The organism is Candidatus Binataceae bacterium, from assembly GCA_035650475.1.
Classification (GTDB): domain Bacteria; phylum Desulfobacterota; class Binatia; order Binatales; family Binataceae; genus JAKAVN01.
Genome location: DASRHP010000007.1, coordinates 1 through 57,276, shown reverse-complemented (window position 1 = coordinate 57,276; position 57,276 = coordinate 1). Strand labels below are relative to the sequence as shown.

Sequence of the window (57,276 nt, the reverse complement as noted above, 5' to 3'; positions counted from 1 at the left end):
GGCTGTCCGCCGTTGTCTAGCCCAGGTAAGGTTCTTCGCGTTGCGTCGAATTGAACAGCATGCTCCACCGCTTGTGCGGGCCCCCGTCAATTCCTTTGAGTTTTAACCTTGCGGCCGTAGTCCCCAGGCGGGGTACTTAATGCGTTAGCTGCGGCACTCAGGGGGTCAATACCCCGAACACCTAGTACCCATAGTTTACAGCGTGGACTACCAGGGTATCTAATCCTGTTTGCTCCCCACGCTTTCGCGTCTCAGCGTCAGCAACGATCCAGAGGGCCGCCTTCGCCGCCGGTGTTCCTCCTGATATCTACGCATTTCACCGCTACACCAGGAATTCCACCCTCCTCTATCGCGCTCTAGCCGGCTAGTTTCCGATGCACTTCCGAAGCTGAGCCTCGGGCTTTCACATCAGACTTGACCGACCGCCTACACGCCCTTTACGCCCAGTCAATCCGAACAACGCTTGCACCCTCCGTCTTACCGCGGCTGCTGGCACGGAGTTAGCCGGTGCTTCCTTTGAGGGTACCGTCAAAGGCCCGCTGGATATTAGCCAGCGCGCTTTTCTTTCCCTCCGACAGGGCTTTACGACCCGAAGGCCTTCATCACCCACGCGGCGTCGCTGCGTCAGAGTTTCCTCCATTGCGCAATATTCCTGACTGCTGCATCCCGTAGGACTCTGAGCCGTGTCTCAGTCCCAGTGTGGCTGACCATCCTCTCAGACCAGCTACCCGTCTTCGCCTTGGTAGGCCATTACCCCACCAACTAGCTGATAGGCCGCGGACCCCTCTCGAAGTGATAGCTTGCAGGAGCAGAGGCCACCTTTTACCCCGGACAGCGAACTGTCCGTGGTCTTATCCGGTATTAGCCCGTCTTTCGACGGGTTATCCCGATCTCCGAGGCAGGTTATCCACGTGTTACTCACCGTGCGCCGGTTTACTCGCCGAGTTGCCCCGACTTTCTCCCACGACTTGCATGTCTCAGGCACGCCGCCAGCGTTCGTTCTGAGCCAGGATCAAACTCTCCATAAAAGCTCAGTGTGTCATCCCAGATGCGGCGACGCGGCTAAGGCGTCGCAGCGGGATGGACCGACCGCAAATTCAAAGAAACCGGACGGGCTTGGATTTTCCGATCCCCGCCGCCCGATTAAAGGCATGCACTACTATTCAGTTTTCAAAGACCGGCGCCCTTTAGGGGCAAACGTGAAGGTTACCGCGCGTCCCGGCGCAAGTCAATCGCGCCGAGCCTTGGTCGGAAGATTTCCTCAACAACCCGACTTCGAGCCGCGCTGACGCACCTTCAGCGCGTCCTCACCGCGGCCATACAATACGCCGCGCCGAGCGCTCCCGCCAGCCCCGCCACCACGAACATCGGACCGTAGCCCCAGCGTGTCGCGACCAGCCCGAGCAGGTACGGAGCCACCATCGCGGCGAAGTCGAACAGCGACGTGTAGATCGTCGAGCTGCGCCCGAAAGCCGCCGGGGGCGTGTGCGCGATAACCAGCGCGCTAAGCGCTGGATACGTGTAGGCGTGGCCGAGCCCGCCGAGCACGGCGGCGCCGAGCAGCGCGCCACCGCGACCCGTGAGCGCGAGCAACGCGATTCCGAACGCGAGCAGTCCGAGCGAGGGCGGCACGATACGTTCGACGCCGACGCGGTCCATCAGCCGCCCGCCCAACAGTCGTACCGCCACCGCGATCGCGCTGTACACCGCAAAGTACCATCCGACGTGCGCGATTCCGCGCTGATACGCGAAGGGCGCGACGAAGTTGTTGCGCGGCGAGATCGCGATCGAAAAGGTGAACGCCACCAGCCATAGCGGAAGCAGATCGGGATCGAGCAGCAGCGCTCGATAGCCGGTCCGCTCGCCGCCCTCGCACTGCTGCGCAACGCCGAAGGGCCGGTCGTCGTTAAGCATCGCGATCGCGGCCGCCGCGCCCAGACATAATGCGCTTGCGGCGTAGAAGAACAGCGCAAAGCCGAACCGCTTCATCAGCGCCTCGCCCACCAGTGGGCCAAACGCCGCCGGCCCGATCCCGCACAGGCTGAAGAGCGCCATCCCCTCGCCGCGCCGCCCCTGCGGCAGAATATCGAAGACCATCGCGAACAGCGCGACGCGCGCGGTTCCGTCCACCGCCCCATGCAGCAGGCGCACGGCATAGATCGGCCAGCCCAGCGCATGCACCGGGACGTAGAGCGCTATCGCCACGGCCTCGAGCAGCACTGACCACAGCGCGGTCCAGCGTCGCCCGCGCCAATCGATGAGCGCGCCGACGCCGGGCCGCACGCCGAGCGCGGCGAGCGAGCCCACGCCCGCAAGCGCGCCGATAATCGCCGCACCACCGCCCAGCCGCACTATGAAGACCGGGAAAAATACGAACAGATTAGTGGCAAGGCTGAGGGCGGCAGAAGCCGCGAACACCAGCCAGAAGTCGCGCTGATAGCCATCGCGGGGGGCGATCGGCGCCGGCGCGGAGAGCGCCACGCCTCGCTTCGCGCCGGGCCCGGGCGCTCCGCTCATCGATTATGCCCGAGCGCACCGCGCAACAGCACGTCAGCCTGCGGCGACGCGCCGCCAGCCTGCGCGCCTTCCGCGGTGATCGTCGCCCCGGTCGGGCTGAAATTGCGCGGCAGCTTAAGCGCGACCATCGCGCCGCCGTCGGCGGCCGTGCGAAACTCGCCCGCCCGCCTAAGCGCGCCGCGTGCGCCCCGCCACCACAGCACGAGTGTCCCGTCACGCGCCGGGCGTTGCAGGCCAACGACCTGGAGCACCGCGCGCCCCTCTTTCAGGCTGAAGGCGAGCAGCGCGCGTGGGTGCGGCGCGCCGGCAGCCCGTTGGACGCCGCGCCCGGCGCCGCCATGCGGCGCATCGGTGGCGGCCGCGGGAGCGCCGCTTGCCGGCGGCGCTTCCGCAAGCCGCGCCGGGGAGGCCTCGCCGCCTTCGGCCGCGTCCGTCGCGGCCGGCGCCGGCGCCGCAGCGGCGCCGGCCGAAACGTCATCCGCGCCATGCGCCGGTATCAGCCGGATCGTCGCGGCGTCCGGCGCGAGCAGGACCGCGCGCAGGGTTTCCGCGGCACCAAGCTCGCGTCGCGCGGCGGCCAATCGCGCGCGTTGAGCGCCGATCTGCGCCTCCAGCTTGTGGACCTTCAGCGTAAGCGCCTTGAGCCGCGTGCGGAGCCGATTGGCGCGATGGGTCGCCTGGGTGGAAAATTCGAAGGCCACGATCACGCAGGCGAGCGCCAGCGAGAGCACCATACCCGCCAGTGCGCGCCACAGCGCCGCCGCCTCGCGCGGGCGCGCGGCGTCAGTCGTCGCCCCCTCCGAGGCGGCCCCCGCAGGCTGCGGAGGGGTGGGCTGCCCGGCGGCCGCGGCCTCGAATGGCTGCTTGATCTGTTCGTGGGTCATCGTGGCGCCGGAAGCGACTTTATTATCAACCGCCCTTTCGGCTAAAGATATAGCGTCGTCCGATGCGTAAGATTCAGGATCTCCACGTCGTTTCCACCCAGGCGTTAGTCGCGCCACGGGTACTCAAGCAAGAGTTGCCGGTCACTGAGGCGATCGCCGACACGGTGGTCGAGGCCCGCCAGACCATCCGGCGCATCCTGCGCGGCGAGGACCGCCGCCTGCTCTGTGTCGTCGGCCCCTGCTCGATCCATGACCCCGTCGCCGCGCTTGACTACGCGCAGCGCCTGGCGCGCCTGCGCGCGCGCCTGATTGACCGGATGGTCATCCTGATGCGGGTGTACTTCGAGAAACCGCGCACCACGGTCGGATGGAAGGGGATGATCAACGACCCTCACATGGACGATTCATGCGACATGCGCGAAGGGCTGGTCCGTGCGCGCCGCCTGCTGCTCGAGATTAACGGGCTCGGATTACCCGCGGGCACCGAGATGCTCGACCCGATAACGCCGCAGTACATCGCTGACCTCGTCTCGTGGGCGGCGATCGGCGCGCGCACCACCGAATCGCAGACCCATCGCGAGATGGCGAGCGGGCTGTCGATGCCGGTCGGGTTCAAGAACAGCACCGAGGGCAACCTGCAGGTCGCGGTCAACGCGATCGAATCGGCGCGCCGCCCCCACTCCTTCCTCGGCATCACCCAGGACGGAGTCACCGCGATCGTACGCACCAGCGGCAACCCGGATACCCACGTGGTGCTGCGCGGCGGACGCACGCCCAACTACGACGCGGCCAGCATCGAGGAGTGCGGGCGGATGCTGGTCAAGGCGGGGCTGGAGCCGCGCGTGATGGTGGATTGTTCGCACGCGCAAACCAACAAGGACTACCGCAAACAGCCCGCGGTGCTCGCCGCGCTGTGCGACCAGATCCGCGCGGGCAGCCGGGCGATCATGGGCGTGATGCTCGAGAGTAACATCAATGCCGGCAACCAACCCCTGCTCGCCGACCGCTCCGCGCTCAAGTACGGCGTCTCGATAACCGACCCTTGCATCGATTGGCCCAGTACCGAGCGATGCCTGCTCGAAGCGGCCGACGCTCTGGCTCCGACTCAAGCCGAGGGCGCCGCAGTCGCGCAAAGCTAGCCCAGGCTCCGGAGGCCGGACGAACCCGGAAGACGGCTCCACCGGCGCGCCCGACCGGCGGTCAGGAAGTCGTCGCATGGCGACACGCGGAGGCGGACGGGGCGGGTGACGCCGATATCCGACGATAGTCTGATAGGTCAGCGCTCGATTTCACCGGCGCCGGACCTGCCGCCGAGCGAACGACCAGGAGCAGTTCCAGCCCGCACTAAACGTCAGCGTTACGCCTTCGACTGGCGCGGGCTGTCCGCCTTTGCAATCTACTTCGCGCTCGCGTTCCTGTTTTTCGGCCGCGGCGTTGTCGGGCGGTTCTCAACCGCCTACATCGGCAAAGGCGTCGACCCGCAGCTGCAGATGTGGCTGATGGCGTGGTGGCCGCACGCGCTCCGTCACGGGCTCAATCCCTTTTATACGTATGCTGTATGGGCGCCGCGGGGAGTCAACCTCACATGGGCCACGGGAATGCCGCTTCTCAGCTTCGCTGTCTTTCCGATTGTCGGCGTGTTCGGACCTGTACCAGTCTACAATGCTTTATGTCTGCTCGCCGTTACGATCTGCTCCTGGTGTGCATTCATTCTTTGCCGCTACCTAACCGGTGAATACTGGCCGTCGTTAGTTGGAGGCTATGTATTCGGCTTCTCTGCGTACATGCTTGGCCACACTTCCGGGCATCTTTTTCTGATCGCAGTGTTTATTGTTCCGTTGTTCGCATTGCTTGTGATTCGCGGCGCCCGGATGGAAATCTCGCGCTCTAGGTTCGTTGCCGGTCTCGTGCTGCTGCTGGCTGCGCAGTTCCTCATCTTTGTTGAAGTGTTCGCAACGATGACCTTATTCGCGGGCATTGGTCTGACGACAATGCTGATGTTTGGCTCCTCTGCGCAGAAAGAACGCACCGCGAGCATTCTACCTGCGATCATGCTCAGTTATGCCATCACGGCCGTACTTGTAAGCCCATATCTATACGGGATGATCTCGTTGGGCTACGAAGCGGGCCCCTTGCACCCGTCGCTGCCGTTCTCGATAGATTTGCTCAACCTGATTATCCCAACGCCTACGATGGAGCCTGGGCGACTGTCGATGCCCGGGGCGATAAACAGAAAGTTCCTCGGCGACATATCCGAGACCGGCGGCTACATTGGGCTTCCTTTGATCCTTGTTGTGATCTCCTTTGCTCGCAGCAATTGGCAAGAACGCTGGGCACGCGGGTTGGTTCTCTTCTTCCTTGCGGCCGTGCTTCTTTCGTTAGGTCCCTTTTTGCTTGTTGCGGGGCATGTGTATTTCCCATTGCTCTCGGGAGTGCTTTTGGCATCCATTCCAGTGATCGACAAGGCTTTGCCGGCGCGTTTTATGCTGTACTCGTTTCTCGCGCTGGCCATCATGGCAGCTAAATGGTTAAGCAACAGCAGAACACGGCGCATGCTACGGATCCTCTTCGGTGTAGTCATAATGCTTTCCGTGCTACCAAACTTGTCGGCATCGTTCTGGAATACAGCCACCAACGTGCCCGCATTTTTCCGCGACGCACTGTACAGAAAATTTCTCTTTCAGAGCGAGATAATTGCCATACTTCCATATAGCTACAACGGTAACGGCACTTTCTGGCAACTTCAGAGCGACTGGTACTTCCGTCTGGCGGACGGCTACGCGACGATGCCACCTATCGGCTTTCGCCGCTGGCCTGCCGTCCGAGCCTTCCTCCGCGTCGATAGTGTGGCACTGCCGGCGGCCGGTGAGCAGCTCCGCGCATTCATGGGCGCCCATCAGGTGAGCGCAGTCCTCGTCGACGACCGCGAGGAAGACGTATGGCGCCCGCTGCTGGCCACACTTGGGGTGATGCCAGTGCGCGCCGGCGGCATCACGCTTTACCGGATGTCCCCGGCAGAGCTGGCGCCATGGAAGAACTCAACGGCGCTCGAGATGGAGACGCGCGCCAGCCGCGCGCGCTTCGCCGCACTGGTGCTTGGAACCGAGGCGTTGATGCGTTCCGGAGGCGACCTATCCGCCCTAACTCCGGCAGACGCGCTGAAAGCAGCCCCGCTGCCGGCGGGATGGGTTATGGTCCCGCCGAAGCGCCAGCCGCCGTACGAGGAAGGCGGGCTTAATCTTCCGCGCCGTGCGCCCGACCCGCATCTGTTTGCCGGGATGTGGCTCAAGGGCGAGCGCGACGGACGAATCGAGGTCGGTGTCGTCGGCTGGTACCCTGCGCTGCGCGGCGTCCTCGACGAGTATCGCGCCGCGGCGGTCGACTTCAGTCCGCACGAGGTTGCCGAGGCTCGCGCCGGCGGCGACGACGACCGGCGCGGCAGGCTGGTTATCACCTTCACGGCCGCAGGGCTGGGACGAACAGTGGAAATCGCGCGAGCTGCCGTTGCAGGTAAGTGACGACGCCGACGTGCGGCGCCCAGCTCAAGCTTATCGCGTGCGGACCTCGACCAGGCGCAGCCGCCGCCGGATGAGCGTAAAGCAATTGGTGAGCTCCGTCAGCCGCGTCGGCGCGAGGAGATCCTTACCGCCGAGCACCAGCGCCCGCTGGCGCATCCCGCACACCTCGTCGGCAACGTCGGCGCGAGCGCGCTCCCCCGGCGGCAGATAGTAGCGCACGACGTTCACCGCGTAGCCCGGCGCCACCGCGATCCTGCCGTCGGGCCCGGCTTCGGCGAGCGCAATCGCGGTGGCGGCGCGCCACTGCGGAAATTGCGGCTTGCGAAAGTCGCGGCGGACGTGATCGAGTGACAGCGCCAGAACGAGCACGATCAGGATGATTTGTATGCGGGCGTCGTCGATTAGCGCCAGGCCGACCGCCGCCAGGACCAGAAAAGCAACCACGCTGGCGATCACGTAGCGCGTCTCCTCGAGCGGCGTGATTGTGTAAGAGACCGCCATCATCAGTATCGGCGGTACCGCCGTCCAGCAGAGCAGGAACGCGAGTGCCGCTCCGCCCTCCTCACGCGCCATCCGCCACGCCGCGTAAATCGTGAGCGGCGCAAAGAGCAGGAAGGGTGCCTTGCCCGACGCGCGCCGCATCAACTGGAGCGGCCACCATGGCGGCCGCGCGCGCGCCCAGGCGAGCGCTCCCGCGCGCAGCGCGCCCATCGCCGTGCGCCCGGCAGCCCCTGTGAATGGCGCGAGCAGCGCGAGCCCGGCCGCGAGCGCCAATGCCGGCGCCGCCAGATGCAGTGCCCGGGCTGGGCCCCGGCGGCGCATCGCGGCCCATCCGAGCCACACCACTTCGCCGGCGATCAGCAGTGCGGCGGTAAAATTGGCCGCGATCGCGAGCCCGCTGAACAGCGCCGTTGCTGCGAGGCTCGCGGCGCGGGTAACCGGTCTTAGGCAGTCGGCCTGCGCGCGAACGAAGCAGGCCAACTGCGCCAATTCCATCGCCAGCACCAACGGATACATGCGCGCGGTGCGCGACTCGGTGACGAGAACAAGATTGACCGCAACCAGCAGCGCGGCAAGCGCGCCGGTGCGGACGGCGTGCTCCGCCTGGCGCGGGCCGCCCAGCACGGTCATCACCGCGCGCGCGGCGGCGAACGCGAGCACGATCGCGGCCACGCCGAGAAGCGCCGACAGCGCGCGCATCGCGGCCACGCCGTCGCCGAACAGCCGAATCCATCCGTGCAATGTCAGGTCGTAGAAGGCGAGCTTGCCGGCATCGAGCGCGGACTGGCGCGCGGCTACAGCGCCGACGTCGGGCGCCGCAGCGGCCGCCCACGCCGCGGCCTCATCGGCGCTGAGGTCGGCCGCGCCCAGGCGCCAGCTTCGCAGCGCCGCGCCGAGGATCAGCGCCAGGCCAAGCAGCGCCACCGCGGCGCGCCGGCGGTCATAAATCAGCGTACGCGCACCTCCACCTTGTGCAGGACCGCGACGGTGTGCGGATAGCAGGCTTCCAGCCTGGCGATCTGCTGCGGCGGATACAGCCCGCGTCCGCCCAGGATGAGGACTCGCGCCGAGCCGCAGTCGCCCTGCACACCGACCACGTCGGCGCGCCGCGCGGGCGGAACGTAGTAGCGCACAACGTTTACAACGAAGGCGGGGAAGGCTGCGATGCGCGCGCCTTGCGGCACCTGCCGCTCGGCCAGCGCCGCCGCCGCGCCCCATGCGGCCTCGCGCGGATGGCGCTGCGACCGATGCAACGCGCGCAGGGACAGGAAAATCAGCAAAGCAGCGACCGCGGCTCGCAGCGCCGGCGGCCGTATCGAGGCAGCGCCGAGTCCGGCCAAGGCGAACATCGCCACGAACGAGATAATCACGTAGCGCGGAAATTCCAACGGCCGGATCAGGTAGGTCACCGCCATCACCGCGGCCAGCGGCCCCACCATCCAGAGGCCGAGGAAGCCGCAGGCAAGGCGCTCCGCCGGCCAGTTCCAAAGCATGCCCAAAGCTCCGAGGAGCACAAAAATCCAAAACAGCCGATGGCTGCCCGCAGCGCCGCGCAGGGTCGTGTAGGGCCACGAAATCGGCTGTCGCCTGAGCCAGTCGATCGCGCCCGCGTGCACCGCGGCGGCGGAAGAGGCGACCGCATCCGGCATCATCGGTGCGAGCAACAAAAGTCCCGCGGCAAGCGCCGCCGCCGGACCCAAGATCGCAAGCCCGCCCGCGCGCGCGCCCGTCGATCTGACGGCTAGCAGAGCCACAAGCCACAGCCCCTCGGCGACGAGCAGAAAGCTCGCGGTGAAATTGGCGGCGATCATCGCGGCAGTGCAGAGCGCGACGCCGACATAATTGCCGAGTCCGCCGCGGCGCTGCGCGCGGACGAAAAACAGGATCTCCAACAGCTCCGCCACCATCACCAGCGGATACATCCGTACCGCGCGATCGGCCGTCACCATCCCGGCGTTGGTCGCGTAAAGCACGGCGGCGAAGGCTGCCGCAAGGAGGGCGAGATCCCCCGTAGGCCCCCTTTCCCCGTGTTCAGCCCACGCATCACTCGCCTTCGGCGCCGCCCGCGCGGCGGCCGGAGCGCGGGAGGGATCTTCGGCGAACGAGAGCACCACTTCGCGCACGGCAGCGAAGACCAGGACAATCGCGAGCGTGCCAAGCGTCGCCGACATCGCACGCATCGCGAACGTCCCATCGCCGAAAACCGCGATCCATCCGTGTAGCAGGATGTCGTACAGCGCGAGCTTGCCCGGGTCGAGGTTGTGTTCGGTTTCGACTACCGCGCGCAGCTCGGGTGCTGACGCCGCCGCCCACGAGGCGCCATCGTCCGCGCCGAGATCGCCGTGCGCCAGCCGGTAAAAACGCAGAGACGCGCCGAGCACCAACGCGAGCGCCAGCAACGCGAGCGCCTCGCGGCGCGGCGTAAACACGCTTGCCATTCGTCCGCCAAACGGCCGTCCGAAGGTCATCCCCCGGCTTTCTCCCGGAGCCAGTCGAAATGCCTCGGCACCGCCGGAATCAGGCACAGGCCGGCGTGACTCCACGCCGCCGTGGCGCGCCATCGGCGGGCTGAAGGGATAAGTGTCGTGCGCGCTTCGCTGCGCTGGCGCATCGCGCTTCAGCCCTGGCGGCGTCCCGCGTGCAGCTTCTCGCTGATCAGCAGCGCGTTGAGCGCGGCGCTCGGACGCACCGGGTAGATGTCGGGACGTTCGAGGTCCTTGTAACGCGGCTCCAGGTGGGCAAACGATTCCAGAAAGCGCTCGCGGCTGTCGCTCAACGTGGGCCGCGGCGCCATCCGCCTGCCGTCGGCGAACACGCGTTCGAGCAGCGGCTGCACCGTGGCCGGCGACGGACGGAACTCGCGCGCAGCACTGGCCGGGCTCTCCTCGAAAAGCCCGATCAGATCGGCGTAGAAGCCGCCGGTGGCGTTGCAGGCGCGAAAGACCTGCTTGCGCCCGGGCAGCGTGACTTTCTCGGTCGAAGTCTTCATCCGCGGCTCGCCGCGATACTCGACCAGCTTGTAGGCGACATCGAGCGCCGGCGCGTCCGCACTGACCACCATCGCGGTGCCGACGCCGAAGGCGTCGATGGGCGCACCGCCGCGGACCAGTTCGGCGATCCGATATTCGTCGAGATTGCCGCTGGCGAAGATCGGAACTTCGGCGAGTCCCCGCTGGTCGAGGATACGCCGGGCGCGGCGGCTGAGCTGAAGCAGGTCGCCGCTGTCGAGTCGGATGCCCTGGAGCTTGGCGCCCGCCTGGCGCAGCTCGAGCGCAACCGCGGCGGCGTTTTCGACTCCGCGCAGGGTGTCGTAGGTATCGACCAGCAACGTGCTCAGGCGCGGAAACACCTTGACATAGCTGTCGAAGGCCTCGCGTTCCTGCTCGTGCGCCATCACGTAGCTGTGCGCCATCGTGCCGTACAGCGGGATCCCATAGCGCCGCCCGGCGAGCACGTTGGAGGTGCCGGCGAAGCCGGCAAGATAGCTGGCGCGCGCGGCAACCAGCCCGGCGTCGGCGCCTTGGCTGCGGCGCAGGCCGAAGTCGATAAGCCGCCGGCCGCCGGCCGCCGCCAGGCTGCGCGCCGCCTTGCTCGCGATGAGCGAGGCGAGGCCGACCTGATTGAGCACCAACGTCTCGAGCAGCTGGGCCTCGATAAGTGGCGCGCGGATTTCGACGATCGGCGCCGGGGCGAAGAAGATGGTGCCCTCGGGCATCGCCCATACCTCGCCCGTGAAGCGCAGGTTGCCGAGGAAGCCCAAAAACTCCGGGCTGAACAGGCGCAGCGAGTCGAGGAACTCCAGCGCCGCGGCGTCGAAGTGAAATTCCTCGAGCGCCTCGAGCAAACGCTCGAGACCCGCCGCCACCAGGAAGCCGCGGCGGGGCGGCAGCCGACGGGCGAACATGCTGAAGCAGGCGTTGTCGTTGTAGCCGCTGGCGAAGTACGCGGCTGCCATCGTGAGCTGGTAGAAGTCCGTCAGCAGCGGGACTTCGCCCGGGTCGAAGCGCAGGTCAATAGGCATCGAAGCAACTTTCCGCAGCTGGCTGGGACATCGGGATCGGGTCGCGTCGGCGCTACGCCTGCCGCTTGCCGAAGCATTCCTATTCCGCCATCGGAGCGAGGTCAAATGCCCCGCTCAGCGCGGGGGTGTGGGCGGCGTCGGCGGCGGGGGCGCGGGCGGCGGCGCGGGCGCGACCTGCACCACGCGGCCCTCGTCGGAGCGGCGCTCGCGCAGGATGTCGGACATCTCGCGCAGCCGGCGGCTGACCAGGTAATTGATCGTCCCCGGCTCGTCGAGCGCGCCGGCGCGCACGCCGGTGAGGATTTCGATTCCCTCGTCGATGGTGCCGACCGCATAGATATGGAAGCGGCCGCGCGCGACCGCCTCGACCGTCTCCTGATCCAGCATCAGGTTGGCCAGGTTGCTGCGCGGGATTAGCACGCCCTGGGTGCCGGTCAGCCCGATCGCCTTGCACACGCGGTAGAAGCCTTCGATCTTCTCGTTGACGCCGCCGATCGCCTGCACGGTGCCGTACTGATCAACCGAGCCGGTGACCGCGAGGTCCTGACGCAGCGGCACCCCGCTGAGCGCCGAGAGCAACGCGTAGAGCTCAGTTGAGCTTGCGCTGTCGCCGTCGATGCCGGAGTAGGATTGCTCAAACGCGATGCTCGCGGTCATCGCGGCGGGCAGCTGCTGGCCGTAGCGATGGCGGAAGAAGCCGCTGAGGATCATCACGCCCTTGTCGTGGGTCGAGCCCGAAAGCCGCGCTTCGCGCTCGATATTGATCACGCCGGCCTGTCCCAGCGCAACGGTTACGGTGACCCGTGAGGGACGGCCGAAGCTGTAGCCGCCGGCGTCGAGCACCGCCAGCCCGTTGATCTGGCCCATCTGGCGGCCGTCGAGATGGACGATGAGCGTGCCCTCAGCGATAAGCCTGCGGATCTCCTCCTCGATAAAGTTGAGGCGCAGCACGCGCTCAGCCAGCGCCTTGTCGACGTGGCTCGCCTCGACCCGGGCGGCGCTGGCGGCGCGCGCGTAATAGGCCGCCTCGCGCGCAAGGTCGTCGATCGGCTCCATCATGCTGAGCAGACGGGTGCGATCGCCCGCCTCGCGCATCCCGAATTCCACGATCCGCGCCAGCGCGCCGCCGTCGAAGCCGGGCAGCCCCTCGGTCGCCGCCAGCGCCGCGACGCGCGCGGCGTAATGGCGTGCACCGGCGGCGTCGGCCGCGACTACCGGCCGCAGTTCGGCCTTGACCTTGAACAGCTCGACGAACTCGGGGTCGTAAAAGTAGAGCAGGCTGTAGAGGAAGGGGCTTCCGGTGACGACCACCTTGGCCGCGATCTCGAGCGGCTCGGGCTTCAACCCGCTAACCATGAAGAATGGAAACGGCTCGAAGGTCTCCAGTGTCATGCGTCCGGTCTTGAGCGTGCGCTTGAGCATCTTCCACACCCCTGGCTCGACGATCGCGTCGTCGAGGTCGAGGACCAGGAAGCCGCCGTGCGCCTTGGCCAGCGAGCCGCCGATGATGCGGGTGAAGTTGGTCGCGCTGTGGCCGAGCGGATCGACCCAACGCTCGATCGTGCCAAACAGGTTGCGATAGGTCGGGGCGTCCTCGACCACCACCGGGGCGCCGCTGCGCCCGGCGTTGTCGACCAGCACGTTGACCTCGTACTCGGACAGACGCGCACGCTCGCCCCGGCGGACCGGCGGCCCGCCCTCGGCCGGCTCGGCCATCTCACGGAGGCGCTCGAGGTGGCCCAGTATGTGCTCGACCACCTGATCGAGATAGGCGGCGACCGCCGGGTTATCGAAGCGCGCCTTGAGTGCGGCGACCGCGGGCGCGATCAGGCGCGCGGCGAAGGCGCGCTCGATCTGGCGAATCTCGTCGATCAACTCGCGCATCAGTTCCTGTTGGCGCACGGTGAGCGTGATCAGCTGGTCGCTCAGCTCGGCCTGCGCCCTGGCCAGCCGCTCGCGCTCCTCGTCGGGCAGCTCCTGCATCTTGCGCGCCAGCTCCTCGGGCGACTCGGGCATCCGGCCGCCGATGAGCGGGATGAATATGACCTGGCCGGTGGGCGCGCCCTGGATCACGAAGCCGCGCTGGCGCGCGCTGGCTTCGAGCTGGTTGATCAGTTCCTGGGCGCGCTGGTTGTACTTCTCGCGCAGCGCTTTGCGTTCCTGGTCGAAGTCCTCGCGCCGAAAGGCCTTGGGCAGCTGCTCGATGACGAAACTGAGCAGCTCGCGCATTCCTTCGCGCAGCTCGGCGCCCTGCCCGGCGCGCAGGTAGATCGCGGTCGGCGACTCCGGATTGCGAAAGTTGTTGACGTACACCCAGTCGCCCGGCGTCGGCATCGCCGCCGCCCGCTTGCTGAGCAGGCGGATGATCGCGTCGCGCTCGCGCCGCGTTCTGAGCCGGCTGACGAACACGTTGTAGCCGGGGGCGTCGATTCCAATCGCCATCCGCACCGCGTCGAGTGCGCGGTCCTGGCCCAGCAGCTCGTGGGCGTCCGGGCCGGCGGCCGCGCGCATCAGCTCATCCGCCGACAGCGGCGAAGGCGCGCGCAAGTCAGCGGCGCTGAGCTCGGCGGCCGGCGGCGCCGGCGCCAATGGCGGCCGCGCCGCCGCTCCCGAGTCGGTTCTGCGATCGTCGCCCTCTGCCATCGCGCCTTCCTTTCCCGCGGTCACTCGATCTTGATCCGGCGCGCCTGCGCCTTGGGCACGCGGATCGTCAGCACGCCGTGCGCCCAGCGCGCTCTGATATGCTCGCTGTCGACCGGGTGCGCGAAGGTCAACCGATGCTCGACGGGCGGCAGCGCGCCGGCCGGCACCCGCACCACCAGCTTGGAACCGCTGATCTCGACCGCCAGCGTGCGCGGGTCTGGGACCTCGACGGCAATCCGGACCTCGTAATGATTGCCGCAATCGACCACCATCGCGGGCTCGCCCGCAGCGGCGAATTCTCCCCGCCAGCGGCCCAACAACTCGTCGAACAGCTCATCGCAGGCGCGTTCGAAATCGCGCAGCGCGATCGCCCCGGAGCGCTTCTGATTGGCCACGGCGCCTTGCCCTCAAGACGATTGTAGTGCGTATCGATGCGCCGAATCTATCCTGCCCGCACTTGCGAAGCAGCGGGCGGCGGGCGTATCTTTCGGCTCTGTGCCGCTACTGGGCAAAATTCTTCTCGCCACCGACTTCTCGGACGACTCGGTCAACGCGCGGCGCTACGCCGAGGAACTGGCGCGCAAGTTCTCCTCCGAGGTCATTGTGCTGCACGTGGACCAGCCGCTGGCCCCGGTAATGGTGAGCGAGCTGGGCCCGGCCTTCGACGTCGGCGCGATGAACCAGATCGCCGAAGAGCAGCGCCTGGCCGCCCAGCGCGAGCTCGACCGGATTGTAACCCAGCTGCGGGACGCCGGGATCAAGGCGCGCAGCCTCTTGCGCGTCGGCGCGCCCTTCGTCGAGATCATTCACGCCGCGCAGAGCGAAGCTGTCGATCTGATCGTGATGGGCACGCATGGGCGCAGCGGGCTGGCCCATGTCCTGCTCGGCAGCGTCGCCGAGCGCGTCGTGCAGAAGGCCGGATGCGCGGTGCTCACGGTGCGCCATCCCGATCGCCGCTTCCGCCATCCGCTGGAAAAACAGGGCTAGCGCCGGCGCGCGCTCAGGCCGCGCGGCGCAGCACGATCAGCGCACGCGCATAGATCGGCACCGTTTCGCCCGCCGAGTAAACCGGCCCGTCGCCGGCGGGGAGCGGCTCCCCGGTATCGAGAATCCGGCTCCACTTTTTTCCCCAGTCGAGCGCGGGAAGACGAAAGGCAAGCTGCTCGTAGTGCGCGTTGAACATGATGAAGAAGCAGTCGTCCACCGCGCGCTTGGCCACCACGTGCTGACGCGCGGAGACGCCGCCGCCCAGCCATACCGCAAGCGACTTGGCGAATCCGTTCCGCCAGTCCTCCTCCGACATCTCCTTGCCATCGGGCTTGAACCATTCGATCCCGCAGGGGCGGGAGTCCGCGACGCCTCGCTCGCTTAGCCAGTCGGCCTGCCTGAACAGCGGGTGGCGCTTGCGCAACGCGATCAGGTAGCGGGTGAATTCCAACATCTCGCGCTCGGCGTGCTCCCAATCGAACCAGGAGATTTCGTTGTCCTGACAATAGGCATTGTTGTTGCCGCGCTGGGTGCGGCCAATCTCGTCGCCGCCGAGCAGCATCGGCACGCCCTGCGAGAGCAATAGCGTGGCAAGGAAGTTGCGCTTCTGGCGCTTGCGGGTGAAAGTGACTATCGGATCCTCGGTCGGCCCCTCCGCGCCGCAGTTCCACGAACGGTTATTGCTCTCGCCGTCGCGGTTGTCCTCGCCGTTGGCTTCGTTGTGCTTCTCGCGGTACGAGACCAGGTCGTTGAGCGTGAAGCCGTCGTGCGAGGTAATGAAGTTGATACTGGCGTGGGGGCGACGCCGGGTCGCCCTGTAGAGGTCGGCGCTGCCGGTGAAGCGCGCCGCCAGTTCGGCCAGGGTCTGGTCGGTGCCGCGCCAGTACTCGCGCACGGTGTCGCGGTATCTGCCGTTGAGCTCGCTGAACGGAGGCGGAAAGTTGCCCGCCTGATAGCCACCCTCGCCGAGGTCCCACGGCTCGGCGATCAGCTTCACCCGGCAGAGCACGGGATCCTGCTGGATCGCGCTCAGCAAGGGCGCGAAGCGATCGAAGGTCTGGCCGTCGCGCGCGAGCGTCACCGCGAGGTCGAACCGGAAGCCGTCCACGCGCATCTCCGTCACCCAGTAACGCAGGCTGTCCATGATCAGCTGGAGAACCCGCGGGTGGCGCGTGTTGAGCGTGTTGCCGCACCCCGTGAAGTCGAGGCAGTAGCGGCGATTTTCGGGGTTGAGCCGATAGTAACTTGCGTTATCTATTCCGCGAAAGCATAGCGTGGGGCCGAGATGGTTTCCCTCGCCGGTATGATTGTACACGACGTCAAGGATTACCTCGATCCCCGCCGCGTGCAGCGCTTTTACCATCCGCTTGAATTCGGTCACCTGCGCGCCGGTGCTCTTGTCCGCTGCAAAGCGCAGGTCGGGAGCAAAATAGCCAACCGAGTTGTAGCCCCAGTAGTCAGTCAGGCCGAGCTCGCCGAGATGTTTGGCGGCGGCCGACTGATGCACAGGCATCAGTTCGATCGCCGTGATGCCGAGCGCGCGCAGATGCTGGATGAGCGGCGCCGACGCAAGGCCGGTGTAGGTGCCGCGCAGCTCGGGCGGGACCTCGGGATGGCGCGCGGTCAGCCCCTTGACGTGCGCCTCGTAGAGGATCGTCTCGCTCCAGGGGATGTGCGGGGGCCGATCGCCTTCCCAGTCGAATCCGGGATCGACGACCACGCTCTTGGCCATCACCGCGGCGTCGTCGCGCTGGTCCCTGGCTCGATCGGCGTCGGGGTCGCCAACCGGGTAGCCGAACAGCGCGTCGTCGAGCGGAATCGGACGGTCGATCGCGCGCGCGTAAGGGTCAAGCAGCAGTTTGGCCGGGTTGAAGCGATGGCCGCTCTGTGGGTCGTACGGGCCGTGCACGCGGTAGCCGTAGCGCTGGCCGGGCGCGACACCCGCGATATAGATATGCCAGGCGCCGTCGGTCTGCTCGGAAAGCGCGATTCGGGCACGCTCCTGGTTGCCGCCGACGTCGTCGAACAGGCAAAGCTCCACCCCGACGGCGTTTTCGGAAAAGAGCGCGAAGTTGACGCCCGCGCCATCCCAGGTGGCGCCAAGTGGATAGGGAGCGCCTGGCCGGGTATCCATTTCAACCTCGAACCAATCGCCGAGCGCGCGGCCGCGCGGCCGCACCCACCCGACATTCCATCATCGCGGGCGCGCGAATGATCTTGCAAGCGCGCAAGGGCCGCAAGTGCGCGTGCGAACTGACACCGTAAGAGACATGCGCGCGCGGCTCGTTGGCGCTGATAGGGGCACCTACTGATGCGCGTCCTTCGCAGAGCCTGGCACGGTGAATGCGTCCATAGTTGAGGAAGACAAACTCAACGGGCGATTCCCTTCAAGTGCGCACGACACTGCTCGACTTCTTCAACGACTTCGCCGATTCGCCGGCCGAGTCTGTGATCCATGACGACGGCTACCGCTATTGGACCTACCGGTATCGGCAGATAGCGGGCGCTGCGCGCAGCTTCGCGATGCGCCTGAGAAGCGAAGGGATCGGCAAGGGAGACAAGGTGCTGTTCTGGTCGGAGAACCGGCCCGAATGGCCGGCCGCCTTCTGGGGATGTCTGCTGATGGGAGTGGTCGTAGTCCCGATTGACTACCGCACCTCCGCCGAAGTCGTGCGTAACGTCCAGAACGTGGTCCGGGCGCGCGCAGTCGTGATTGGCGACGAGGTGCGCGGCGTCGGCCTGGGTGAGGCGGCCCCGGTATGGCGCTTCGGCGACGTCGACCTCTCGCGCACGGCCGATCCCGGGCCGTTGCCCGCGATCGGCCCCGACGACGTCGTCGAGATCGTCTTCACCTCGGGCTCGACGGCGGCGCCCAAGGGCGTCGTGCTCACCCATCGCAACCTCGTCGCCGACCTCGTCCCAATCGAACGCGAGGTGCTGAAGTACCGCCGCTACGCGCGCCCGCTGTTTCCGCTGCGGCTGCTCAACCTGCTGCCACTCAGCCATATGTTCGGACAGGCGCTGGCGATGTTCTTTGCGCCGATGGTGCCGGCGGGCGCGATCTTCATGCGCGGCTACGCGCCGCACGAGGTCGTGCGCCAGATCGAGAGCAAACGCGCCGCGTTCCTGGTCGCGGTGCCGAAAATGCTCCAGGTGCTGCGGCAATACGTGACGCGCGAGTTTCCCGAGCTGGCGCATCTGAAGCAGGATCGCTCGCCGTGGCTCGTGCGCCGCTGGCGTTACCGCAGGGTCCATCGGCTGTTCGGATGGAAGTTCGTCGGCTTGGTCGTCGGCGGCGCGCCGCTGGAGGCGAGCCTCGAGGAGTTCTGGCGCGCACTCGGCTTCCTCGTCGCGCAGGGCTACGGCCTGACCGAGACCGCGCCGATCGTCGCCTTCAACCATCCGTTCCATCTGCGGCCCGGAACGGTGGGTAAGCCGCTGCCCGGCGTCGATTTGCGAATCGCCCCCGACGGCGAGATCCTCGTGCGCGGCGACATCGTTACGCCCGGCTACGTCGGCGCGCCCGCGGACGCTTCCAGAGCCTTCGAGAACGGATGGTTCCATACCGCCGACATCGGCGCGCTCGACCGCGACGGCTATCTCACCGTGCGCGGGCGCAAGAACGAGATGATTGTCACGCCCGAAGGGCTCAAGGTCTTCCCTGACGACGTCGAGCTCGTGCTGGGCCGGATTGCCGGTGTGCGCGACTGTGCGGTCGTCGGCCGCGAGCGCGTCCACGCCGTGCTCGTGCTCGATGACGGCGCCGACAAGGACGAGATAATCCGCCGCGCCAATGCCGAGCTCGAGGAACACCAGAAGATCCGCGGTGTATCGATCTGGACGGCGGGAGCGCTGCCGCGCACCGAGGGCACCGGCAAGCTCAAACGGCCGGCGATCCAGAAATGGGTCGATGCGGGCGGCGTGTCAGCGCCGGCGGCGGCAATCGGCGGCGCGCCAGGCGAAATTCTCGACGTGCTTCGGCGCTACGCCCCGGATCGCACGATCACGGCCGAGACCACGCTCGAAGAACTCGGCTTGAGCTCGCTCGAACAGGTCGAATTGATGCTCGAGCTGGAGGAGGAGTTCGACGTCACGCTCGACGAGCGCGCTTTCGGCGGCGAGCGGCGGCTGGGCGACCTCGCGGCGCAGCTCGCGCAGCCGACGCCGTCGCGGGCACCGGCGGTCGCGATGCGCTGGAATCGCGGCGCTGTCGCGAGCGCCGTGCGCCGGATCATGCTGGCCGGATTGATCCTGCCGTTGACCCGGCTATGCGCGCGCGCCACGCCAGGCGCCGGCGCGGCGCTCGTCGGCGTCGCCGGACCCGTCATCTTCGCCGCCAACCATCAAAGTCATCTCGATACACCGGTCATCCTGAGCGCGCTGCCCACGCGCTTTCGCTATGCGACTGCGCCCGCGATGTGGATGGAGTTCTTCGACGCGCATTTCCATCCGGAGCGTCATCCGCCACTGCGGCGGCTGCTCAACAGCGCTGCGTACTATCTCGCCGCCTTGCTGTTCAACGGCTTCGCGCTCTCCCAGCAATCGGCGGGGCTGCGCGAGACCCTCCGCCATATCGGCGACCTCGTAAGCGAAGGATGGTCGGTGTTGATCTTCCCCGAAGGCGAGCGCACGCGCAGCGGCGCAATCGGCCGCTTCCATCCGGGGGTTGCGATGATGGCCTCGCGCCTGCGCGTGCCGGTGGTGCCGATTCGCCTGCGCGGCGTGGACCGCGTGCTGCCGCGCGGCGCGAAAATAGTCCGGCCCGGACGGGTCGAAATCGCCTTCGGCGCGCCGATTGATCTCCGCGGCGAGGACTACGAGGCGCTAAGCGCCCGAGTCGAGGCCGCCGTGCGCGCGCTTTAGCGAGCTCTCGAACTGTCAGAGGCTCAACGCGTGATGTGGGTCCACTGGCCGCGGTCGCCGTAGGTGACCCCATAACGTTCGCGCATCAGTTCCTTGAACTCGTCGATGCCGAGCGTCGGCCGTGAATCGAAGAAGTCGGGATACTCGGAGAGGAACCAGTTGGCGTCCTGGGTGATCTCCAGCCCCGGCGCGCCGTTGACGATGAACGTCGGCACGTCGGCCATGTGGCTCAGCCACAGGTTGACCTGGATGTTGAGCTTGTCGAAGAGCGCGCGGCCGATGACCTCGTCGCCGCCGGCTAGCGCCGCATGGTCGCCCGCCTTGGCCGCCTCGTACGCCTCGACCAGCCGATCGCCGACCACGCCGTAGGCCATCAGCAGGCCCGAAAAGTCCGGGTAGGCATTGTACAGCGGTTCGAACTTGCCCTGCGGCGTGCGCCCCTTGAGCAGCCAATGGACGCCCTCCTGCGGGGTAACGCGCTTGATGATGAAGTCGAGGCCGCGGTCGCGCTCGAGAAAGACGTTGGCGCTGATCTGGCGCGGCGAGCGGTCGTAGAGCATGTGGTTCCAGTCGGGATCATAAAAGAGCCGCTCCGGGAAATAGTCGTGGGTGACGCGGCCGAGCTTGGCCGGGTCGCCGGCGGCGCCGAAGTCGGCGCAGGCGTTCTCGAGCAGCGGCGCGTTCTCGGCCAGCACGAAGCGCAGGCCGGGAAAGCCGCCGGTGCGCGCGTAGCAGGTGCGTTCGGTCGGCCAGAAAACCCATCGATGGGCGCCGTCATGGGGGACGATCTCGACCCAGTCCTCCTGGCACAGAATGCCGACCTTGGGCATCAGCTCCTCGGCCATCGTGCGCGCGGCCTCGGGCGAATGGTTGCGGGCGAAGTCGATCTCGTAGCGTCGGCGCAGCTCCTCGCGCCGATAGCGCTCGTTCTTCTCGGCCCAGAAGGTGCAGGCGGTGGTCTTGCCGGTGCCGGTGGGACCGGTAAAGGTGGTCGCGGTGCCGCGGCTGTTCTGCACCGCGGTGCCGGCGTGGGCCGAGATGATTCCGATGAGCGACATGATCGCCATCAGGGGCGACAGCACGCCGCGGCTCTTGACCTCGCCGTGATAGTCGGTGTTGACGGTCATCACGGTGACCCGGTCGCCGAGGTCGCTCAGCGGACAGAAGAAGACGAAGTTCGACGATACCACCGCCCTGTTCTTCGGATCGAAGAAGCGCGAGCGCGCAAGCGTCGAGGGCAGACCGAGGGTGTGGCGATGCTTGGCGGGCAGGCGGCGCAGGAAGGCGCGGTACTCGGCCTCGTTGCGCGGAACGCCGATGAGCGAGATGATCTCCACGTTGGGCAGCTTGCGCCCGACCTTGCGGAAGCGCTCTTCGAGGTCGGCGCGCATCTTGAGCATCGCCGGGTCGCGAGTGGCGAAAAAGTTGAGCCGGCTGGTGCGGTAGAGATACGGCACATTGCCGCACTGCGCGTAGCTCACGCCTGCGCACAGGAATTTCGAAACCAGCGTCTTGCGCTTGTCGGCGAGCTCGAAGGCGCGTAGCCACGCGAGCGCCTCGGCGCGGTCGGCCTCGTGATCCTCGCGCCGGGTGCGGGTGACCAGCCGCTCGGCGCGCCCGGCGATCACAGTGTTGGCCGAATTGATCACCGGGCCGCGGGTGGCGTCGCCGTCGGACTCGTCGTGGCGCAGGATCAGGTCGTTGCGGTCGTTGATGCCGACCTCGGAAAGTCCCGGCCGCAGCTTCAGATACAGGCCGTGGTCGGAAATCACCTTGCCGAGCGGCGTTTCGATCCCGGCCACGCTTTGCGGCGACTCCTTGGACAGCCGCACGAGGTCGCTGGAGAGCACCACGCTGCGCAGCTCCTTCGACATGTCGGAGTTGAACAGCCGCACGCGCCGCCCGAGGTCGATAAGGGTGACCGGCGCGCCGTTGCTGGCGGAGAGCCGGGAGAGGTCGATAGCGCGCTCGTCGGCGGCGACCACCCGTCCGTCGCGATCGCGCCAGACGAGGTTGCGGTTTTTCAGCGCGGAGGGTTTGAGGAAGTCAGCCAGCGTATGTGTCGTCGTCGGTTCCATCACCAATAACTTGCAGCCCTGTGTTGCCGGAAAAGTACGGGGCCCTCAGCCTACCATCAGATTAGCTCAGCGCCAAGTCAGAAAGCTCTGATATAAGTGTAGCTTCAGACCATAAGCAGCGCTAAGGGCGGCGCGCACCCCCTTAGTAGACCGCGCTGGCGCGGGCGGCCGCGATCAGCCGCTCGATCTCCTCTTCGGTGAAGCCGGCCAGCAGGCGCGCCTCGCGCGCGATCGTGATGGTCTGCGAGTCGCCGGCGACGTCCTCGATCGGCCGGCGCGCGCCGCGCGCGCTGAACAACTCATCGACGCTGTCCTGGAACTGCTGGGCGCGTTGCAGCCGCTCGGGGTCGCCCTCGGTCAGCTTGCGCATCCACTTCGAGCCCATCCGTACATGGGTTATTTCGTCGGCCAGCACATAATCGACCGCACGTTCGATTATCTCGTCGCCGTTTTTCTGCGCGATCCGGATGAGCTGGTCGAAGACATCACAGGCGAGCCCCTCCAGGCCGCGGTTGATTCCGGCCACGCGCGCCGCCGGGTCGTCGGCCAGGGTGCATCGCCACAGGATCTCGGTCTCAGGATAGTCGCCCGGCTGGGCGCCGAGATACTGGAGCAGCCGCATGAAGATTTCGCTGTGCCGCGACTCGTCCCATACCTGGCGCGCCATGTCGAGCTGGAACTCCCACGGCGCGTCGGGAAAGTCGAACAGCGTGCGCCCCGCCGCCTCCATCGCCTGCAACTCGCCGGCGAAGATGCCGTGCAAGCGCACGCGCAGCGCCTCGTCGTCGAAGGGCAGCACGCGGTCGTCGAGCCCCTGCTCTTCGCGGATCTCGCGCATCCGGCGCGCGCGGATGAGGACGAAGTTGTCGGGGCGGGCAAGGCGGTCGGCCGGGATCATCTTCTGCATTGTGTACGTCCTCGCTCTGCGGAGCCGGATGGTCCGAGCGCGATTTTCGCGCGCCCGCGCGGCAGCGGCAAGCTCGCGCGGCTCAATAGGCCGCGCTGCGCGCGGCGGCTCTGACGAGCCGCTCGATCTCCTCCTCGGTGAAGCCGGCCATCCGGCGCGTCTCGCGCGAGATGGTAAGCGTGGCGTCGAACTCGATCTGCTTGCCGCCGAGGAGCTGCGGATTCTGCGGCGCTTCCTCCTTGGAGGTGCGAAAGCCGTCGAAGTTGAACAGCGCGTCGATGTTTTCCTGGAACTGCTGCGCGCGTTGCAGCCGCTCGGGGTCGCCCTCGGTCAGCTTGCGCATCCACTTCGAGCCCATCCGCACATGGGTGATCTCGTCGGCCAGCACGTAATCGACCGCGCGCTCGATAATCGGATCTCCCATCTTCTGCCCCAGCCGGATGATCTGCTCGAAGACGTCGCAGGCGAGTCCCTCCAGGCCGCGGTTGATTCCGGCCACCCGGCAGGCCGGGTCGTCGATCTGCGTGCATGACCACAGGATCTCGCTCTCGGGGAACTCGCCGAGGTAGGAGCCGACGTATTCGAGCAGCCTGGTGAAGATCTCGCTGTGGCGCGACTCGTCCCACACCTGGCGCGCCATGTCGAGCTGGAACTCCCACGGCGCGTCGGGAAAGTCGAACAGCGTGCGCCCCGCCGCCTCCATCGCCTGCAACTCGCCGGTGGCGATCCCGTGCAGTCGCCCCTTGAGGAACTCGTCCTCGAACGGCATCGCGTTGGAGGGCGACAGGCCCTGGTCGATGCGCGCCTCGCGGATCCGATCGACCGGGACCAGGATATGATTGTCCGGGCGCGCGAGCCGATCGACGGGAATCATTCTCTGCATGGCGGTACCCCCTGGCGTCTTTACCAGTGGCCAGCATTCAGCGGGTCCAGGCGGTGCGCCCGCCTGACAGATTGGCGACCTCCCACACCATCCAGCGCCCGTGATGCTCGCCGAGCCGCATCTGGAGCGTGAACGGCTCCACGCCGCGTCCGAACAGGCGGCCTTTTATATAGTAATGTGCGTTGACCTTGGCGTGCACGACGATCTCGTGACGGTCGTACGGCCGGGAGCCAATCGCCTCGACCAGCGCGCGCAGCTCGCCGAGCACCTTAGGCATCGCCAGCGCCTCCAGCTCCGCGCCCTTGCCCGCATCGCGGCCGGCGACGGCAAACAGGTCGAGCACCAGGTGTGCCGCGGCGAACATCGCGGCCGGCGGAACCAGCCGCGGCTCGATCGGCTGCGGCCCGATCGCGTGCGCCCGGTTTCCGAGATCAGGCATTGGTTGTTCCCATTACGACCGCCGGCTTCGGGCGCCCCACGCCGGTCCATGGCGAGCGCCCGGGCGGGAAATATTCAGCCTCTGCGATTCGCCATTGGCCGTCCCCCTCGCGCTTCCATCGGAGCTGAAGCAGCGCGCTGCCGCGCGGACCCGCAAAACGCAGCTTCGAGATGTAATGGGCGCCGAGCCGCGCAAGCGCGGGCGTGCTGACGCTGTCAAACGGGCCGCATTGCCACGCCGCTTCGAGCGCGCTGCGGTAGCCCTCCAGCGCGGCGGCGGTGAGGAAGCGTTCAGCCGCGGCGTCGCGCTCAAGCACGGCCTGCGCATGCGCCGCGATCGCCTCGCACAGATCGGGAACCTTCTCCTTCAAACTCCGCAAACTCATCAGCTTCGTCCAGCCTTGCGCGGCTCCTCGCGATCGCGCTCGAACCCGGTGACGCCGCCGGCGGCGGCAAGCAATTCTTCGAGGTGGCCCTGCCAGGCGGTGGCCCGGCGATGCTTCTCCGGGCTGTCGAGCAGGTCGTCGAGCAGCACGAGACCGCGCTCGACATGCCGCTTTTCGTCCTCGACGAGGTGAGCGAGGATGCGCAGCGTGGGCGGCTCGTAAATTGGGTTGGCGGCGGTGACGTGAGCGCTGTAATGAGCGATCAGATGAGGCTTGAGCACGCGGAAGATTCCAACCAGGCGCTCGATCGTGTCCTCCCATTGCTCCTTGTCTTCGATCGCGTTCATGAAGGCGACGAAGGACTCGTTGGGCGGACGCGAGACCTGAGCTTGACTGCGCAGCTCGCCCAGCCGCTTGCCGAGCGCGTCGGCGTGCAGCGCGCACTCGTACACCTGGCGCGCCATCTCGAGCTTGACCGGGATTTCCGGTGTCAGCGCGATCCAGCCCGCCATCATCCGCATCATCCGCTCCTCGGCGTAGCGGTAGTTCATGATGAAGCCGGCGCTTTGGCGGACCGAGTAAACGCCTTCGAGGGTGCGGCGATCGGTGAATGCCATCCTTGCGCGTACCGCCCTTCCAGAAATCAGGCCTGGTCGCCCTCGCGCGCCTCGGCGGCGAAGAAGCGGCCCTCGACCAGCGCCGCGATCTGGCGCCAGTAGATCTCCTTGCCCGTGTTGCCCAGGTAGTCGGCGCCCACCGCCCAGCCCGAGACCAGCATATGGATCGCCTCGACCACGCTGCGCAGGTCGTCGTAGATGATCACGCCGAGCTTGCGCCCGCGCGCGAGCACATCCTCGATCGCCGCAGTGTAGCCGCCGACGATCCGCCGTAGCGCGCCGCGGTAGGCCGGCCGGCGGGCGAGGTAGCGCACTTCCTGGTTGAGCACGCTGAACGCCTCGCGGTAGCGATCGACGACGTCGAGCACCGCGCGCATCATCCCGAGCAGCTCGCGGCGCGGCTCGCCGCCGGCGCGGCTGCGGATCTGCGGCAGCGTCTCGGCGAACTCGGCGACCATCGAGTCGGCGAGCAGGAGCAGGATGTCGTCCTTGCTCTGGAGATAGACGTAGATGGAACCGGCGGCGAGGCCGGCCTCGAGCGCGATCTCCTTGACCGTGGCCTCGTGAAACGATTTGCGTTCGAGCACGCGGCAGGCGGCGAGAAAGATCTGGCGCCGGCGCGCGCGCGCGAGCTTCTCGTCCTGCGCCGGCAGGGTTTTCAGCGCTTCGGCCATTGGTGCGTCGGCGACGACCAGCGCGTCCTCCCTGACGCTTAATGAATGAACGTTCATTTGTCAAACCGCCGCCCGCCGCGGTCCGCGCGCGCCCGCAACTCGGCGCGCGCTGCCGACGCTAGTCCGCGCGCTATCGCGGCTGGCGGCGAACCGTCATTATGTGGGCGGCGCGGGCGCGCGGGCGCCGCACTCCGATGCCTCAATCGCCCAATTTCCGAAAGCCGACAGCCGTCGAGCGCCTCTTCAACCGCCTCTTCGGCGCCGCGCTCGCCCTGGGGCTCGGACTCGGCCACAACTACCTGGTCGAAGTGACGGGGCGCAAAAGCGGCAGGCCATACGCCACTCCGGTCGATTTGCTCGAAGCCGGCGGGCGCCGCTACCTGGTCGCACCGCGGGGCGAAACCAACTGGGTGCGCAACGCCCGCGCCGCCGGACGCATAGCACTGCGCAAAGGCGCTTGGCGCGAAGATTTCGTCGTTCGCGAGGTCCCCGCCGCGCAGCGGTCCACCCTGCTCAAGGCCTATCTCGATCGCTTCGCTCCTACGGTGCAGCGCTATTTCCCGGTCAAGCGCGGCGCCGCCGAATCCGAGTTCATCCCGATCGCCGAATGCTACCCGGTGTTTGAACTGACGACCGCCAGCCAGGCGCCGCGCCGCTCCGGAGTCCGCCGTGGCTGAGCTCTCGCCGCCGCTCGCCGACGCAATGTCGCAGCAGGCCGATCCCGCCTCCGCGCCGGACGATCCGGCCGGCCGCGAGCGCATCCGACGGGTCATCCGATGCGTGGTCGCGCTGATGTTTTACCAGGGCTTCACGATCGCGATCCTCGGAACCGGCGCGCCGTGGATCGCAAAGAGCTTCGGCCTCGACCAGGCGGGAATCGCGCGCGCCTTCGCCTGGGTGTCGCTGAGCGCCTTCGGCGCGCTTGCGCTGGCGCGGATGGCCGACCGGGTCGGACGGCGGCGCGTCGTGCTGTGGTCGATGGCGGGAACGCCGATATCGGCGCTGGGCGCGGCGCTCGCGACCCGCGTGGGGTGGCTGATCGTCTCCTCGGCCTTCCTGTTCGCCTTTCTCGGCGCGACCATCGCGAGCGCGGTGGTGATGCTCGCCGAGGAGCTGCCGGTGGACCAGCGCGCCAAGGGGCAGAGCTACGCCGCGCTGGCGGGCTCGATGGGCAGCGGACTGTGCATCCTGGTGATGCCGGCGCTGGCGCGCACGGCCCTGAGCTGGCGCGGACTGTTCCTGCTCTCGGCGCTGGGGATCGCGCTGTGGCCGACGATGGCGCGGATCGTGCCGGAGAGCCGGCGATGGGAACGCGCGGCGGCGGCCGGCGTCACCGTTCGAACCAGCTTCTACGCGGTTTTCCGCGCGCCGTGGCGCAAGCGGGCGATCGTGCTTTTGATCTGCTCGTTGCTCGGCGCGGTCTCGTCAACCGGCGCCGACGCGTGGACGTATTTTCACGCGGTCACGGTGGTCCATCTGTCGCCCGCCGCGACCAGTATTCTGATTCTCGTCGGCGGCGGAATCGGGCTCGCCGGTTTTTCGCTGGGCGCGTGGGCCTCCGAGCGCTTCGGACGCGTCCCGACGGTGGCGATCCTCGGACCGCTCGGCGCGATGGGCGTGCTCTGGTACTACTGGGGCCCGCCGGCGCATTTCGCGCTGCCCGCGCTATGGCTCGGCGCGGGCTTCGCCTGGCGCACCGCCATGGGCAACGGAGTCGTCGTGGCCGCCAACTCGGCGGTGACCGAGCTGTTGCCGACCGCGCTGCGCAGCACCGTCATCGGATGGCTGTCGATCACGATGTCGCTCGGCGCGCTGGCCTCGCATACCACGGTCGCGCTGCTCGCGGGCCCGATGGGCGGGCTGTCGGTTGTGGTCGGCTACCTGGCGCTGCTCGGATTGCCGAGCGCCGCGCTCTTCGCGATCTTCATCGACGAGACCCGCGGCCTGACGCTGGAGGCCGCCTCGGGCGAGGCGCTGTCCTAGCTAATTGTCGGCGAGCTTCAGCTCGGTCTCGACGAAGTCCTTGCGCGCCGGATCCCATCGGAAGGCCGCCGCGCGTGCGAACTTCCCCGCCCGCACGGATATCACGATGTACACCGTCTCGGGATAGTCGGGCTCGCCGGGATCGAACGAACAGGCCTGGGCGCGGTCGGTCGCCGAAAAATAGGCGTCGTGGTCGGGATGCGAGTGATAGACCGCACGCAGCGCGAGACCGCGCTCGTCGATTTCCTTGAGGACCGCCAGGTGCTCGCGCGGTTCCATCAGGAAAGCCGTGCGCGCGTCGCGCGGGAAGGCGGCGGGATCCTCGGCGTGCTTGCGGTTCTGGATGTTGGTGATCGGACGGACTTCCTCGGCGCCGGCGCCGCCGATCAGAAAGCCGCAGCACTCGAAGGGAAACTCGCGCTCGGCCTGGGCGACGATCTGATCGAAGACGCTGCGGCGAATCGTGACCGACTCCATCGAATTGCGGCGGGCACCGTCGCGGATGCGACTCGTCGCCCGTGCGAACGAAGTTAGCCGCTCGCATCCGCCGCCACAACGGCCCGCGATGGGCACCGCGCGCGGGCGTCACGGCTTGCCCGCGGCGCGCCACCGCTATAAGGAAGTAGCCCATGGAACGGACAGCGATTCGCCTGGGCGGCGTCGAGCTCGGCTCCTCGATCATGAACGCCTCGGGGCCGCATTCGGCCGAGCGCGGCGAGATCTTCGAGCTCGCCGCCCGCCATCAGGGTGCCCTCGTCTTCAAATCGTGCAACGTGGCGGGCCTCGAGGCGCCCGACAATCTCAAGAATCGTGGCGTCGAGCACTTCGCCACGATCGCGCGCGAGCTGGTGCCGCGCCACAAGGTGATTATCGCAAGCGTGGTCGGCAAAACCGAAGACGAAATCGTCAAGGTCGCCGCCGCACTCGACCGCGCGGGCGTGCGGATCGTCGAGCTCAACCTCGCTGACGACTACGTGATGAGCTCGGTCGCCCCGTTCGCTTCCTACGAGCGGCTCAAGGCGCTGGTCGGGCGGGTGCGGGGAGAAATCGGCGCGGCGCTCGCGATCAAGCTGCCGGGCAAGCCGGGCGCGATCGAACCCAGGGCGCTGGCCGAGATGTTCAAGGAGATCGGCGTCGGCGTCGCGGTGTGCGCCAACGATCTGCCCAAAGACCTGGAAATCGACCTCGCCAGCGCAACGGTCAAGGGCGGCGCGCGGCCGCTTTCCCAGGCGCATACGTTCTGGCGGCTAAGCGAGGGCATCTACGACGTCGTGGCGGTGGGCGGAATCAACACCGGACGCGACGCCTACGTCGCCCATCTCACCGGCGCCAGGGCGGTCCAGGTCGGTTCGGCGCTGATCAAGGAAGGCGCCGGCGCGCTCGGCCGTATCGACCGCGAGCTTGACGCGCTGCTCGCCGAGCGCGGCAAACGCTCGGTCGCCGAGATCGTCGGCCAGGCGCATTTCGAGTAACCCGGGCGGCGCACGCGCCCCGGCTACGCGGCGCGCGCCGGACAGGAGCGCAGATGAAGGCAGCGATGCTCGCGGGGCTTATTGTGTGCGCGGGCGGATGCGTGCGGTTTCAACCGCAACCCGCCACCAACTACAAGCCGAGCGCGATCGGGCAGAGCGTCACGCTCAAGGACACATCGATCCATTTGGATCCCAACGTGCTCAAGCCGGGCACACCGCGCAGCGCGGTGCAGGCCGCCTTCGGCGAGCCCAACGCGACCCAGACCAACGCCGCCGGGCAACCCGAGGACGTTTACGCCTTCAATCCGGACGGCACCAAATTCGTCGATCCGACGATCCGGCCGCGCAACATCGCGCTCGCCGTCTTCAGCATGGGAGCCTCGGTCGCCATACGCCAGGCGCGACTTGCGATGACGGAGCGGAAGCTGACGATCTACGACGTAACCTACGGGGCCGACGATACGATCCAGTCGGTGCGGGTGCAGCAGCCGAGCGCGGGTGGCGCGCCGGCGCCGGGCGCCACTGGGGGTTCGTCGTCGCCGGCCTCGCAGGGCGCCGCGGGAATCGAATAACGGCCGCGCGCGGCGCGCGCCTGGCGCTCGGATTGTCGAAATCGCGCCGGAGATGGGCGCGTATGCTTGCCCGGCTTCTTCCGCCTCTGGTAGCCTCGGCGAACGGTCGCGCACGCGGCCGCAAGTCAGTGCCTTCCTCTCCGTCCCCGTCGTCTAGCTCGGCCTAGGACACCGGCCTTTCACGTCGGTAACACGGGTTCAAATCCCGTCGGGGACGCTCGCTGCAGAACCCATGTCTTGAGCGAAGCGCCGCGGATAGGCTGTTGTGCGAGTGGACGACACCTGTCAACGGCGAGGCGCGGGCGAGCTGCCCGGCGGTATCCGCGCGCTCGCGCAGATCGGCGCCGTCGGGCTGCTGTGGGCGTTTATCCTCGTCGCGGCGGCGTCGCTGGCGGGCGCGATGCGGCGCGAGCGGCGCGCCGCCCAGGAAGACTTCGCCGTTTACTACTTGCTCGCGCAGACAATGCGCGAGGGACACAACCCCTACACGCTTGACCTCGCGCAAGCGGCGCGCGCAAACGGCGCGGACCTGCACGACATCAGCCGCGGCAGCGAGCCGCCGACTTTCCTCCTCCTGTTCGAGCCGCTTACGTTGCTCCCCCTGTGGACCGCCTACTGGGCCTGGCAGGGAATCAATCTCTTCTGCCTTGCCGCCACCCTGCTGTTGTTGCTGCGTCACGTATCGAGATTCGATCCTGCGCTGGCGGCGGCCCTCGCAGGACTCGCGATACTCTATCCGCCGGTCGGTTGGCATTTCTGGATGGGACAGAGCAAACTTCCGTTGCTGCTGCTGCTGGCGTTTGCGATGCGCTGGATGGAACGCGGACGCGACGCCGAAGCCGGGCTGGCGCTGGCGTTAGCGGCGTTGTTGCGTATCTTCCCGCTCGTAGTGATTGGCTATCCGGTGCTTCAGCGTCGATGGCGGGTCGCGGGCTGGGCGATCGCCGGCCTGCTCGTCGGCGGCGCGCTTACGGCCGCTTGCGCAGGATCGGCAAACATACGGTCCTTTGTATCATCAATATCATTTCTGACCGGCCATTGGTGGGAACATGATATTGCGCTTCGCGCATTCGTTGCGCGCACGCTATGGGCGGTTTGTCCTGCTCCGGCGCTCGCGCCGAGACTCGTCAGATACATAATCGTGGGCGCGGTCGACCTGGGCGCGCTTGCCGCGACGTTGAAGGCGACGATGGCCTACGGCGAACGGACCGATCCCGACCGGCGTGTATTCTCGCTCTGGATCGCGACCTCCGTGTTTTTGCTTCCGGTGGCGTGGGATTACGACCTCGTCCTGATGCTGATCCCGTTCGCGCAAATCGCGGGCGCCGCGGCGCGCGGCGTGGGGAGCCGCCGCGCGCTTCGGTGGGCCGCGCTCAGCTACCTGCTCATCCTGCTTTGGGAGTGTGTAATTGGCCACGTTCTACCGTCGGGTGCGGCGCTGCGCCTGACGCTCGGCGAAGGCGGTACTTTTTCGATGTGCGCCGGGTGGCTGGCGGCGTATTGGTTCACGCTCGATGGCCGCGGCGCGGACGCGCTGGCGATGCGCGATCGGTCACAAGCCGCGCGGCAGCGGGGTGCGGCGGCCTGATGATGCGCCGCGCTTGATTCAATCCCCGTGCGCGGACTATGAGAACGCGACGGCACCAGTGCGCGCGGGCCGCCGCGGTAAGCCAATCCAGCTCCAAAGGAGAAAGCATCATGAAGATCGGATTTTTCGCCATCGGACTCGGCCATCTGACGCGGCCCGACTTGATCAAGACCGTCGCTGTCAACGCCGAGCGGCTGAACTTCGCCACCATCTGGGCGCCCGAGCACGTCGTCCTGCTCGACAAGCACATTTCGAAGTACCCCTACTCGGAGGGTGAATTTCCGGTGCCCGCTGACACGCCGTTCGCCGACCCCTTCGTCACCCTGGGTTACGCCGCGGCCTACACGTCGCGGATCAAGCTGGTGACCGGCATCTGCCTGGTGCCCGAGCACAACCCGGTCGTGCTGGCCAAGGTCGTCGCGACGCTCGATCAGCTGAGCGGCGGGCGCTTCACGCTGGGCGTCGGCGTGGGCTGGCTGGAAGAGGAATTCCAGGCGATCGGGGTGCCGTGGGAGCGGCGCGCGCAGCGCACCCGCGAGTATATCGAAGCGATGCGTTGCCTGTGGCGCGACGCGCACAGCAGCTATCACGGCGAGTTCGTCAACTTCGACAACGTGCGCAGCTATCCCAAGCCGGTGCGCCGCGAAGTTCCGATATGGTTCGGCGGCGAGAGCGGCCCGGCGCTGCGGCGCGTGGCCGAGTACGGCAACGGATGGTGCGGCTTCAATCTCAGCGCGGATGAGGCCGCGGCCAAGCTCAAGCGGATCGATGAGCTGCTCAAAGCGGCCGGGCGCAAACGCTCGGAGCTGTACATGGCGATCTCGCCCTACTCCAAGCCGATCACGCGCGACGATTTGAAGCGCTACCGCGACGCCGGGATCGACGAACTGGGGCTTATCGACTTCAGCCCGCCGACCAGCGAGCGCGAGATGGTCGCGCATCTGGAGCAGATGGCGCGCGAGTGGGTCGAACCCGCGGCCAGGCTCTGAGCGGCGGGCTGCGCAGGCGAATCGCGATGGAGAAGTCGCTCGTGCCGCGCGTGCGCGCGATTCTGATCGCAGGCAAGGCCGCGCTGGCCGGCGCGCTGATCGCAGCGGTGGCCCTGGCGGGGCTGCCCCGGGCGGCGGCAGGTGCGCCCGGCGCAGTCCCGACGGAGCGCCATAGCGGCGTGGTCGGCGTATGGGAGGGCACCTCGCTCGCGACCTGCCCAGGCTCGGCGGCCAACCGTTGCAACGCTCAGCAGAAGATCACGCTGACCCTGGTCGAGGGCGAGGGCGGGCGGCTCGGCGGCTTCTACAAGTGCGCTTACGGCAACATGAACTGCTACAACATGAACGAGACCGGCAAGATTGTCAGCGTCGAGTTGAGCGGCGCGTTGCTCCGGGCGCTGGTGGCGATGCCCGACGGCACGAGCTGCACGTTCAACGGGCGTCTTGCCGAGAACCTCCTGAGCGGCGGCTACTCGTGCTACGGCGGCGGCTCGCTGCTCGAGCGCGGCTCATGGCGGGCCACGCGCGCCTACTGAGCACATAATCTTAGTTTGCCTGGCTTAACCCCCACCCGTATCATCGAGGCAGGTGCGGCCGAGGACACCGTGGAGTTACGGGCGCGCCCTGCTTCGCGCTCGCAGTATGAAGCTATCGTCCGCGCTCGCACGACTGCTTCGGCTCAGACTCGAGATTGCTCTGATCGTCGCCTTGGGGCTAGCCGCGCTCGGCAGCGGGATCAACGAGGCCCCACTGGTCGACTGGGACGAGGCAACCTACGCCGAGGTTACGCACGAGGCGCTAGCCGCCCACGACTACCTGCGTTTCACGTGGAACAATGAGCCGTACGTTAAGAAGCCGCCGCTGCTCTTCTGGACCTTGGCCGCCTCGTTTGGCGCGCTGGGCGAGAGCGAATTCGCCGCGCGGCTGCCGTCGGTCGTCTTCGGCGCCGGGACGCTGGTCCTGATATACTTGAGCGCGACGCTGGCGGCCGGGCGGCTTGCCGGCACGCTCGCCGCCCTGATTCCTCTTCAGTTTTACTTCTTCGTCGCCCGCGGCGGACGCGAGTGTGCGACCGACGCGCCGCTGCTGTTCTTCATGACGCTGGCGATTTACGCGACGCTGCGCGCGCGCGGCAGCCGTCGATGGGCCGCCGTTGCGGGAGTTGCGAGCGGGCTTGCGATCCTGAGCAAGGGGCTTGCGGGAACGCTGGCACTGATCGTCGCGCCGCTGGCGGTTGTTCTGGTGCCCGGCTTCGAAACCGTGGGCACGGCCGGCCTCACGACGATCTTCGTCTGCGCGGGGGCGGTCGCCACGCCATGGTATGTATACGCGGCGTTCCACAATCCGCTGTTCTGGAGCAGCTTCGTCGGTCACGAGACGCTCGCACGTATCGTGCGCCATCTGGAGGACGAAACCCGCCCCGGCTCCTACACGCTGCGCGTTTTCGCCGAGGAAGCGCGTTTTCTGTGGCCGCTCCTGCTGCCGCTGGGCGCACTTACGCTGACCGCCGAGCGCCGCGTCGCGGCAGGTGAAATACTGGGGCGGCTCCACCCCGCCGTCGGGCTGTGGCTCGTATGGCTCGCGATCGCGCTCGGCGCGGCGTGCGCGGTCCAGACGAAGTTGCCGTGGTACGTGCTTCCGGCGCTGATGCCGGTGGCGCTGCTTGGGGGCACGCTGGCGGCGCGGACGCTCACATACCGCGGTCCGATGCGAACGGCGGTCATCAGTATGGATGCGCTTGCACTGATGCTGATCGCGCTCCACGCGCCCGCGCGCTGGAACCTTATCGCCGACGCCCATCATGTACAGCGGCTTCGCAGCGCGCCGAGCTACGCGATGGGGCTGAAGGCACGGCGGGCGGCCGCGCTGGCCGGCGGCGGCGAGCTCTACTTTGCGGGAGTCGAACTCCCGACGCTGGTGTACTACGCCCGGATGCGCTGCAAATTCGTCAAAAGCTCCAACGACCTGACCCGAATCACGGATCCGGGCGCCGCGGCGCCGCCGCCGGTTGAGCGTAACGAGCTGATGCTGGTCGATTCGCAGGGCCGCGCGCTGCCGATCACCACGCTTGACGCGGAATGGCAGCTCAGCGGCGATTCGTCGCCCTGAGGCGCGCCGTCCCCGCATGCCTGCGCGCCTCAACAGCTTCTACAGACGCGCCTGCCCGTTGATCGAAGACAACTTCCTGGTGCACCGGAGCCCGTACCAGCGGCCAAATTGGCACGTCGCGCTCATGACGCCGGTCGACAGAGGATGGTTGGTGGCGTCGTTGCAGATCGCGTATGTGGCCGAGTGGCGATATTCGTCAAGACGCGCGGTTTCTCCCGCATTTGCAATCGAGCGGGCGAACTGCTGTAGACTGCGGGGCGTCGCAACGCTCGACGCGATTCCGGCAAGCCTGTGACAATAGACCCGCGCAGCATTCGGGACAGGGAGACACGCCATGGTCAAAAGCGAAAAGCGCATCCTGACGACCCACGTCGGCAGCCTGCCGCGCAGCCCGAAGCTCGCCAACCTGCTCATCCGCCAGGAGCGGGGCGAGAAAGTTGATCAGGACGAGATCGATCGCGAGGCCGAGGCGGCAATCGGCCACGTCATCGAGCGCCAGCTCGCCGCTGGCGTCGATGTCGGCAACGACGGCGAGATGCCGCGGGTCGGTTTCCAGACCTACGTGCCGATGCGGATGAGGGGCTTCGGTGGCGAGAGCAAGCGCCCCACCCCGCAGGACATGCGCGAGTTCCCGGCCTACGCCGCGCGCAGCATCCAGCGCGGACTCGGCAGCGAGGGCGCCAAGGTCTTCAACGCGCCGCAGGCGCAGGCGCCGCTCAGCTACGAAGACCTGAGCGCGGTGCGCAAGGAATGCGACATGTTCGAGCGCGCCGCCGCACGCGCGTCGCGCCAGTTCGCCGAGCGTTTCATGACCGCGGCCGCGCCAGGGATTATCGCGACCACGATGCTCAACGCCTACTACGATTCCCATGAGCGCTACGTCTTCGCGATCGCCGACGAGATGCGCAAGGAGTACGAGTACATCGTCTCACGCGGCCTGCTGCTGCAGCTCGACGCGCCCGACCTCGCGATGGAACGCACCTTCCTGTTCCAGGACAAGTCGGAGGCCGAGTACGTCAAGATCGTCGAGACCCATATCGCGGCGATCAATCGCGCGCTGGTCAACATCCCGCCCGAGCGCGTGCGCCTGCACGTGTGCTGGGGCAATTACGACGGTCCGCACGTGCACGATGTCCCGGCGGAGGCGATCCTGCCGACCATCTATCGGGCCCGCGTCGGCGCGCTTTCGCTGGAGGGCGCCAATCCGCGCCACGAGCACGAGTACAAGGTGCTGCGCAAACTGCCGCCGCCCGCCGGCATGCTCATCGTCCCGGGCGTGATCGACTCCACCACCTGCTTCGTCGAGCACCCGGAGGTCGTCGCCGACCGCATCTGCCGCGTGGCCGAAGCGATCGGCGACCCAACGCGCGTGATCGCCGGCGTCGATTGCGGCTTCAGCACCTTCGCCGCCTACGAGATGGTGCCCGAGGAGATCGTGTGGGTGAAGCTGGCGGCGCTGCGCCAGGGCGCCGATCTCGCCTCGCGCCGGCTGTGGGGCTGAGGCCGATTTAGCCGCAAGCCTCGTCGTCTGGCGCGCCGTTCGACGGCGAACGCGCGACGCCCCGAAGGCCGCGCCCTAGTGCGGCAGATGGAGGACGTGTGGCAGCAGCAGGTAGGCAATGCCGCCGGCGGCGACCAGCAGGGCGGGATTGATGTGCCGCCAGAGCAGCAGCGCGAAGACGGCGGCGGCGATGAACAGACTCGTCGCGTTCAGGATCGACAGCCGCGCGATCGCATAGGTGCCCGACGCCATCAGCCCGATCGCCACCGGCGCCATCCCGTGCTGCACTGCCGCCCGCCACGGCGAGCCCTCGAAGCGCTCCCATAACCGGTTGGCGATCAGGGTCAGGATGCAGTCGGGCAGGAAGAAGGCAAGCCCGACCACCAGCGCGCCCAGCGCACCCGCCATCCGGTAGCCGATCAGCAGCACCATCAGCATGTTTGGCCCGGGCGCAACCTGGCCCAGGCTGTAGATGTCGCGGAACTCGGCGTCGGTGACCCAGTGGAAGTGATTGACGGTCATTTGCTGCATCTCCGGCAGCACCGCGGTGCCGCCGCCCACCGCAAGGATGGCCAGCAGCATGAAGACCCAGGCCAGGTTGAACAGCTTGCCCATCGCCGCGCGCGTTGCCCCTCAGTGCCGGATGTGGACGTAGTGCCGGTGGCGCAGGCGCTCGCGCAGATGGCGCGCGCGCTCTTCGAGATCGACGTGCTTGGCGCCCGGGCGATAGAGCCAGACCGCAGCCGGCCCCATCACCAGCAGCACCAGATAAAGCGGCAGGCGCAGGATGCTGACGGCGGCGAAGGTCGCGACGATGATCGCGAGGTCGAGCGGCCGCGCGAACTGCTTGTGACCAAGTTGCAGCGTGACGATCGAGAGCAGTCCGACCGCGGCCGCCGCGACGCCGACCAGGAAGAACTTGATCTGCGGGTTGTGCGCCTGCTCCTGCCACGCGACGCCGAGGCTCATCACGATAAGCGTCCCCGGCAGCATCATCCCCGCCGTCGCCGCAATCGCGCCGCCAATCCCGCGCAGCTTGTCGCCGATGATGACGCTCATGTTGACCGAGTTGAGCCCGGGCAGGGTCTGGCTGATCTCCAGCGCGTCGAGGAAGCCCTCGTCGTCGAGCCAGCCGGTATCGCTGACCATGTATTCGCGCAAGTAGGCGACCACTCCGCCGCCGAAGCTGATCGCGCCTGCCATCAGGAAGGTCCAGAAGATCGCGCCGAGCGAGACCTGCTGGGCGGCGCCGGCCTCAGCCGGCGCGCTCGCACTATTCATGATGCTTGACCGCCTGGCGGCCAGCGCCGTACACGAGCGCGGTCTTGGTGGTGCCCAGCGCAACCCAGTCGCCGGCGTCGAGCTGGATCGCCTTGAAAAATTTCTCCGACAGCTCGCGCGGCTTGCGATGGAGCGAGGGCAGGCCTTCGAACTTGAGCTGGTAGCCGAACTCGCCGATCATGTCGCGCCCGGTCGCGCGGTTGCGCCATACCGCGACCGAGGCCTTGCACCAAGTCTTGTCCCCGAAGTGCAGCTCGCCGAGGTGGACCAGGCTCTCGTCCACCACGACGTCATTGACCAAGGTGAGCGTCGCCTTGGGATTGGCCGTGCGCACGCGCTGGAGCGCCGGAAAGACCTGCGAAATGATCTCGAAGCGCTGGGTGAGGACCACGTTGGGGGTGTCGAGCTCGCAGCCGTTGGCGTACAGCGTGCGCATTCCGCCCAGCGTGTCGCTGAGCTGGAGGATCTCCTCCTTGAACTTGATCGTGTGGATGCACGGCAGCAGCGGGCGCATGTCCACCGCCGCCGCCACGGTCGGGTCGGGATGGCGAAAGCGGATGGTCATCTCAAAGTTGGGCTCGGGACGGCCATGCTTGAAGAAGGTCCGCTTCCGCAGGATGAAGCCGTCGTTGTAGAGCTTGAAGCGCGGAGTGTCGTAAAAGACGACCTCGCGCACGTGGCGCTCGTGCTTGTCGGCCTTCGCGAAATGAACGTCGAGCTGTTTGGCCACGTGATGGGCGTGCTTGTAGAACTTGTGGAAGCCGTCGTCGTCGGCGAAGCGCTCGGGCTTAAGCAGCAGTTTATATTCGCGGTAGTGGATCTTCTCGGCGGCCTCGCCGCCCGGCGCGGTCAGGCTCTGGTCGTCGGCATGACTCATGCGTCAGCATCTCCCTCTCGGCCTAGCCCCGGATTATAGCGGTTGCGCGCGCGCCGCGCTTGAAATCCCGCTGCGCCCGCCCGCGCTCGACCGCAATCCGAGTACCAGTACAATTTGCCGTGGTCAATCCGCGCCGCGCGCGACGCAGGGCGCAGCCGCTTTTCGCGCCGCCGTGGTATACAGAGGCGAGGCGACGCGCCGTGAAGGGAGGGTCGGCATGCCCGGAGATTCGCTTCGACACGTGCTCGACGGCTACAAGGTCCTCGACTTCACCCAGTACGTGGCGGGCCCAACCGCCACCCTGATGATGGCGGAGATGGGCGCCGAGATTATCAAGGTCGAGCTCGCCCCCGCCGGCGATCCCTCGCGCCGCCTGCCCACGGTCAAGGATCGCCGCAGCGGCTACTTCGTCCAGCACAATCGCGGCAAGCAAAGCCTGTGTCTCGACGCGCGCGCACCCGCGGGCAAGGAGATCCTGCGCGATCTGGTCGCCCGGGTGGACGTGGTGGTCGAAAATTTCGCCCCGGGCGTGATCAGCCGCCTCGGTTTCGGCTACGCGGAGGTCAGCCGGATTAATCCGCGCGCGGTGATGTGTTCGATTTCGTCCTTCGGCCAGAAGGGACCGCTCTCCGCGCTGACCGGCTACGACTGGAGTGGCGCTGCCTACGGCGGCGTGGCCCACATGATCGGTGACGCCGACGGGCCGCCGACGGTGCCGATGGTCGCACTGGGCGACGTCAGCACCGGCGTCCATGCGATGGGCGCGATCGCTTGCGCGCTGCTTGCCCGCGAGCGCACCGGCAAGGGCCAGTACCTCGACATCGCACTGCTCGACACCTACTTCCACTACCACGAGGCGGGAGTGCAGATGGCGAGCCTGAGCGGCGGCCGCTTCGCGCCCAAGCGCAGCGGACGCCACTCCTATTACGTCGCGCCGGCCGGCGTGTTCCGCGCCCGCGATCGCTACATCATCGTCTTCGCGCTGGAAGACCATCAGTGGAGCGCGCTGTGCGAACTGATGGGCCGGCCCGAGCTCGCGCGCAACTCGCGCTTCGCCAACGCCGCCGCGCGGGTCGAGAGCCTGGCGGAAGTCATCGGACTTATCGAAGGATGGTTCGCTTCGATGCCAAGTGACGAGGCTACGATGGCGGCGCTGCGTGAGCGGCGCATCCCGCACGCGCCAGTGCTCACGGTCGAGGAGGCGATGCGCCATCCCCATCTGCGCGAGCGCGGCACGATCCGTCGCGTCCGCGACCGCATCCTGGGCGAGTTCGAGCTGCCCGGCTTCGCGCTGCGGTTTTCCGACTACCAGCCGCTCGAACTCGATGCGCCGCTGCTGGGCGAACACAACGCGGCCGTGCTCGGCCGCTATCTCGGCTATCCGGCCGAGCGCGTGCGCGAGCTCGAACAACGCGGCGTCCTGCACAGCGCGCCGTATTGAGCGCGCGGGACGCCTATCTGGCGGAGGAGGTTAACGGCGATGGGTCAGGACGGAATGCGCGGCGTGCTCGACGGCTACAGGGTCCTGGACTTCACCCAGTACGTGGCCGGGCCGACGGTGACGCTGATGATGGCCGAGATGGGCGCCGAGGTTATCAAGGTCGAGCTCGCGCCCAACGGCGACTTCACCCGCATCGCGCCGGTGCTGCGCGACGGGCGCAGCGGCTACTTCGTCCAGCACAACCGCGGCAAGAAAAGCCTGTGCATCGACGCCAAGCAGGCCGAGGGGCTCGCGATCCTCAAGGCGCTGGTGGGCAAGATCGACGTCGTGGTCGAAAACTTCGCGCCCGGCGTGATCGGGCGGCTCGGGCTCGACTGGCCGACCATCCACGCGCTCAACCCGCGCGCCATCCTGTGCTCGGTGTCGGCCTTCGGCCAGACCGGTCCCATCTCGGGTCAGCCCGGCTTTGACGGCCTCGGCGCGGCGTACGCCGCGGTGATGTCGATGGGCGGCGAGCCGGACGGCCCGCCCTACATTCCTCATCTCGCGATCGGCGACGTCAGCACCGGCGCGCATGCGATGGGCGCGATCGCGTGCGCCCTGCTCTATCGCGAGAAAACCGGCCGCGGCCAGCACCTCGATCTGTCGCTGCTGGATACCTACTTCCATTACCACGAGGCGAGCGTACAGATGCATTCGCTCAGCGGCGGCGCGTTCAAGCCCACGCGCCCCGGGCTGCATTCGTTCTATCTCGCGCCGGTCGGGACCTTCAAAGGCCGCAGTGGCTATATCGTGATCATGTGCCCGATGGATCATATTTTCGGCTACCTGTGCAAGGCGATGGGCCGGCCGGAGCTGATGCAGGACCCGCGCTTCGCCACCAACGAACAGCGGGTCAAAAACCGCGACGCACTGGTCAGCCTGATCGAGCAATGGATCGCCTCGATGCCGAGCGATGAGGCGGCGCTCGCCGCGATGCAGGAGTACCGGGTGCCGTGCGCGCCGGTGCTGTCGGTCGAAGAGGCGGTCAACCATCCGCACCATCGCGAGCGCGGCACGGTGCGCAAGGTTCGCGACCGCATCCTCGGCGAGTTCGATCTGCCGGGCTTTCCGCTGCGCTTTTCGGAGTTCCCCACGCCGCTGGAACTCGACGCGCCGTTTCTGGGCGAGCACAACGCCGACGTGCTCGGCCGCTACCTCGGCTACAGCGCCGAGCAGGTGGCGGAACTCGAGCGCCGGGGACTTCTGCGCAGCGCGCCGCGCTGACACTCACGCTTCGGGCGAGCCGAGGTCGATTTCGATTCCGCCGATGCGGCCCGCGATCACGTTGTACAGCCAGGAGATAATCGCGCCCATTACGAAGCCGACCGCGCCGTAGAAGATTGGCGCGCCGATCAGGAACAGGATGCCGGCGTGTCGCGGCCCGCGGTGCGCGACGGCTGAGACGATCATGACGACGATCGCGAAGCAGAGTCCGAGCACGAAATAGAGCGCCGCGATCACCTTCGAGGTCTGGAGCACGCCGAACGACTTTATCTGCTGCATCGGCCATTCCCCCGGCAAGTGGATCTGCCTGCCCAGATTATGGCCGATGCGCAGCGGCTTTCAGAAGCCAATCTCGCGCATGAACGGGCGCATCACCTCAACCAGCCCGCGCGGGTTGTCGCCCTGGATCGTGTGCGCCGCGCCCTCGACCCGCATCCACCGCCCGTCGGGCAGCGCGCGCGCGAAGCGTTCGGCGCCCTCATCGGTCAGAACGTCGCTGTGCGCGCCGCGCAGGATCAGCGTCGGGCAGCTCATGTGATGGACCTCGCGCATGATCTCCTCCTGGCGCGCGCGCATCGACTCCGGCGTCGGCCGCACGCGGTTGGGATCGTGCTTCCAGGTCCACTTGCCGCTCGGCAACTGGCGCAGGTTGTGCAGCAGGCTGCGCCGCAGCAGCGCCGGATTGCGCAGCGGATTGAACGCCATGGCGCGTTCGACGAAGGCGTCCACCGAGTCCAGTTCGCGGTCCTGGGCGAGGAAGTTGCGGATGCGCGCGGCGCCGCTGGGATTGAGCTCCGGGGCGACGTCGACCAGCACCAGCCCCGCCATCCGGCGCGCGTACCTGGCCGTATACGCCATCGCCGCGAACCCGCCCATCGAATGGCCGACGACCAGCGGGCGCTCGAGCGCGAGCTTTTCGATGAAGCCCTCGATGTCACGGACCTGCGCGGGCAGGCTGTAGTCGCCCACCGGCGACCATTCGCTGTCGCCGTGCCCGCGCTGGTCGAGCGCGACGCAGTGATATTCGTCGCGCAGCGCCAGACACACCAGGTCCCAGGTGTGCGCGTTAAGCCCGCCGCCATGCAGAAAGACGATCGGACGGCGCCCTTTGCTGCCCCAATCGAGGTAATGAAAGCGCATCCGATGGATAACCAGGTCGTGGCTTTCGGGAAGGATGAAACGCGGCACTTCGAGCCCTGCGACCTCGGCGGCCAGCTTGAGGTGCTCGAGTTGTTCTGAAGCCTCCAGCATGGGTGTCTCCCTCGCGGCTGATTTGCGTTGGGCGTCCGCCTGCGCGGTTCGCCCACCCTGCGATTTCATCTATCAAAGCGGGCGCGCCCGCCGCCAGCGCGGCCGCGCCGCGACGCGGGACTGTGCCGCCCACAACTTTCGCTTGCAAAGCGCAGCGCGCGAGGGTTACCCTTCGACTTCGTGCGGGTGGGCATCGCGCGCGTGCGACGGCGCACGCCGACCGATGCCGCTGGGTAGCGCGGTAATGCCCGGACCCTACAGCGCCAACGCCTCGACCCTTGCTCCAGCCTCGCCGCAAGCCGCCGCGATCGCGCATCTGTTCGTCGGCACGTTGATCTTCCTCGGCGCGATTCTCGCGCTGGTCTCATTCCTCGTCATCTATGCCGTCGTCCGCTACCGCGATCGGCCTGGCGCTCCCGAAGCGCGCCAGGTCTTCGGTTCTCGCCGGCTCGAAATTCTGTGGACCGTCCTCCCGCTGGTGTCGCTGGCAGTGCTGGCCGGTTTCATGGCCTGGACGATGCACGTGAGCGATCCGCCGACCGGCACGGCCAAGCCCGACATCAGGATCATCGCGCATCAGTGGTGGTGGGAAATCGTATATCCCAGGTCGGGCGTGACCACCGCGAACGAACTGCATATTCCGGCCGGCAAGGCCGAGCTGGTGGAGTTCCGCTCGGCGGACGTTATCCATGATTTCTGGGTGCCCGAACTCGCGCGCAAAATCGATATCGTACCCGGCCATCCCAACCGCATGTGGCTTCAGGCCGACCGCGCCGCAACCTATCTCGGCGTGTGCGCCGAGTTCTGCGGCAACGAGCATGCCTGGATGCGTTTCCTGGTGATTGCGGAGCCGCCCGCGCAATTCGCCGACTGGCTAAAGGAGCAGCAGGCCGGCGCGCCGCCGCCGTCGACCGCCGAAGCCAAACGCGGGCTGGACCTCTTTCGGGATCGCACCTGCGCCAACTGCCATCTGCAAAGCATGGGCCCCGATCTCAGCCACCTGGCGACCCGCCGCACGCTGGCCGCCGGCGCGATCGTCAACACGCCGGACAATCTAGCCGCCTGGCTGCGCGATCCCGATGCCTTCAAGCCCGGCAGCAACATGCCCAATCTCAAGCTGAGCGACGACGAAGTGCGGGCGCTGGTCGCTTACCTGGAGACGCAGAAATGAAAGATATCGCGCTTCCCGAGGCGCTGGCCGGCGAGCCGTTCGCTGCCGAGGCGCGCGAAGGATGGCTCGCCTGGGTCGCCTCGGTGGACCACAAACAGGTCGGGATCATGTACCTGATCGGTGCGCTTTTCTTTTTCGTCGTCGGCGGTGTGCTCGCGCTGCTGATGCGGGTCCAGCTGGCGATACCCGATAATCGCTTCGTCAGCCCCGAAACGTACAACCAGCTTTTCACGATGCACGGCACCACAATGGTGTTCCTGGTTGTGGTGCCGTTGCTCGTCGGATTCGCCACCTACATGCTGCCGCTGATGATCGGCGCGCGCGACATGGCTTTCCCGCGGCTCAACGCGCTCAGTTTCTGGGTCCAGATCATGGGCGGCATCATGCTCTATTTCAGCTTCGCCACCGGCGGCGTCGGCGGCGGCGCGCCGGCGGTCGGATGGTTCGCGTACGCGCCGCTGAGTGAAAATGCCTTCGCCTTCGGCCCCGGCGTTGACTACTGGGCGCTCGGCCTGCTCGGGATCGGCGTCGGCACGCTGACCGCCGCGATAAATCTTATCGCGACCACGCTGTGCCTGCGCGCGCCGGGGATGAGCATCCGACGGCTGCCGCTGTTCGTCTGGATGATACTGGTGACTGGATTCCTGATCGTCGTCGTGATGCCGATCCTCAACGCGGGGCTGGTGATGCTGCTTATCGACCGTCTGCTCGGCGCGCATTTTTTCCGCCCCGGGGCCGGCGGCTCGGCGGTGCTCTGGCAGCACGTCTTCTGGGCCTTCGGCCATCCCGAAGTTTACATCATGATCCTGCCCGCCTTCGGGATCATCTCGGAGGTCATCCCGGTCTTCTCCGGCAAGCCGATTTACGGGTACGAATTCGTCGCGGCCTCGACCCTGGCGATCGCGTTTCTCAGCCTCGCCGTATGGGCGCACCACATGTTCGCGGTCGGCCTCGGCCATGCTTTCGACCTTTTCTTCGGCCTGTGCAGCATGGCGATCGCGGTGCCCACCGGGGTGAAAATCTTCAATTGGACCGCGACCATGTACCAGGGCCGGGTGCGGTTCACGACCGCAATGCTGTTTGCGATCGGCTTCCTCCTGATGTTCACGATCGGCGGGCTTTCGGGGGTGAGCTTCGCAATCGTGCCGATCGACTGGCAGTTGACCGATAGCTATTTTGTCGTAGCTCATCTGCACTATGTGTTGTTCGGGGGTTCGATCTTCGCGCTCTTCGCCGGAATCTACTACTGGTTCCCGAAAATCAGCGGGCGGATGCTGGACGAGCGCTGGGGCCAGGCGCATTTCTGGCTCACGCTAATCGGCTTCAACCTGACCTTCATGATCCAGCACGTGCTGGGAATGCTCGGGATGCCGCGGCGGGTGTTCACCTATCCGGCGCTCCCCGGATGGGAGACGATGAACCTGATCTCCACCGTCGGCGCCTTCGTGCTCGCCTTGTCGGTGCTGATCTTCATCGTCAACGTCGCGATTTCGCTGCGCAGGGGCGCGGTGGCGGGCGACAATCCCTGGGGCGCGTGGACGCTCGAGTGGGCGACGAGCTCGCCGCCGCCTGCAGAAAACTTCCTGCGCGGTGTGCCACCGGTTAGCGGCCGCCGCCCGCTATGGGACCTCGCCCATCCCGACCGCGCGGACGAGCTGGTGATGAAGATGGCGGGGTAACGCGATGCCGGAGAAGAACAAACTGGCCGTAGGGCTCTTCATCCTCTCGGAGGCAAACTTCTTTCTCATCCTGATCGTCGCCTACATCTACTTCCACACGCTGAACCCGAGTGCGGTCCGGGTGCTCGACGTCGGACGCACTCTCGCCTTCAGTATCTGCCTGTTCGCGAGCAGCGCGACCATCCATCAGGCCGGACGTGCCTTCCACCTTGGCCGGGGCGGCGAAGTGCGCGTATGGCTCGGGCTGACCGTGCTGCTCGGCGCGATCTTTCTCATCGGCCAGTCGCTGGAGTACACGGGGCTGATCGCCGGCGGCGTGACGATCAGCGCGAGCCTGTTCGGCGCGACCTTCTTCACCCTCACGGGGTTTCACGGCTTGCACGTGTTTGCCGGGCTGTGCGCGCTCGGCGCGCTGCTCGGGACGGCGGCAAGCGGGCGGCTGGATTTGCTCAAGCCCACGGGCTTCGAGGCCGTCAGCCTTTACTGGCATTTCGTCGATGCGGTGTGGGTGGTGATTTTCTCCATCGTTTATCTCTGGCCGCTGGTGAAGTGATGGCGCGTATCGCGCTCGCCTGGGATCCCGATTTTTCCGTGCTGCTTGGCTGCGCGGCGCTGCTCGTCGGCTATTACCTGACGCATCGCGCCGAGCTGTCGCGCGCGCCCTGGTTCGTCGCCGGCGTCGCAGCCATGCTGCTTGCGCTCGTCTCGCCGCTCGACCCGCTCGGCGACGAGTACCTGTTCAGCGCGCACATGCTCCAGCATCTCGCGCTCGAGCTGGCGGTGCCGCCCTTGCTGTTGCTCGGAATCAGCCCCCGCTTCGCGCGCGCCGTCGTCGATTATGCGCCGCTCGGACGCGTTGAACGCGCGCTGGGCAATCCGCTCGTCGCATGGCCGCTCGGGGTCGGGATGCTCGCGCTGTGGCACCTGCCCGCGCTGTTCGACGCCGCGCTCGGCGACGAATATGTCCACATTTTCGAGCACCTGTGTTTCCTCGTCAGCGCCACGATCTTCTGGTGGCCGATCCTGTCGCCGCTTCCCGAGTGCCGAGTGGCGCCGTTGTGGGCGCAGCTTTACCTGCTCGGCGGCGCGATGGCCAACAGCTTGCTCGGCATCTGGTTGACGTTCGCGCCCGCGGGACTTTATGCGCCTTATCTGCATCCCGCCGACACCTTGGATGTCGAGCGGCTGTTGCGTGCGGGATTGGGTTTGACGCCCGCGCTGGACCAGCAAATCGGCGGGCTCCTGATGTGGGTCGGCGGCGGCTTCGTGTTCCTGGCCGTGATGGTGGCCGAGTTTTTGCCCTGGTTCGCCGCGACAGCAGGCGAGAGCGCGCCGGATGCGCGCGGACTCGGAGCGAAGCTCGGCTGAGGGGAGCAAGCGCGATGGCATCCGAAGAACGGCCGCAAGCGAGCGAAGGGCTTCCGCCCGGATGGAGCGAGCCGCTGCCGCTCAAGACGCCGGCGCCGACCTACGCGCCGGCCTTCCTCGCGCTGGGTATGACATTTGCGCTTTTCGGAATAGTCAGTTCATACGTATTCTCGGCCGCAGGGATCGCCCTGATTATCTGGTCAATCGGCAAATGGATTGGGGAGCTGCTCCATGGCGAGTGAAACGCTGGAGTCGGGTCGCGGTGAGGCGTCGAGCCCCGAGCGCCGCCGCTTCCTTGCGCGGCTGAGCATCACGCTCTCCGCGATCGCCGCCGCGATCGTCGGTGTCCCGGTCGTCGGTTTCATTCTCGGGCCGCTGCTTGCGCCCGAAGAACCGATCTGGCGCGCGGTCGGCCCGGTCGCGAATTTTGAGGTCGGCACCACGGTCAAGGTCACCTTTCTCGACCCGTCGCCGATGGCGTGGGCGGGAGTTACCGCGCTGACTGCGGCCTGGCTGCGTCGGGTGGACGCCGAGCGCTTCATCGCCTTTGCCGTCAACTGCTCGCATCTGGGATGCCCGGTGCGATGGCTGGCCAAGGCCAAGCTCTTCATGTGTCCGTGCCATGGCGGCGTTTACTACGCTGACGGCAGCGTCGCCGCAGGGCCGCCGCCGCGGCCGCTCTTCCGCTACCCGGTGCGGGTGCGCAATGGCGTGGTCGAGATCCAGGCGAGCGCGGTGCCGATCGAGTAGGCCGCGGGAAGAGCCGATGCGATGAAAAAGTTCTTCCGCCAGGTCGTCGACGCCTTCGAGGAGCGCACCGGCCTGCTCAAATTCTTCGGCGACCTCGCGCGCCATCCGGTGCCGCCGGACGCGGGATGGTGGTACGTGTTCGGCAGCGCGGTGCTGGTCGCTTTCATGATCCAGGTGGTGACCGGGATCGCGCTCGCCACTCGTTATATCGCGGCCACCGGCGACGCTTACCAGGCGCTCCAGTTCATTACCTACAAGGCGGTGCTCGGCCACTTCCTGCGCGGGATGCACTTCTTTGGCGCCTCGGCGATGATCCTGCTCGTCGGGATCCACATGATCCAGGTCTTCCTGATGGGCTGTTACAAGTATCCGCGTGAGATCAACTGGGTAACCGGGGTCTGCCTGCTGTTCATCACGATCGCGATGGGCTTCAGCGGGCAGCTTCTGCGATGGGATCAGACCGCGGTGTGGGCAACGGTGCTGGCGGCCGAGATGCTCGGGCGCACGCCGCTCATCGGCCACTACCTGGCCGACTTCCTGCTCGGCGGCAAGACCCTGGGCGGCGCGACGCTCAGCCGCTTCTTTGCCTTCCACGTCTTCTTCCTGCCCGCGTTGATCTTCGGCTTCGTCGGGCTGCATCTCTATCTCGTCTTCCACGACGGGATTTCCGCCCCGCCGGTCCGCGGGCAGAAAGTCGATCCCAACACCTACCGCGTCGAGTACGCCAAGCTGCTCGAGGAGCGCGGCGTGCCGTTCTGGCCCGACGCCGCATGGCGCGACGTCGTCACCGCGTTCGTCGTGGTGGTGGCGATCGCCTCGCTCGCCTACTTCGTCGGCCCACCCGACCTCGGCAAGCCGCCCAATCCAAGCCTGCTCGCCAACGATCCGCGCCCGGACTGGTACATGCTGTGGTACTTCGCGGTGCTCGCGCTGCTGCCGCGCGGGATGGAGTCGGCGTTCATGATCCTGGCGCCGCTCAGCGCCTTCGTCTTTCTGCTCCTGGTGCCGGTGCTGTGGAACAAGGGCGAGCGCCATCCGGCGCGCCGTCCGTGGGCGGTCGCGATCGTGATCCTGGTGGTGGCGACGATCGTGGGGTTCTGGATCGAGGGTTCGATCTCGCCGTGGTCGCCGCGCTTCGACGCCGAGCCGCTGCCCCCGTCGCTGGTGCGCTCGACGAGCCCGTCGGTCGTCGCCGGCGCCCAGTTCTTCCATGACAAGGGATGCGAGTTCTGTCACATGGTGCAGGGCCAGGGCGGCCTGCGCGGCCCGGATCTGACGGACGTCGCGCACAGACTCAGCGTCAACGACATCACGATTCGCATCCTCAACGGCGGCGGCAACATGCCGTCGTTCGCGGGCACGCTGACCCATCAGGAACTCGACGCGCTGCTCGCGTTCCTGGAGTCGCGCCCGGCCGCAGCGCAGGCGTCCGCAAGCGCTCCGGCCGCCGGCGCCCAACGCACTGCGCGCGATCCATGAACGCGGCCGCCCCGCACGCCGCCGACGCGGGCGGCGTGGAGCGAGAGGCGCCCTGATGAGGCTCCAGAAAATCTTTGAATTTTGAAGAATTTTTTGGTGAGCCGTCCGGGACTCGAACCCGGGACCCTCTGATTAAAAGTCAGATGCTCTACCGGCCTGAGCTAACGGCTCCCCTGAAGATAACGCGGAAAAAGCAATACTTACAGAGACTTGCGCGCATTGGAAGCCTCGACTGTGCCCGAAATTGTGCCCAAACCACCGAGCAGGCGGGCGGCTTCACGCAAGTCAGCCTCGCTCGCGATGGCATATCGGCGGTACATCGATTCGGTTTTCCAGCCGCCGAGCGCCATCGCGACGGAGCGCGGCACGCCCGCGCGTTCCATGTTTCGCGCGGCGGTCCGCCTGAAGTCGTGAGGTATGCGATCGGCCAAGCCCGCAGCTTGTGCCGCCTGTTTCCATGCATACCGGAAAGCCCAAGACGGGCGACGACCGCGGAACAGCGGAGCCCCGGCCGCGTGAAAGCGCCCGCGTTGATGGAAGAAGAACACCCAGGGCGTGATAGCCTCAGCCGCGCGTTGAGTCTCTTCGCGACGGGCGCGCCGCCGTTCAATGACTTCGCGAAGCTGAGGGTACTCAGCGAACGGAAACAGCCGCCCTTCGCCAGTCTTGGTAGTCCCCGGTTCCAGCCGAACCGTGCCCGCCCGCAAATCAACTTGAGCCCAACGCAGCGCGAGGATTTCCATCAGACGCCAGCCGGTCAGGAAGGCGAAGTCGCCAACGTCCTGAAACTCGGCTGGCAGATGCGCGCGGACCGCGCTCCATTCTTCAACTTCGAAAAAACCCCGCCGCGTCCTAGCGCCGGGCAACTTCTCCGGAAAGGGCGGGCATTCGGCGCGCCCGTCGCGCGCGGCAAGCTTGAAGGCGCGACGTAGCGCACCAAGCTCCCAACGGATAGTCGCCGCAGAGACTTCGCGCGCGCGCCAGGCGCGGTACGCCTGCAGCGCGCCGAAGTCGATATCACGGGCGCGCCAGCCGCCAAAATAACGAGCAAGATTGCGCAGAGCGACGGAGAGGCGCTCAAGCGAGCGCCTCTCGTTGGCGCGCCAATCATCGCTCAAGAGCCGCGCCAAATCTTCGAAACTCAGGCGCTCGGCATCGGCTCCAATCACACGGCGGCCGCTGGCTACCTCTCCCAGGCGACGGCGCAACAGGCGCGCGGCTTGGGCCGCGTTCTCCGCGCGCGAAGATTCGCGCCGCGCACGGCCGTCGCGGTCGTAGTACTTGAGCCACCAGACGCGCCCGCGCCGATAGATGGAGCCCGATCCGCGCGCCCTCATCGCGCCGCCCTCTGCCGGCGCCGCGAATTGACCCAACCGACGCCCCGCGCTGCCTCAAGGCGATAGTCGCAGCCGCGCTTTCCGCCCGGACAGGAGCAGCAATGAGATTGGGCGACGCAAAACCCGCCCAGCTTGCGCACAAGTGGTCGCGCGGCCTTTTCGGAGATTCCCGCCTGCTTGGCAAATTGCCGCACCGTCCACAGACGCGACGGTTCGGTCGACGGGGAAGCCGCCAAAGCCCGGAGCCGCCCTAGCTCAGCCTCATCCTCAGCCAGGCGCCGCACGCTTTCGCCCGTATAAAGCACGGCCGCGCCAAAGGGAGCCAATAACGTTCCTAGGGCGCCGACTTCAGGCAGGCTGACCCTGCTTGCCTTCAAATTCGGAGTATGATTTGAATTAACTAGTTCTTGTAGCATAGAACTTACCTTCCGCGCCCGGCTTGGCCCTGTCAAGCCGGGCGCGCCGTTTTCTACTTAGTAGTTCTTGCGCCGCTATTTTTGTTACCCGCTGTTACCTGCTGTCGCTTTTTGTCTCCCGCGACGAGGTTCCGTGGCGAGCTTACGTGTAGAGAATCAAGTGAAGTAAGTGGTCGCGTCGCGCCGCCGGCGGGCCGCGCGCTGTCGCGGCCGGTCCAGCACGCGGCCCGCAAGGCGCCGCGCCGCATCACCAAAATCAGGCGCACCCGCTCCACGCGGATTCGAGAGCGGGACGCGCTTATAATTTCAGAACTTCGGAATCGTGCGCTTTTCCAGCGGCGCGGAGCCACTAGCTAGACCGGCAGCTTGAGCGCACAATGTAGCGATGGGCAAAGAAGCATCCGAGCCCGCCAGCTTTGCAGATATCCAGCACGCAGCCGAAGCGCTCGCGTCCGTTGGAGCATTTCTGCTCGCAATGCAGAAGCGACGACGCAAGAGCGCGCTGAAAGTACGTGGCGGGCGCGCGCGGGTGCGCAATGCCGTGCGTGATGCACGCGGGAAGTTTTTACCCCGCCGCGGCTGACCGCGCGATGCGGTCATAAATGCGGCATGGCTTTGCAAGCGCGGCCTGCAATTCCTCTTTGCTCCGAATCTCTTTGATGCTCGTCTTCGCTCTTAGCCAGTAGAGCTTACGGCGCGGCGACAGCGCGATCACAAAGCCGCAGCGACAGCGGCGAAACTGCCAACCTTCGACCGAGCCCTTATTGTCCGGTTTGTGCATTGCCTGTTTTCTCCCCTTCTAGCCAGCACCAGGCGGATATTCCCAGCGGTCCGTGTCGCACGAGATTTCCTCACCGTACTCGGTCAGCGCAATTTGCGCGGGCGTGCACGGGTCATAACGCCAGTCAGACGTCGCGCGCGGAGCGCGCTCCGCGCGCATCGCGAAACGCCGCGCATGCCCGCGAAGGAAAGCCGGATGCTGGGCGCCCTTGACCAGGTACTTGCTGACATAGCGCGCCGCGCGCGCCCCGCTGACCCGCCGAACGTCCAGGACCGGCCCAAGATGAGCCCGCTCGGCGGCTGCGCTCAACACAGCCTGAGGCACGTAACGCGCATCCCAGAGCATATGCACGTGAAGCCGCCCGCCACCGGCGCCGCAACGGCACGCGAGCATTTCATGACAGACACAAAGCGGCTTGCGCGGAGCTATCTCGCGAACCCACGCCCATTGAAACTTGCCGTAGCGGCGCGCCACCCAGCGGCGAAAGGATGCGGCGCGGCGGGCGAACGCGGCCATGGCTTTCGGAGTAGGATCAGCTTCATCAATCCGCGCCGCCGTGAGGGTCACCATCGCGGGCTGCCGGACCCAAAGCACACGCTTGAAACGGTCCCGCACCATAGCCGCCTTGCCACGCGCGCAGGGCCGGCACTTCCAACGCCCGCAGCCAAGCCGAACCACCTTGACAAGCTTGCGGCTATGGAGAGAACCGCGCGGATTACGACAGCGCTGCTCATCGCCCTGCTCATCGCCAACAAGCCGGCTGGGCTTGTTGTTCTTTGCTGGCAGCAATTCTGACAAGGGCGGGCCGGGCGGGCCGATGTTACCGCCGCGCCGCGCGAGCGGAACCGCAGCGCGGTAATCGGCTAGTGCCAGATGCGGAGTAACGATGCGGGGCCGACGAGGCGGGCCGACAAAGTGCTTCATCGGCGCCCTTGCTGTGCCCGAAATTGTGCCCAAACTGTGCCCGAAACAGCGGGTAACAGCGGGTAACAGCGGCACGCAAAGCTATGGCGAAGACCGAGGTAACGCCTTGATTTGTGGGCTTTTGTTAGCCGCTGTTGCCCGCTGTGAAGGACGGGTGGGATGAACCGGCCTGAGCTAACGGCTCACCGCGCGCGAACGCGGAGAGTTCGATCTTTACAGGCTTCGGCGGCGGTTGGAAGAGCGGCCCGGCGCTGCGCAACTCGACGCCGCCGGCGTGAGCCGAGCGACCTGACTCCGGTCCTCTGCCTGAAGCGAGAAGGCGCAGTTCGGCGAAGGTCGTGAACCAAAGTCCGCCCCAACCCAGATGCCTTACAGGCATTCGACCAGGCCTTGCGGAAGTCGCCGATCGGCTCGCCATCGCGATGGAAAACGTACGGGCAGTCGAGGCGGCGCTTTGCGTGCGCGCGTTCCATGATTTCGAGCAATTCGCCTGAAAGCGGTAAGAGCCGCCCGTCTTTGTTCTTGCTGATCTCGGGGCCGCAGATGGACGACTTTGCCGGCGAGATCCACATCGCGCCACTCAAGCGCGCTTTCATTTCGCCTAGCCGCCAGCCCGACAGGTAGAGGAAGGTCACCGGATCCTTCAGATATTCCGGCAGGTTTCGGCGCAAAGCCTCGAAGGCGGCGTGATCGACAAATCCTTGGCGGACGTTGTCTTCTTCGAGCGTGGGGATGAAGGGCATCGCGCTCAATCGGCCGTCTTGAACGGCCAGGCTGAACATTCGCTTGAGCGCCGCAAGCCCCCGGTTGATGCTCGCATTTGCTGCCCCCTCGCCCTGGCGCATCGCGGCGTAGGCCCTGACGCGATTGGTAGTGATGTCCACGGCGTGGTGGACGCCGAAGAATCTCCGTAGATGACTGATCGAAAGGCGAGCAGCAGAGAGCGAACGTCGCCGGTTGATCTGGTAATCGCTAAGAAGTCCGGCTGCGAGGTCTTCGAACGTGATCCTGTCTTCGCGGCTTCCAGCGAAGCGACCGGTTGCGGCCTCACCAATTCGCTTCTTGAGCAACTGGCGTGCTTCTTTTTCGCTATCCGAGTGCGAGCTTTCGCGGAATTCCTTGCCACGATGGTAGTACGCAATCCAGTAGATCGGGCCGCGCCTGAAAATGCGGCCCATTCCTCTCATCGATTTCCGTTCCTTCGGTTCCAAACGGTCTAAATATCCTCGGTCTTGAAGATCGGCTTAGGCGCGACGACCTCCGGGACCGCACGATGCCGCCGATGAGCAGCTGTCGTGTGCGACTCGCCCCACCACAATAGATCAATGTTTGAGGTATGGCCGTGTCAACGACGCGGTTGAGAACTTTTCAACCGCGTTGTTTTCGGACGTGCTCGTCCATCGCCTGCTCGGAAAACCGCAGTGACCTGCCGCACCGCACAGCCAGGCCGTACTTTTTGTGATTGCGGTAAAGCCAATCCTCGGTGACCGAGAACTTCTCCGCAGCTTCCTTCACGCGAAGCAACCGCTCGCCGCCCGTCGCGTGAGCCGCTTCGGCATCGCGCCGAAGCAGACGCAGGTCGTGAGCATTCAGGAGATTGAGCGCGGCAATCGCCTGCGCTCGCAGCGCCCATGTGGCGTAGGCATCGAGCACCCTAACCTTGTCAGGGTCAGCTACCAACTCCTCCAGCCTCGGGACTTCGAAAAGTCCCGCCCCGCCCGACCTGCGCGGCACACGGGCCAAGATTCGATCGGCCCCTGTCCGTGTCCGCATGCTTCACCTCTCCGGTCGGTTTGGTTGACCGAGTTACGCGGCGGCTCCCCTCCCCGTGAAAAGCGCAGCCGTTCGATCCGAATCGGAAATCTCGTAGTCGACGATCACCGCATCGTGTAAGCGCGCTCCGCGAATGAAAGGCGCGAGCACGTTGCAGCAGTGAGCGGCGGTAGATCATTGCTAACTGACAGTCGTAGCGTGAGGTGATGTACGGCAGATTCTAATGACCTTGTTCTCTTTTGACCAGAACAAGAAGTCGAATTTTACGTCCGCTCAGCCCTTGCGCTGTGGAAAGTTATAACGCACAGTTCTGAGAAAATGTCAGCTGTAAGTCGGCGTAGTGTCACGGGCGGAGAAAGCCTTGCTCGGCTTTGAGCCGAGCAAGACCTGCACATTTCAGGCGTGTGCGTCGTTACGGCGAGAACGTAGTCGGCGGCGCGCTGGACCTGGGCGGCAGCACGCGCGACTAGGCTGCGCTCGCCCCGAGGGGGACCGTGGTACAATACTGAAATGAGCGTGAGGCGGTGTAGGCTATGCCTTCGGGATCGGAAGTTGCGTAAGAGCCATTTTCTGCCGGCAGCTCTTTGGCTGGGCGTGCGTGATCCCGGACTGAAGAACCCGAATCCTGTCGTGATGACGCGGACGATCTCGAAAACAAGCTCCAGCCAGCTTGTCAACCGTCTTCTGTGCTCCGATTGCGAGGACCGCTTCAACAAGAACGGCGAACGGTACGTTCTTTCGTGGCTTAGTCCGAAAAAGGCTGCACAGGGTTCCTTCCCGCTCCTCGAACGGCTGGGACTTGCGCTCCCGGTCCGCAGCTCTCCTATGCTAAATGCGTACGAGGCGGACCGCGCAGGAATCGATACTGCCAAATTTGGGTACTTTGCGCTAAGCGTGCTGTGGCGCGCCGCAGTGCAACGATGGCGGATGCCGGACGGTACTCTCACGCAGAAGATCGAGCTGGGAGAACTCGAAAAGCCGCTCAGAAGGTACCTTATCTCGGATGAGGATCTCCCGTGTGAGTTCGTACTCATCCTCACTGTTTGCTCGGATCGAGAGTCGCGGCAGACCATTTACCCGCCCGCAGCGCGGCGGGACGCGACGTTTCCAGCCTACGGGATGCTGCTACTCGGCGTTCATTTCAACATTATCATTGGGCGCGATCTTCCGCGTGACCTACGGGATCTCTGCTGCATGAGATCACAGCAACGTCCGATCTTCTTGCGTGACTGCTACGATGACACTTTTCGGGGATTTTCAACGCTGGCTTCGACGAGCCGCCCCGTTGCTAATCTCAGGTGAGATCATGTGTAGGCAGGTGACAAATCGGTGGAATACAAACGCCCGCTCGATCAGCGCGGGTGAATTTCAGCCATGAGGGCGTTGCTACTTGGTGCTGGTGCGTCCCGGGCGGCCAGTTATCCGCTGGCCTCAGAGCTGATGACGACCATCGAGCGCGACGCATACCAAGCTAACAGCATCCAACTTCGAGATGTTTGGAATCGCTGGCTGTCCGTCAAGAGCGCTGCCCCGCCCGAGTTGCGCATCTTGCTGGACCACCCCAATCCTGAGGTCATCTTTTCCTTTCTCGATTTGTGCCGCCTTTGTTTCAGGAAGGGCTTGGTTGAGCGGTTCAAGCCGGATCGACGCGATGAGGCGGCCTCTGATGCTCTGTCTCGCGGCGAAATCCGCGATGATTTGTATCTGTCGCCAGCACACGCGTGGATCGACAAGGCCGGTACGGCCGTGCTGCGACTCGTTGATTCGCTGAGCGAATACCTCGCTTACAAGCAATATCTTGATGTGCAATCACCTTCATCACGCGCCTACCTGCGTGATCTGTTCGGGGACCTGTCCGATGGAGACGTTGTGATCACCTTGAACTGGGACGCCGCGGCTGATCGGAGCCTGTTTGAAATCGGGCGCTGGAGTCCACGAGATGGATATGGATTTGAAAAGCTACTGGTCCCGGCATTCTCCTCGAGTCCGGCGGACCTACCAGCTCGAATTCTTGAGCCGTCTAAAATTGTGCTCTTGAAGCTGCACGGGTCTGTCGGTTGGTTTACGAGAAACGATCGCCATCTGGCGTTCGAGCCGCAATATCTTCAACTGTTGTTGGATCGGAAAGTTGACGAAGTAGTCCTTGACCCAGACCAAGGCTTTTACCCTGACGGGCGGCCACTCATAACTCATCCGTCCTACCTGAAGGTCGTTCAGAATGACTTTATTCGCCAGATATGGTGGCGCGCAGACGAGGTCCTTCGCCGGGCCGACCAAGTGGATATTTGGGGCTACAGCCTACCAGAAAGCGATGTTGCTGTGTCGCTTCTTCTTGCACCATTGCATTGGCGCGCCGCGAGGGGCGAGGTCGCAGTGCACGTTCACGATCCTAGTGGCGAGATTTTGGATCGATATCGATCATTCTTTGAAGGACACGTAACCCGCGACAAGAGAGAGCTGGCCTGAAGCATGTGGCCGAGCGATCGGTTCTAAAAGGCTACGCTCGCGCGTCAAGCGCGAGCGCAGCGACTCGCTTATTCCGCCAGACGCCGATTCAGGATGTAATCGGCCGCTTTCTGCGCCTGCGCCGCTGCCTGAACGATCAATCTGCGATCGTCGCGCAGGCGCGTGCACCAGCCGGCAACGTAAGCTGCCTGATTGCGAATGACCTCGTTCGAGATTCCGGCTTCGGCGCAGAAAAACGCGGCTGAAAGCTCCGCGACAAGCTCCTCGCGGCTGTAGACGGCGCTGCCGAACGGCGCCACTTCGGTTATTCCTTCCCGTCCAAGGCACCTTTCGTGGCCGGTGGAATTGGATAATTCGTGCAACGTGGTTGCCCCGTCCTCGGCGGCCGACTCGAACAGCTCTCTCGGTGGCAGCGTAATGCGATCCGTGATCGGCGAGTAGCAGGCCTTCGAGCCCGCGCGCACAATCTCGGGTGGGCTCGGCATTCCGGCGATGATCTTCTCGACCGCTTCGATCGGATCGTGCTCATGAATCTCGATCTTCGGCAGTTTGTCGAGCACGGCTTGCGGCAGGTCGCATTGTTCGAGGTTCCACACCCGATAGAACCTGAGCATGAACCGGCGGCGGTTCTTTTCATCCTTCGGCTCGGCGTCGAGATCTTCGGTGTCGGTCTGCTTCGCGTCGTCTATCTTCCAGAAGGTTACGATCGTGCTCGCCTCGCCTTTCCGGATTGATCCGCCAAGCTGGTTTGCCTGGCGCATCGTCAGCCAGAAGGGCGATACGAATTTCGACGCCGAAAGCAAAAAGTGGTTGATGCCTAGATACGGCTTCTTGGTGATCAGATTGCGGGGCAACCCCGTCGAGGTCCACGGCCGGCGCCACGGC

General features: G+C 66.2%; 53 protein-coding genes, 2 tRNA genes and 1 rRNA gene. 27 read left to right on the top strand and 29 right to left on the bottom strand.

Annotation, left to right across the window (positions count from 1 at the left end):
- From VFB33_04970 to VFB33_04960, 3 genes are all read right to left on the bottom strand, one after another.
- A 16S ribosomal RNA gene (locus VFB33_04970) occupies positions 1-1,028 on the bottom strand; the annotation flags it as partial.
- Between the two features lie 268 nt (positions 1,029-1,296).
- On the bottom strand, positions 1,297-2,481 hold the full coding sequence (locus VFB33_04965) for an MFS transporter (GenBank protein ID HZO81024.1): 1,185 nt from the start codon (positions 2,479-2,481) through the stop codon (positions 1,297-1,299).
- A gap of 32 nt (positions 2,482-2,513) precedes the next feature.
- Positions 2,514-3,401, bottom strand: coding sequence for a hypothetical protein (locus VFB33_04960; protein HZO81023.1), 888 nt, complete (start codon positions 3,399-3,401; stop codon positions 2,514-2,516).
- A 62-nt stretch (positions 3,402-3,463) separates the two neighbouring features.
- Between VFB33_04960 and VFB33_04955 the strand changes: the two genes are divergently transcribed.
- Both VFB33_04955 and VFB33_04950 read left to right on the top strand, forming a co-directional pair.
- Positions 3,464-4,540, top strand: a complete 1,077-nt coding sequence (locus VFB33_04955) for a 3-deoxy-7-phosphoheptulonate synthase (protein ID HZO81022.1) — start codon at positions 3,464-3,466, stop codon at positions 4,538-4,540.
- Between the two features lie 105 nt (positions 4,541-4,645).
- Entirely contained in the window at positions 4,646-6,919 is a 2,274-nt protein-coding gene (locus VFB33_04950) for a hypothetical protein (GenBank protein ID HZO81021.1), read from the top strand.
- Between the two features lie 30 nt (positions 6,920-6,949).
- Here the strand turns inward: VFB33_04950 and VFB33_04945 are convergent, their stop codons facing one another.
- The 5 genes from VFB33_04945 to VFB33_04925 form a co-directional block, all read right to left on the bottom strand.
- On the bottom strand, positions 6,950-8,344 hold the full coding sequence (locus VFB33_04945; protein ID HZO81020.1) for a hypothetical protein: 1,395 nt from the start codon (positions 8,342-8,344) through the stop codon (positions 6,950-6,952).
- Positions 8,345-8,367: 23 nt separating this feature from the next.
- A complete protein-coding gene (locus VFB33_04940; protein ID HZO81019.1) occupies positions 8,368-9,888 on the bottom strand; it encodes a hypothetical protein in 1,521 nt (506 codons plus the stop codon).
- A gap of 149 nt (positions 9,889-10,037) precedes the next feature.
- Entirely contained in the window at positions 10,038-11,441 is a 1,404-nt protein-coding gene (locus tag VFB33_04935) for a nicotinate phosphoribosyltransferase (protein HZO81018.1), read from the bottom strand.
- A 114-nt stretch (positions 11,442-11,555) separates the two neighbouring features.
- Positions 11,556-14,084, bottom strand: coding sequence for an ATP-binding protein (locus VFB33_04930; protein HZO81017.1), 2,529 nt, complete (start codon positions 14,082-14,084; stop codon positions 11,556-11,558).
- A gap of 20 nt (positions 14,085-14,104) precedes the next feature.
- A complete protein-coding gene (locus VFB33_04925; GenBank protein ID HZO81016.1) occupies positions 14,105-14,479 on the bottom strand; it encodes an Hsp20/alpha crystallin family protein in 375 nt (124 codons plus the stop codon).
- Positions 14,480-14,579: 100 nt separating this feature from the next.
- Here VFB33_04925 and VFB33_04920 point away from each other — a divergent pair, with 100 nt between their 5' ends.
- On the top strand, positions 14,580-15,071 hold the full coding sequence (locus VFB33_04920; protein ID HZO81015.1) for a universal stress protein: 492 nt from the start codon (positions 14,580-14,582) through the stop codon (positions 15,069-15,071).
- Between the two features lie 13 nt (positions 15,072-15,084).
- Here the strand turns inward: VFB33_04920 and glgX are convergent, their stop codons facing one another.
- On the bottom strand, positions 15,085-17,205 hold the full coding sequence (gene glgX / locus VFB33_04915; protein HZO81014.1) for a glycogen debranching protein GlgX: 2,121 nt from the start codon (positions 17,203-17,205) through the stop codon (positions 15,085-15,087).
- A gap of 257 nt (positions 17,206-17,462) precedes the next feature.
- On the opposite strand from glgX, the gene VFB33_04910 reads away from it, so the two are divergent.
- On the top strand, positions 17,463-19,934 hold the full coding sequence (locus VFB33_04910; protein ID HZO81013.1) for an AMP-binding protein: 2,472 nt from the start codon (positions 17,463-17,465) through the stop codon (positions 19,932-19,934).
- Between the two features lie 23 nt (positions 19,935-19,957).
- Here the strand turns inward: VFB33_04910 and VFB33_04905 are convergent, their stop codons facing one another.
- From VFB33_04905 to VFB33_04875, 7 genes are all read right to left on the bottom strand, one after another.
- Positions 19,958-22,012, bottom strand: a complete 2,055-nt coding sequence (locus tag VFB33_04905; protein ID HZO81012.1) for a phosphoenolpyruvate carboxykinase (ATP) — start codon at positions 22,010-22,012, stop codon at positions 19,958-19,960.
- Positions 22,013-22,154: 142 nt separating this feature from the next.
- Positions 22,155-22,949, bottom strand: a complete 795-nt coding sequence (locus VFB33_04900) for a DUF455 family protein (GenBank protein ID HZO81011.1) — start codon at positions 22,947-22,949, stop codon at positions 22,155-22,157.
- 52 nt (positions 22,950-23,001) lie between these two features.
- On the bottom strand, positions 23,002-23,802 hold the full coding sequence (locus VFB33_04895) for a DUF455 family protein (protein HZO81010.1): 801 nt from the start codon (positions 23,800-23,802) through the stop codon (positions 23,002-23,004).
- Positions 23,803-23,839: 37 nt separating this feature from the next.
- Complete coding sequence (locus VFB33_04890; GenBank protein ID HZO81009.1) at positions 23,840-24,241, bottom strand: hypothetical protein; 402 nt, start codon at positions 24,239-24,241, stop codon at positions 23,840-23,842.
- Positions 24,234-24,626 (bottom strand): hypothetical protein, encoded by a 393-nt coding sequence (locus VFB33_04885; GenBank protein ID HZO81008.1) that lies wholly within the window; start codon positions 24,624-24,626, stop codon positions 24,234-24,236. Before VFB33_04885 ends, VFB33_04890 begins: the two co-directional genes overlap by 8 nt.
- Complete coding sequence (locus tag VFB33_04880) at positions 24,626-25,243, bottom strand: hypothetical protein (GenBank protein HZO81007.1); 618 nt, start codon at positions 25,241-25,243, stop codon at positions 24,626-24,628. The genes VFB33_04885 and VFB33_04880 overlap by 1 nt, the downstream gene beginning before the upstream one ends.
- 26 nt (positions 25,244-25,269) lie before the next feature.
- Positions 25,270-25,974 carry a TetR/AcrR family transcriptional regulator gene (locus VFB33_04875; protein HZO81006.1) on the bottom strand — a complete coding sequence of 235 codons (705 nt, stop codon included), beginning with the start codon at positions 25,972-25,974 and terminating at the stop codon, positions 25,270-25,272.
- A 137-nt stretch (positions 25,975-26,111) separates the two neighbouring features.
- Between VFB33_04875 and VFB33_04870 the strand changes: the two genes are divergently transcribed.
- Together VFB33_04870 and VFB33_04865 are read left to right on the top strand one after the other, a co-directional pair.
- Complete coding sequence (locus tag VFB33_04870; protein HZO81005.1) at positions 26,112-26,594, top strand: nitroreductase family deazaflavin-dependent oxidoreductase; 483 nt, start codon at positions 26,112-26,114, stop codon at positions 26,592-26,594.
- Positions 26,587-27,900 (top strand): MFS transporter, encoded by a 1,314-nt coding sequence (locus tag VFB33_04865; GenBank protein HZO81004.1) that lies wholly within the window; start codon positions 26,587-26,589, stop codon positions 27,898-27,900. Before VFB33_04870 ends, VFB33_04865 begins: the two co-directional genes overlap by 8 nt.
- Here the strand turns inward: VFB33_04865 and VFB33_04860 are convergent, their stop codons facing one another.
- Positions 27,901-28,377: a M67 family metallopeptidase gene (locus VFB33_04860; GenBank protein ID HZO81003.1), complete on the bottom strand. Its 477-nt coding sequence runs from the start codon at positions 28,375-28,377 to the stop codon at positions 27,901-27,903.
- Between the two features lie 152 nt (positions 28,378-28,529).
- Between VFB33_04860 and VFB33_04855 the strand changes: the two genes are divergently transcribed.
- The 8 genes from VFB33_04855 to VFB33_04820 all read left to right on the top strand — a co-directional run bounded on the left by VFB33_04855 (position 28,530) and on the right by VFB33_04820 (position 36,131).
- Positions 28,530-29,372 (top strand): hypothetical protein, encoded by an 843-nt coding sequence (locus VFB33_04855; protein ID HZO81002.1) that lies wholly within the window; start codon positions 28,530-28,532, stop codon positions 29,370-29,372.
- A gap of 53 nt (positions 29,373-29,425) precedes the next feature.
- Entirely contained in the window at positions 29,426-29,944 is a 519-nt protein-coding gene (locus VFB33_04850; GenBank protein ID HZO81001.1) for a hypothetical protein, read from the top strand.
- Positions 29,945-30,086: 142 nt separating this feature from the next.
- Positions 30,087-30,161, top strand: a tRNA-Glu gene (locus VFB33_04845).
- 48 nt (positions 30,162-30,209) lie between these two features.
- Positions 30,210-31,532 (top strand): glycosyltransferase family 87 protein, encoded by a 1,323-nt coding sequence (locus VFB33_04840; protein ID HZO81000.1) that lies wholly within the window; start codon positions 30,210-30,212, stop codon positions 31,530-31,532.
- 110 nt (positions 31,533-31,642) lie between these two features.
- Complete coding sequence (locus tag VFB33_04835) at positions 31,643-32,521, top strand: LLM class F420-dependent oxidoreductase (protein HZO80999.1); 879 nt, start codon at positions 31,643-31,645, stop codon at positions 32,519-32,521.
- Positions 32,494-33,057, top strand: a complete 564-nt coding sequence (locus VFB33_04830) for a hypothetical protein (GenBank protein ID HZO80998.1) — start codon at positions 32,494-32,496, stop codon at positions 33,055-33,057. The genes VFB33_04835 and VFB33_04830 overlap by 28 nt, the downstream gene beginning before the upstream one ends.
- Before the next feature lie 106 nt (positions 33,058-33,163).
- Entirely contained in the window at positions 33,164-34,630 is a 1,467-nt protein-coding gene (locus VFB33_04825; GenBank protein ID HZO80997.1) for a glycosyltransferase family 39 protein, read from the top strand.
- Positions 34,631-34,964: 334 nt separating this feature from the next.
- A complete protein-coding gene (locus VFB33_04820; protein HZO80996.1) occupies positions 34,965-36,131 on the top strand; it encodes a cobalamin-independent methionine synthase II family protein in 1,167 nt (388 codons plus the stop codon).
- 75 nt (positions 36,132-36,206) lie between these two features.
- Here VFB33_04820 and VFB33_04815 read toward each other — a convergent pair whose 3' ends face one another.
- Genes VFB33_04815 through VFB33_04805 form a run of 3 tightly spaced genes read right to left on the bottom strand, consistent with a single transcriptional unit; the run spans position 36,207 to position 38,289 of the window.
- On the bottom strand, positions 36,207-36,746 hold the full coding sequence (locus VFB33_04815; GenBank protein HZO80995.1) for a chromate transporter: 540 nt from the start codon (positions 36,744-36,746) through the stop codon (positions 36,207-36,209).
- Positions 36,747-36,764: 18 nt separating this feature from the next.
- A complete protein-coding gene (locus VFB33_04810) occupies positions 36,765-37,412 on the bottom strand; it encodes a chromate transporter (GenBank protein HZO80994.1) in 648 nt (215 codons plus the stop codon).
- A complete protein-coding gene (locus VFB33_04805; GenBank protein HZO80993.1) occupies positions 37,405-38,289 on the bottom strand; it encodes a hypothetical protein in 885 nt (294 codons plus the stop codon). The genes VFB33_04810 and VFB33_04805 overlap by 8 nt, the downstream gene beginning before the upstream one ends.
- Before the next feature lie 217 nt (positions 38,290-38,506).
- Between VFB33_04805 and VFB33_04800 the strand changes: the two genes are divergently transcribed.
- Together VFB33_04800 and VFB33_04795 are read left to right on the top strand one after the other, a co-directional pair.
- A complete protein-coding gene (locus VFB33_04800; protein ID HZO80992.1) occupies positions 38,507-39,730 on the top strand; it encodes a CoA transferase in 1,224 nt (407 codons plus the stop codon).
- Positions 39,731-39,769: 39 nt separating this feature from the next.
- Positions 39,770-40,996: a CoA transferase gene (locus VFB33_04795; protein HZO80991.1), complete on the top strand. Its 1,227-nt coding sequence runs from the start codon at positions 39,770-39,772 to the stop codon at positions 40,994-40,996.
- Between the two features lie 3 nt (positions 40,997-40,999).
- Here the strand turns inward: VFB33_04795 and VFB33_04790 are convergent, their stop codons facing one another.
- Positions 41,000-41,275, bottom strand: coding sequence for a hypothetical protein (locus VFB33_04790; GenBank protein HZO80990.1), 276 nt, complete (start codon positions 41,273-41,275; stop codon positions 41,000-41,002).
- A gap of 60 nt (positions 41,276-41,335) precedes the next feature.
- A complete protein-coding gene (locus tag VFB33_04785; protein HZO80989.1) occupies positions 41,336-42,247 on the bottom strand; it encodes an alpha/beta hydrolase in 912 nt (303 codons plus the stop codon).
- A gap of 244 nt (positions 42,248-42,491) precedes the next feature.
- Here VFB33_04785 and coxB point away from each other — a divergent pair, with 244 nt between their 5' ends.
- The 7 genes from coxB to VFB33_04750 are packed head-to-tail and all read left to right on the top strand — an operon-like array spanning position 42,492 to position 48,694.
- Positions 42,492-43,418, top strand: coding sequence for a cytochrome c oxidase subunit II (gene coxB / locus VFB33_04780; protein HZO80988.1), 927 nt, complete (start codon positions 42,492-42,494; stop codon positions 43,416-43,418).
- Positions 43,415-45,097: a cytochrome c oxidase subunit I gene (gene ctaD / locus VFB33_04775; protein HZO80987.1), complete on the top strand. Its 1,683-nt coding sequence runs from the start codon at positions 43,415-43,417 to the stop codon at positions 45,095-45,097. Before coxB ends, ctaD begins: the two co-directional genes overlap by 4 nt.
- Before the next feature lie 4 nt (positions 45,098-45,101).
- Complete coding sequence (locus tag VFB33_04770) at positions 45,102-45,650, top strand: cytochrome c oxidase subunit 3 (protein HZO80986.1); 549 nt, start codon at positions 45,102-45,104, stop codon at positions 45,648-45,650.
- Positions 45,650-46,465 (top strand): cytochrome c oxidase assembly protein, encoded by an 816-nt coding sequence (locus VFB33_04765; GenBank protein ID HZO80985.1) that lies wholly within the window; start codon positions 45,650-45,652, stop codon positions 46,463-46,465. Before VFB33_04770 ends, VFB33_04765 begins: the two co-directional genes overlap by 1 nt.
- A 14-nt stretch (positions 46,466-46,479) precedes the next feature.
- On the top strand, positions 46,480-46,707 hold the full coding sequence (locus VFB33_04760) for a hypothetical protein (GenBank protein ID HZO80984.1): 228 nt from the start codon (positions 46,480-46,482) through the stop codon (positions 46,705-46,707).
- Complete coding sequence (locus VFB33_04755) at positions 46,697-47,215, top strand: ubiquinol-cytochrome c reductase iron-sulfur subunit (GenBank protein ID HZO80983.1); 519 nt, start codon at positions 46,697-46,699, stop codon at positions 47,213-47,215. The genes VFB33_04760 and VFB33_04755 overlap by 11 nt, the downstream gene beginning before the upstream one ends.
- 21 nt (positions 47,216-47,236) lie before the next feature.
- Positions 47,237-48,694, top strand: coding sequence for a cytochrome b N-terminal domain-containing protein (locus tag VFB33_04750; protein ID HZO80982.1), 1,458 nt, complete (start codon positions 47,237-47,239; stop codon positions 48,692-48,694).
- Positions 48,695-48,788: 94 nt separating this feature from the next.
- Here VFB33_04750 and VFB33_04745 read toward each other — a convergent pair.
- Both VFB33_04745 and VFB33_04740 read right to left on the bottom strand, forming a co-directional pair.
- Positions 48,789-48,865, bottom strand: a tRNA-Lys gene (locus VFB33_04745).
- 29 nt (positions 48,866-48,894) lie between these two features.
- Positions 48,895-50,067 carry a tyrosine-type recombinase/integrase gene (locus tag VFB33_04740; GenBank protein ID HZO80981.1) on the bottom strand — a complete coding sequence of 391 codons (1,173 nt, stop codon included), beginning with the start codon at positions 50,065-50,067 and terminating at the stop codon, positions 48,895-48,897.
- A 765-nt stretch (positions 50,068-50,832) separates the two neighbouring features.
- Between VFB33_04740 and VFB33_04735 the strand changes: the two genes are divergently transcribed.
- Positions 50,833-51,030 carry a hypothetical protein gene (locus VFB33_04735; GenBank protein ID HZO80980.1) on the top strand — a complete coding sequence of 66 codons (198 nt, stop codon included), beginning with the start codon at positions 50,833-50,835 and terminating at the stop codon, positions 51,028-51,030.
- On the opposite strand, the gene VFB33_04730 is transcribed toward VFB33_04735, so the two are convergent.
- From VFB33_04730 to VFB33_04715, 4 genes are all read right to left on the bottom strand, one after another.
- Positions 51,013-51,228, bottom strand: coding sequence for a hypothetical protein (locus tag VFB33_04730; protein ID HZO80979.1), 216 nt, complete (start codon positions 51,226-51,228; stop codon positions 51,013-51,015). The genes VFB33_04735 and VFB33_04730 overlap by 18 nt on opposite strands.
- Before the next feature lie 18 nt (positions 51,229-51,246).
- The gene (locus VFB33_04725; GenBank protein HZO80978.1) at positions 51,247-52,152 is read right to left on the bottom strand and encodes a hypothetical protein; all 906 of its coding nucleotides are present in this window, start codon (positions 52,150-52,152) and stop codon (positions 51,247-51,249) included.
- Between the two features lie 182 nt (positions 52,153-52,334).
- Positions 52,335-53,363 (bottom strand): site-specific integrase, encoded by a 1,029-nt coding sequence (locus VFB33_04720; GenBank protein ID HZO80977.1) that lies wholly within the window; start codon positions 53,361-53,363, stop codon positions 52,335-52,337.
- A 157-nt stretch (positions 53,364-53,520) separates the two neighbouring features.
- Positions 53,521-53,805 carry a hypothetical protein gene (locus VFB33_04715; protein ID HZO80976.1) on the bottom strand — a complete coding sequence of 95 codons (285 nt, stop codon included), beginning with the start codon at positions 53,803-53,805 and terminating at the stop codon, positions 53,521-53,523.
- Positions 53,806-54,477: 672 nt separating this feature from the next.
- Between VFB33_04715 and VFB33_04710 the strand changes: the two genes are divergently transcribed.
- A complete protein-coding gene (locus VFB33_04710) occupies positions 54,478-55,227 on the top strand; it encodes a hypothetical protein (protein ID HZO80975.1) in 750 nt (249 codons plus the stop codon).
- Positions 55,228-55,365: 138 nt separating this feature from the next.
- Positions 55,366-56,391 (top strand): hypothetical protein, encoded by a 1,026-nt coding sequence (locus VFB33_04705; protein HZO80974.1) that lies wholly within the window; start codon positions 55,366-55,368, stop codon positions 56,389-56,391.
- Between the two features lie 68 nt (positions 56,392-56,459).
- On the opposite strand, the gene VFB33_04700 is transcribed toward VFB33_04705, so the two are convergent.
- Positions 56,460-56,987, bottom strand: coding sequence for a zincin-like metallopeptidase domain-containing protein (locus VFB33_04700; GenBank protein HZO80973.1), 528 nt, complete (start codon positions 56,985-56,987; stop codon positions 56,460-56,462).
- 16 nt (positions 56,988-57,003) lie between these two features.
- Between VFB33_04700 and VFB33_04695 the strand changes: the two genes are divergently transcribed.
- The coding region (locus VFB33_04695; protein HZO80972.1) for a hypothetical protein at positions 57,004-57,276 on the top strand (273 nt) is incomplete at its 3' end.

Bases quoted from the DNA above. Each gene is read 5' to 3' on its own strand.
- VFB33_04960 (HZO81023.1), bottom strand. From the start codon at position 3,401: ATGACCCACGAACAGATCAAGCAGCCATTCGAGGCCGCGGCCGCCGGG.
- VFB33_04955 (HZO81022.1), top strand. From the start codon at position 3,464: ATGCGTAAGATTCAGGATCTCCACGTCGTTTCCACCCAGGCGTTAGTC.
- VFB33_04940 (HZO81019.1), bottom strand. From the start codon at position 9,888: ATGACCTTCGGACGGCCGTTTGGCGGACGAATGGCAAGCGTGTTTACG.
- VFB33_04935 (HZO81018.1), bottom strand. From the start codon at position 11,441: ATGCCTATTGACCTGCGCTTCGACCCGGGCGAAGTCCCGCTGCTGACG.
- VFB33_04930 (HZO81017.1), bottom strand. From the start codon at position 14,084: ATGGCAGAGGGCGACGATCGCAGAACCGACTCGGGAGCGGCGGCGCGG.
- glgX (HZO81014.1), bottom strand. From the start codon at position 17,205: ATGGATACCCGGCCAGGCGCTCCCTATCCACTTGGCGCCACCTGGGAT.
- VFB33_04905 (HZO81012.1), bottom strand. From the start codon at position 22,012: ATGGAACCGACGACGACACATACGCTGGCTGACTTCCTCAAACCCTCC.
- VFB33_04895 (HZO81010.1), bottom strand. From the start codon at position 23,802: ATGCAGAGAATGATTCCCGTCGATCGGCTCGCGCGCCCGGACAATCAT.
- VFB33_04890 (HZO81009.1), bottom strand. From the start codon at position 24,241: ATGCCTGATCTCGGAAACCGGGCGCACGCGATCGGGCCGCAGCCGATC.
- VFB33_04885 (HZO81008.1), bottom strand. From the start codon at position 24,626: ATGAGTTTGCGGAGTTTGAAGGAGAAGGTTCCCGATCTGTGCGAGGCG.
- VFB33_04880 (HZO81007.1), bottom strand. From the start codon at position 25,243: ATGGCATTCACCGATCGCCGCACCCTCGAAGGCGTTTACTCGGTCCGC.
- VFB33_04875 (HZO81006.1), bottom strand. From the start codon at position 25,974: ATGAACGTTCATTCATTAAGCGTCAGGGAGGACGCGCTGGTCGTCGCC.
- VFB33_04870 (HZO81005.1), top strand. From the start codon at position 26,112: ATGCCTCAATCGCCCAATTTCCGAAAGCCGACAGCCGTCGAGCGCCTC.
- VFB33_04860 (HZO81003.1), bottom strand. From the start codon at position 28,377: ATGGAGTCGGTCACGATTCGCCGCAGCGTCTTCGATCAGATCGTCGCC.
- VFB33_04855 (HZO81002.1), top strand. From the start codon at position 28,530: ATGGAACGGACAGCGATTCGCCTGGGCGGCGTCGAGCTCGGCTCCTCG.
- VFB33_04850 (HZO81001.1), top strand. From the start codon at position 29,426: ATGAAGGCAGCGATGCTCGCGGGGCTTATTGTGTGCGCGGGCGGATGC.
- VFB33_04835 (HZO80999.1), top strand. From the start codon at position 31,643: ATGAAGATCGGATTTTTCGCCATCGGACTCGGCCATCTGACGCGGCCC.
- VFB33_04825 (HZO80997.1), top strand. From the start codon at position 33,164: ATGAAGCTATCGTCCGCGCTCGCACGACTGCTTCGGCTCAGACTCGAG.
- VFB33_04820 (HZO80996.1), top strand. From the start codon at position 34,965: ATGGTCAAAAGCGAAAAGCGCATCCTGACGACCCACGTCGGCAGCCTG.
- VFB33_04815 (HZO80995.1), bottom strand. From the start codon at position 36,746: ATGGGCAAGCTGTTCAACCTGGCCTGGGTCTTCATGCTGCTGGCCATC.
- VFB33_04810 (HZO80994.1), bottom strand. From the start codon at position 37,412: ATGAATAGTGCGAGCGCGCCGGCTGAGGCCGGCGCCGCCCAGCAGGTC.
- VFB33_04805 (HZO80993.1), bottom strand. From the start codon at position 38,289: ATGAGTCATGCCGACGACCAGAGCCTGACCGCGCCGGGCGGCGAGGCC.
- VFB33_04800 (HZO80992.1), top strand. From the start codon at position 38,507: ATGCCCGGAGATTCGCTTCGACACGTGCTCGACGGCTACAAGGTCCTC.
- VFB33_04795 (HZO80991.1), top strand. From the start codon at position 39,770: ATGGGTCAGGACGGAATGCGCGGCGTGCTCGACGGCTACAGGGTCCTG.
- VFB33_04790 (HZO80990.1), bottom strand. From the start codon at position 41,275: ATGCAGCAGATAAAGTCGTTCGGCGTGCTCCAGACCTCGAAGGTGATC.
- VFB33_04785 (HZO80989.1), bottom strand. From the start codon at position 42,247: ATGCTGGAGGCTTCAGAACAACTCGAGCACCTCAAGCTGGCCGCCGAG.
- coxB (HZO80988.1), top strand. From the start codon at position 42,492: ATGCCCGGACCCTACAGCGCCAACGCCTCGACCCTTGCTCCAGCCTCG.
- ctaD (HZO80987.1), top strand. From the start codon at position 43,415: ATGAAAGATATCGCGCTTCCCGAGGCGCTGGCCGGCGAGCCGTTCGCT.
- VFB33_04770 (HZO80986.1), top strand. From the start codon at position 45,102: ATGCCGGAGAAGAACAAACTGGCCGTAGGGCTCTTCATCCTCTCGGAG.
- VFB33_04765 (HZO80985.1), top strand. From the start codon at position 45,650: ATGGCGCGTATCGCGCTCGCCTGGGATCCCGATTTTTCCGTGCTGCTT.
- VFB33_04760 (HZO80984.1), top strand. From the start codon at position 46,480: ATGGCATCCGAAGAACGGCCGCAAGCGAGCGAAGGGCTTCCGCCCGGA.
- VFB33_04755 (HZO80983.1), top strand. From the start codon at position 46,697: ATGGCGAGTGAAACGCTGGAGTCGGGTCGCGGTGAGGCGTCGAGCCCC.
- VFB33_04750 (HZO80982.1), top strand. From the start codon at position 47,237: ATGAAAAAGTTCTTCCGCCAGGTCGTCGACGCCTTCGAGGAGCGCACC.
- VFB33_04735 (HZO80980.1), top strand. From the start codon at position 50,833: ATGGGCAAAGAAGCATCCGAGCCCGCCAGCTTTGCAGATATCCAGCAC.
- VFB33_04730 (HZO80979.1), bottom strand. From the start codon at position 51,228: ATGCACAAACCGGACAATAAGGGCTCGGTCGAAGGTTGGCAGTTTCGC.
- VFB33_04725 (HZO80978.1), bottom strand. From the start codon at position 52,152: ATGAAGCACTTTGTCGGCCCGCCTCGTCGGCCCCGCATCGTTACTCCG.
- VFB33_04705 (HZO80974.1), top strand. From the start codon at position 55,366: ATGACGACCATCGAGCGCGACGCATACCAAGCTAACAGCATCCAACTT.